This is a genomic window from Psychrobacillus faecigallinarum (assembly GCF_014836595.1).
Classification (GTDB): Bacteria; Bacillota; Bacilli; order Bacillales_A; family Planococcaceae; genus Psychrobacillus; species Psychrobacillus faecigallinarum.
In genome coordinates this window covers 57,672-113,831 of the sequence record NZ_JACSQO010000012.1, presented here as the reverse complement: position 1 = coordinate 113,831, position 56,160 = coordinate 57,672, and the positions used below count along the sequence as shown (strand labels likewise).

The 56,160-nt window shown below is 37.0% G+C and carries 52 protein-coding genes (1 of these 52 cut by a window edge); 35 read left to right on the top strand and 17 right to left on the bottom strand.

Annotated elements, in window-relative coordinates:
* Positions 1 to 182 precede the first annotated feature (182 nt).
* Positions 183 to 1,088 carry a formyltetrahydrofolate deformylase gene (purU, locus tag H9650_RS18305; RefSeq protein WP_144540597.1) on the top strand — a complete coding sequence of 302 codons (906 nt, stop codon included), beginning with the start codon at positions 183 to 185 and terminating at the stop codon, positions 1,086 to 1,088.
* Positions 1,089 to 1,230: 142 nt separating this feature from the next.
* Here purU and H9650_RS18300 read toward each other — a convergent pair whose 3' ends face one another.
* Both H9650_RS18300 and H9650_RS18295 read right to left on the bottom strand, forming a co-directional pair.
* Positions 1,231 to 1,836: a hypothetical protein gene (locus tag H9650_RS18300; RefSeq protein ID WP_151112578.1), complete on the bottom strand. Its 606-nt coding sequence runs from the start codon at positions 1,834 to 1,836 to the stop codon at positions 1,231 to 1,233.
* Entirely contained in the window at positions 1,833 to 2,474 is a 642-nt protein-coding gene (locus tag H9650_RS18295; protein WP_151112580.1) for a phosphate starvation-inducible protein PhoH, read from the bottom strand. The genes H9650_RS18300 and H9650_RS18295 overlap by 4 nt, the downstream gene beginning before the upstream one ends.
* Positions 2,475 to 2,680: 206 nt before the next feature.
* Between H9650_RS18295 and H9650_RS18290 the strand changes: the two genes are divergently transcribed.
* The 3 genes from H9650_RS18290 to H9650_RS18280 are packed head-to-tail and all read left to right on the top strand — an operon-like array spanning position 2,681 to position 5,652.
* The gene (locus H9650_RS18290; protein WP_151112582.1) at positions 2,681 to 3,811 is read left to right on the top strand and encodes an ABC transporter substrate-binding protein; all 1,131 of its coding nucleotides are present in this window, start codon (positions 2,681 to 2,683) and stop codon (positions 3,809 to 3,811) included.
* An 18-nt stretch (positions 3,812 to 3,829) separates the two neighbouring features.
* On the top strand, positions 3,830 to 4,834 hold the full coding sequence (locus H9650_RS18285; RefSeq protein ID WP_151112584.1) for a FecCD family ABC transporter permease: 1,005 nt from the start codon (positions 3,830 to 3,832) through the stop codon (positions 4,832 to 4,834).
* Positions 4,831 to 5,652: an ABC transporter ATP-binding protein gene (locus H9650_RS18280; RefSeq protein WP_151112585.1), complete on the top strand. Its 822-nt coding sequence runs from the start codon at positions 4,831 to 4,833 to the stop codon at positions 5,650 to 5,652. The genes H9650_RS18285 and H9650_RS18280 overlap by 4 nt, the downstream gene beginning before the upstream one ends.
* 596 nt (positions 5,653 to 6,248) lie before the next feature.
* Here the strand turns inward: H9650_RS18280 and H9650_RS18275 are convergent.
* Complete coding sequence (locus tag H9650_RS18275) at positions 6,249 to 7,301, bottom strand: acyltransferase family protein (protein ID WP_151112587.1); 1,053 nt, start codon at positions 7,299 to 7,301, stop codon at positions 6,249 to 6,251.
* A gap of 108 nt (positions 7,302 to 7,409) precedes the next feature.
* Between H9650_RS18275 and H9650_RS18270 the strand changes: the two genes are divergently transcribed.
* From H9650_RS18270 to tsaD, 6 genes are all read left to right on the top strand, one after another.
* A complete protein-coding gene (locus tag H9650_RS18270) occupies positions 7,410 to 8,036 on the top strand; it encodes a GDSL-type esterase/lipase family protein (RefSeq protein ID WP_151112589.1) in 627 nt (208 codons plus the stop codon).
* A 74-nt stretch (positions 8,037 to 8,110) separates the two neighbouring features.
* Positions 8,111 to 8,521 carry a YugN family protein gene (locus tag H9650_RS18265; RefSeq protein WP_151112591.1) on the top strand — a complete coding sequence of 137 codons (411 nt, stop codon included), beginning with the start codon at positions 8,111 to 8,113 and terminating at the stop codon, positions 8,519 to 8,521.
* A 538-nt stretch (positions 8,522 to 9,059) separates the two neighbouring features.
* Positions 9,060 to 9,509, top strand: a complete 450-nt coding sequence (gene tsaE / locus H9650_RS18260; RefSeq protein WP_144540623.1) for a tRNA (adenosine(37)-N6)-threonylcarbamoyltransferase complex ATPase subunit type 1 TsaE — start codon at positions 9,060 to 9,062, stop codon at positions 9,507 to 9,509.
* Positions 9,506 to 10,192, top strand: coding sequence for a tRNA (adenosine(37)-N6)-threonylcarbamoyltransferase complex dimerization subunit type 1 TsaB (tsaB, locus tag H9650_RS18255; protein WP_151112593.1), 687 nt, complete (start codon positions 9,506 to 9,508; stop codon positions 10,190 to 10,192). The genes tsaE and tsaB overlap by 4 nt, the downstream gene beginning before the upstream one ends.
* Entirely contained in the window at positions 10,182 to 10,640 is a 459-nt protein-coding gene (gene rimI / locus H9650_RS18250; protein WP_151112595.1) for a ribosomal protein S18-alanine N-acetyltransferase, read from the top strand. The genes tsaB and rimI overlap by 11 nt, the downstream gene beginning before the upstream one ends.
* Positions 10,637 to 11,656 carry a tRNA (adenosine(37)-N6)-threonylcarbamoyltransferase complex transferase subunit TsaD gene (gene tsaD / locus H9650_RS18245; RefSeq protein WP_151112597.1) on the top strand — a complete coding sequence of 340 codons (1,020 nt, stop codon included), beginning with the start codon at positions 10,637 to 10,639 and terminating at the stop codon, positions 11,654 to 11,656. The genes rimI and tsaD overlap by 4 nt, the downstream gene beginning before the upstream one ends.
* Before the next feature lie 483 nt (positions 11,657 to 12,139).
* Here the strand turns inward: tsaD and H9650_RS18240 are convergent, their stop codons facing one another.
* Positions 12,140 to 14,071, bottom strand: a complete 1,932-nt coding sequence (locus H9650_RS18240) for an ABC-F family ATP-binding cassette domain-containing protein (protein ID WP_144540635.1) — start codon at positions 14,069 to 14,071, stop codon at positions 12,140 to 12,142.
* 127 nt (positions 14,072 to 14,198) lie between these two features.
* Here H9650_RS18240 and H9650_RS18235 point away from each other — a divergent pair, with 127 nt between their 5' ends.
* A complete protein-coding gene (locus H9650_RS18235; RefSeq protein ID WP_144540638.1) occupies positions 14,199 to 14,834 on the top strand; it encodes a redox-sensing transcriptional repressor Rex in 636 nt (211 codons plus the stop codon).
* A 169-nt stretch (positions 14,835 to 15,003) separates the two neighbouring features.
* Here the strand turns inward: H9650_RS18235 and H9650_RS18230 are convergent, their stop codons facing one another.
* The gene (locus H9650_RS18230) at positions 15,004 to 15,558 is read right to left on the bottom strand and encodes a GNAT family N-acetyltransferase (protein ID WP_191697870.1); all 555 of its coding nucleotides are present in this window, start codon (positions 15,556 to 15,558) and stop codon (positions 15,004 to 15,006) included.
* A 12-nt stretch (positions 15,559 to 15,570) separates the two neighbouring features.
* Positions 15,571 to 16,290, bottom strand: a complete 720-nt coding sequence (locus H9650_RS18225) for a CPBP family intramembrane glutamic endopeptidase (RefSeq protein ID WP_191697869.1) — start codon at positions 16,288 to 16,290, stop codon at positions 15,571 to 15,573.
* A 367-nt stretch (positions 16,291 to 16,657) separates the two neighbouring features.
* Between H9650_RS18225 and groES the strand changes: the two genes are divergently transcribed.
* Positions 16,658 to 16,942: a co-chaperone GroES gene (gene groES / locus H9650_RS18220; protein WP_144540647.1), complete on the top strand. Its 285-nt coding sequence runs from the start codon at positions 16,658 to 16,660 to the stop codon at positions 16,940 to 16,942.
* A 40-nt stretch (positions 16,943 to 16,982) separates the two neighbouring features.
* Entirely contained in the window at positions 16,983 to 18,617 is a 1,635-nt protein-coding gene (groL, locus tag H9650_RS18215) for a chaperonin GroEL (RefSeq protein ID WP_144540650.1), read from the top strand.
* A 210-nt stretch (positions 18,618 to 18,827) separates the two neighbouring features.
* On the opposite strand, the gene H9650_RS18210 is transcribed toward groL, so the two are convergent.
* Together H9650_RS18210 and H9650_RS18205 are read right to left on the bottom strand one after the other, a co-directional pair.
* On the bottom strand, positions 18,828 to 20,240 hold the full coding sequence (locus tag H9650_RS18210) for a VanZ family protein (protein WP_151112603.1): 1,413 nt from the start codon (positions 20,238 to 20,240) through the stop codon (positions 18,828 to 18,830).
* 136 nt (positions 20,241 to 20,376) lie between these two features.
* On the bottom strand, positions 20,377 to 21,753 hold the full coding sequence (locus H9650_RS18205) for a right-handed parallel beta-helix repeat-containing protein (protein ID WP_151112605.1): 1,377 nt from the start codon (positions 21,751 to 21,753) through the stop codon (positions 20,377 to 20,379).
* Between the two features lie 358 nt (positions 21,754 to 22,111).
* Here H9650_RS18205 and H9650_RS18200 point away from each other — a divergent pair, with 358 nt between their 5' ends.
* The 8 genes from H9650_RS18200 to xylF all read left to right on the top strand — a co-directional run bounded on the left by H9650_RS18200 (position 22,112) and on the right by xylF (position 32,316).
* Complete coding sequence (locus tag H9650_RS18200) at positions 22,112 to 22,639, top strand: DUF305 domain-containing protein (RefSeq protein ID WP_191697868.1); 528 nt, start codon at positions 22,112 to 22,114, stop codon at positions 22,637 to 22,639.
* Positions 22,640 to 22,990: 351 nt separating this feature from the next.
* A complete protein-coding gene (locus H9650_RS18190) occupies positions 22,991 to 24,097 on the top strand; it encodes a sugar ABC transporter substrate-binding protein (protein WP_191697866.1) in 1,107 nt (368 codons plus the stop codon).
* Between the two features lie 84 nt (positions 24,098 to 24,181).
* On the top strand, positions 24,182 to 25,702 hold the full coding sequence (locus tag H9650_RS18185) for a sugar ABC transporter ATP-binding protein (RefSeq protein ID WP_191697865.1): 1,521 nt from the start codon (positions 24,182 to 24,184) through the stop codon (positions 25,700 to 25,702).
* Positions 25,703 to 25,720: 18 nt separating this feature from the next.
* Positions 25,721 to 26,896, top strand: coding sequence for a sugar ABC transporter permease (locus tag H9650_RS18180; RefSeq protein WP_151112613.1), 1,176 nt, complete (start codon positions 25,721 to 25,723; stop codon positions 26,894 to 26,896).
* A 385-nt stretch (positions 26,897 to 27,281) separates the two neighbouring features.
* On the top strand, positions 27,282 to 28,262 hold the full coding sequence (locus tag H9650_RS18175) for a substrate-binding domain-containing protein (RefSeq protein ID WP_191697864.1): 981 nt from the start codon (positions 27,282 to 27,284) through the stop codon (positions 28,260 to 28,262).
* Complete coding sequence (locus tag H9650_RS18170; protein WP_151112616.1) at positions 28,259 to 29,722, top strand: sensor histidine kinase; 1,464 nt, start codon at positions 28,259 to 28,261, stop codon at positions 29,720 to 29,722. Before H9650_RS18175 ends, H9650_RS18170 begins: the two co-directional genes overlap by 4 nt.
* On the top strand, positions 29,697 to 31,244 hold the full coding sequence (locus H9650_RS18165) for a response regulator (RefSeq protein ID WP_151112618.1): 1,548 nt from the start codon (positions 29,697 to 29,699) through the stop codon (positions 31,242 to 31,244). The genes H9650_RS18170 and H9650_RS18165 overlap by 26 nt, the downstream gene beginning before the upstream one ends.
* Positions 31,245 to 31,260: 16 nt before the next feature.
* The gene (gene xylF / locus H9650_RS18160) at positions 31,261 to 32,316 is read left to right on the top strand and encodes a D-xylose ABC transporter substrate-binding protein (RefSeq protein WP_151112620.1); all 1,056 of its coding nucleotides are present in this window, start codon (positions 31,261 to 31,263) and stop codon (positions 32,314 to 32,316) included.
* A gap of 337 nt (positions 32,317 to 32,653) precedes the next feature.
* Here xylF and H9650_RS18155 read toward each other — a convergent pair whose 3' ends face one another.
* The 4 genes from H9650_RS18155 to H9650_RS18140 form a co-directional block, all read right to left on the bottom strand.
* A complete protein-coding gene (locus tag H9650_RS18155) occupies positions 32,654 to 34,066 on the bottom strand; it encodes a DHA2 family efflux MFS transporter permease subunit (protein WP_151112622.1) in 1,413 nt (470 codons plus the stop codon).
* A gap of 7 nt (positions 34,067 to 34,073) precedes the next feature.
* Positions 34,074 to 34,664 carry a TetR/AcrR family transcriptional regulator gene (locus H9650_RS18150; protein WP_191697863.1) on the bottom strand — a complete coding sequence of 197 codons (591 nt, stop codon included), beginning with the start codon at positions 34,662 to 34,664 and terminating at the stop codon, positions 34,074 to 34,076.
* 193 nt (positions 34,665 to 34,857) lie between these two features.
* The gene (locus H9650_RS18145) at positions 34,858 to 36,939 is read right to left on the bottom strand and encodes an SA1320 family protein (RefSeq protein WP_191697862.1); all 2,082 of its coding nucleotides are present in this window, start codon (positions 36,937 to 36,939) and stop codon (positions 34,858 to 34,860) included.
* A gap of 14 nt (positions 36,940 to 36,953) precedes the next feature.
* Entirely contained in the window at positions 36,954 to 37,880 is a 927-nt protein-coding gene (locus H9650_RS18140) for a DUF1672 family protein (protein ID WP_191697861.1), read from the bottom strand.
* 415 nt (positions 37,881 to 38,295) lie between these two features.
* Here H9650_RS18140 and H9650_RS18135 point away from each other — a divergent pair, with 415 nt between their 5' ends.
* The 4 genes from H9650_RS18135 to H9650_RS18120 all read left to right on the top strand — a co-directional run bounded on the left by H9650_RS18135 (position 38,296) and on the right by H9650_RS18120 (position 43,118).
* Positions 38,296 to 39,327, top strand: a complete 1,032-nt coding sequence (locus tag H9650_RS18135; protein ID WP_191697860.1) for an alpha/beta fold hydrolase — start codon at positions 38,296 to 38,298, stop codon at positions 39,325 to 39,327.
* A gap of 36 nt (positions 39,328 to 39,363) precedes the next feature.
* The gene (locus H9650_RS18130) at positions 39,364 to 40,062 is read left to right on the top strand and encodes a hypothetical protein (protein WP_144540697.1); all 699 of its coding nucleotides are present in this window, start codon (positions 39,364 to 39,366) and stop codon (positions 40,060 to 40,062) included.
* Between the two features lie 115 nt (positions 40,063 to 40,177).
* Positions 40,178 to 40,681, top strand: coding sequence for a lysozyme inhibitor LprI family protein (locus H9650_RS18125; RefSeq protein WP_144540700.1), 504 nt, complete (start codon positions 40,178 to 40,180; stop codon positions 40,679 to 40,681).
* A gap of 220 nt (positions 40,682 to 40,901) precedes the next feature.
* Positions 40,902 to 43,118 carry a YcdB/YcdC domain-containing protein gene (locus H9650_RS18120; RefSeq protein ID WP_191697859.1) on the top strand — a complete coding sequence of 739 codons (2,217 nt, stop codon included), beginning with the start codon at positions 40,902 to 40,904 and terminating at the stop codon, positions 43,116 to 43,118.
* A 177-nt stretch (positions 43,119 to 43,295) separates the two neighbouring features.
* Here H9650_RS18120 and H9650_RS18115 read toward each other — a convergent pair whose 3' ends face one another.
* The gene (locus H9650_RS18115; RefSeq protein ID WP_144540705.1) at positions 43,296 to 44,168 is read right to left on the bottom strand and encodes a TetR/AcrR family transcriptional regulator; all 873 of its coding nucleotides are present in this window, start codon (positions 44,166 to 44,168) and stop codon (positions 43,296 to 43,298) included.
* A 165-nt stretch (positions 44,169 to 44,333) separates the two neighbouring features.
* Between H9650_RS18115 and H9650_RS18110 the strand changes: the two genes are divergently transcribed.
* Together H9650_RS18110 and H9650_RS18105 are read left to right on the top strand one after the other, a co-directional pair.
* On the top strand, positions 44,334 to 45,830 hold the full coding sequence (locus H9650_RS18110; RefSeq protein WP_225216160.1) for a DHA2 family efflux MFS transporter permease subunit: 1,497 nt from the start codon (positions 44,334 to 44,336) through the stop codon (positions 45,828 to 45,830).
* A gap of 163 nt (positions 45,831 to 45,993) precedes the next feature.
* Positions 45,994 to 46,410, top strand: a complete 417-nt coding sequence (locus tag H9650_RS18105; protein WP_144540708.1) for a DUF2512 family protein — start codon at positions 45,994 to 45,996, stop codon at positions 46,408 to 46,410.
* A 417-nt stretch (positions 46,411 to 46,827) separates the two neighbouring features.
* Here H9650_RS18105 and H9650_RS18100 read toward each other — a convergent pair whose 3' ends face one another.
* The 3 genes from H9650_RS18100 to H9650_RS18090 form a co-directional block, all read right to left on the bottom strand.
* Positions 46,828 to 47,163 carry a thioredoxin family protein gene (locus H9650_RS18100; protein WP_151112632.1) on the bottom strand — a complete coding sequence of 112 codons (336 nt, stop codon included), beginning with the start codon at positions 47,161 to 47,163 and terminating at the stop codon, positions 46,828 to 46,830.
* Positions 47,164 to 47,323: 160 nt separating this feature from the next.
* Complete coding sequence (locus H9650_RS18095; RefSeq protein WP_191697858.1) at positions 47,324 to 48,841, bottom strand: AMP-binding protein; 1,518 nt, start codon at positions 48,839 to 48,841, stop codon at positions 47,324 to 47,326.
* Positions 48,838 to 49,689: an SDR family NAD(P)-dependent oxidoreductase gene (locus H9650_RS18090; protein ID WP_191697857.1), complete on the bottom strand. Its 852-nt coding sequence runs from the start codon at positions 49,687 to 49,689 to the stop codon at positions 48,838 to 48,840. The genes H9650_RS18095 and H9650_RS18090 overlap by 4 nt, the downstream gene beginning before the upstream one ends.
* Positions 49,690 to 49,922: 233 nt before the next feature.
* Here H9650_RS18090 and H9650_RS18085 point away from each other — a divergent pair, with 233 nt between their 5' ends.
* From H9650_RS18085 to H9650_RS18070, 4 genes are all read left to right on the top strand, one after another.
* A complete protein-coding gene (locus H9650_RS18085; protein ID WP_191697856.1) occupies positions 49,923 to 50,522 on the top strand; it encodes an NADPH-dependent FMN reductase in 600 nt (199 codons plus the stop codon).
* A 445-nt stretch (positions 50,523 to 50,967) separates the two neighbouring features.
* On the top strand, positions 50,968 to 51,558 hold the full coding sequence (locus H9650_RS18080) for a hypothetical protein (protein WP_144540723.1): 591 nt from the start codon (positions 50,968 to 50,970) through the stop codon (positions 51,556 to 51,558).
* Positions 51,559 to 51,714: 156 nt separating this feature from the next.
* The gene (locus tag H9650_RS18075; RefSeq protein WP_191697855.1) at positions 51,715 to 52,197 is read left to right on the top strand and encodes a hypothetical protein; all 483 of its coding nucleotides are present in this window, start codon (positions 51,715 to 51,717) and stop codon (positions 52,195 to 52,197) included.
* A 12-nt stretch (positions 52,198 to 52,209) separates the two neighbouring features.
* Complete coding sequence (locus H9650_RS18070; RefSeq protein WP_151112637.1) at positions 52,210 to 52,578, top strand: hypothetical protein; 369 nt, start codon at positions 52,210 to 52,212, stop codon at positions 52,576 to 52,578.
* 36 nt (positions 52,579 to 52,614) lie between these two features.
* Here the strand turns inward: H9650_RS18070 and H9650_RS18065 are convergent, their stop codons facing one another.
* Entirely contained in the window at positions 52,615 to 53,433 is an 819-nt protein-coding gene (locus H9650_RS18065) for a thermonuclease family protein (protein WP_191697854.1), read from the bottom strand.
* A 181-nt stretch (positions 53,434 to 53,614) separates the two neighbouring features.
* On the opposite strand from H9650_RS18065, the gene H9650_RS18060 reads away from it, so the two are divergent.
* The 4 genes in view from H9650_RS18060 to H9650_RS18045 are tightly spaced (at most 60 nt apart) and all read left to right on the top strand, a layout consistent with a single transcriptional unit that may run on beyond the window.
* On the top strand, positions 53,615 to 54,115 hold the full coding sequence (locus H9650_RS18060) for a sigma-70 family RNA polymerase sigma factor (protein WP_191697853.1): 501 nt from the start codon (positions 53,615 to 53,617) through the stop codon (positions 54,113 to 54,115).
* Entirely contained in the window at positions 54,115 to 55,410 is a 1,296-nt protein-coding gene (locus tag H9650_RS18055; RefSeq protein WP_191697852.1) for a DUF4179 domain-containing protein, read from the top strand. The genes H9650_RS18060 and H9650_RS18055 overlap by 1 nt, the downstream gene beginning before the upstream one ends.
* An 11-nt stretch (positions 55,411 to 55,421) precedes the next feature.
* Positions 55,422 to 55,910, top strand: a complete 489-nt coding sequence (locus H9650_RS18050) for an HXXEE domain-containing protein (RefSeq protein WP_191697851.1) — start codon at positions 55,422 to 55,424, stop codon at positions 55,908 to 55,910.
* Between the two features lie 60 nt (positions 55,911 to 55,970).
* A protein-coding gene (locus H9650_RS18045; RefSeq protein WP_191697850.1) for a hypothetical protein crosses the window boundary here: on the top strand, positions 55,971 to 56,160 show its beginning. 335 nt of this gene lie beyond the right edge of the window; 190 of the gene's 525 nt are visible here — the first part of the coding sequence; it begins with the start codon at positions 55,971 to 55,973; its stop codon lies beyond the right edge, outside the window.

The window sequence follows — 56,160 nt, the reverse complement described above, 5'->3', positions numbered from 1 at the left end:
TTGATAAGTTAGGTATTGTATACCCGTTTTTCAACGAAAGGTGTTTTTATTTGTCTCATTTCTTTAGGTCACTGCAAATATTACATAGGCTTTTTCTCTGGTCGAAGATAAAGCACTTGTGAAGATTTTCAAAATGAAGGATAATGAGAAAATTAATATTTACGTAAAGGGTGTTATAAAAAATGGACGATGTACAAGTTAAGCAAGTGTTGAATACGCATCACAATACTTTGGAAAATCGAGGACGCCTACTAGTAAAATGTGTAGATAAGCCGGGTATTGTATCAGTGCTATCTACTTTTTTATATGAGCATGAATGCAATATCATAGAGTCTAGTCAGTATTCAAGCAATCCTGAGAATGGGATGTTCTTTATACGAATTGCGTACCACGGGGACAACTTAGTGGCAAAGGCAGCTAAAATGGAAAAGGATTTTGAGGAAGTAGCACATACCCACGGAATGGAATATAAGTTTTCATATCCAGCACAGCGAATTCGTTCTGCAATCTTTGTCTCTCAAGAACCACATTGTTTAATTGAACTTCTATGGGAATGGCAAAATGGTGATCTGGACACTGATATTGTTGTTGTCATAAGCAATCATGAAACGGCTCGCCCGATGGTAGAGTCTTTAGGAATTCCATTTCACTATATTCCCGCTAACAAAGAAATTCGTAAGCAGGTGGAAGAGGAGCAGATTCGATTAATGGAGCAATATGAGGTGGATTTATTAATCTTGGCACGATATATGCAAATACTCACTCCTGATTTTGTTGCTCATTTTGAGAATCGCATTATCAATATCCACCATTCATTCCTGCCAGCATTTATAGGAGCTGGTCCCTATGAACGTGCATATGAACGAGGAGTAAAGCTGATCGGTGCTACCTCTCATTATGTAACAAACAATTTGGATGAAGGGCCAATCATCGAACAAGATGTGGAACGAGTAGACCATCGGGATGATGTGACTGATCTTAAGAAGCTTGGACGTCAAATCGAACGACGAGTGCTAGCAAGAGCTGTAAAATGGCATTTGGAAAACCGAATAATTGTAGAGGGCAATAAAACAATCGTATTTCATTAAATAGAACCCATAGTGGGAGCTTTAATTAGTAAATCGCTAGAGATTTCAAGCGAAGGAAACGTAACATATCATAGATAAGTTAGGATTAGAGAACGAATATAAATAAAAAACCTGTATCGATTTATCTCGATACAGGTTTCTTTTATATATTACCTTTAGCAAGCCAAGGTAAAAAGCCATCTAGGAATCGTTCAGTTGCGGGCATGAAATAAGAGCCAAAATGATAGTCTGGGTCAAGTGTAGTAATAATCCAAGTACCCTTTGTGCTGACCTTATCAACGTAAAGAACAGCTCCTCCGTCCTCAGTAGTAATCAGCTTTTGAGCACCTTCCTCTGGCCAAAATACACCGTGCTGGTGCCAAGTTGCATCTTTCAAGGTTATATAGTTGAACAAATCATATTTTGGATCAGCTAACACTAAACCACTTTTTGCGTCCTTTTCTAGCCACCACCAAAAATTAGTCTCACGTTCTTCCCATTTTTGATTTGGGAGCCATTCCCAGGGCTGAGGCCCAAAGGCTAATACAATTCCTCCATCATTAGCAAAAGCATGAATTTTCGCCTTCGCATTCATCAATAAATGCTCATTCAATTGAGAGGGCACAAACAATACATCTACTCCCTCTAAAGAAGCATCCTGGAATTCAGGGAAATAGATTAGTCGGTCAATGTATTGCTTATATTTTGGTTCATTAAAAGTCCGGTGATGAGGCGCATGTCCACTGTAAATCACGGCAATTTTTCTCATTTGGTGCTGCCTCCCTTTTGTAATACCTGATATTCATCTTGAATCCATTGAAGCAGCTGAGTGCTAATGCGATCTGTCGATTTATTTTGCATGCGATGAGCGAAAAGATCTCGACCAGAATGGACTAAAATCGTGCCTTTCGTTGATTGTCTATCAATATATGTAATAGCCATTCCGTCTCGGAAAGTCAGAAGTACATCTGAACCAGCTGGAACAGGGGAGTGTGTCACCCTAGCAAAGAAGCCTGCCACACCTTTGTTATAGGTCATATCATCCGTGTCTACTCCTTCAAAAATGGGATGATCTATTTTCTTATATACATTGTAATCTTCATGGGATTCAATAGTTCTAGGAGTAAAAATAGGACAACCAGGAAGCCACTCTCTAAATAAATGTCCCCCGAAAATAACAATTTTACCTGCCTCTAAAAAGACTTGAATAATTGCTCTATTTTTATATAAATACTCTTGGTCTGCAAAATCGTGAACTACTATACAGCAGTATGGCTCTAGATTATGTTGAGTTAATTGGTATTGATCGATAATCGTAAAATGTTTGTTCATGAAAGGATTGGTACGGTTGGACAATCCAAAGGCATGACCTGGATCCAAATATAGAATACTGTTTGAGTTAGCCAAAAAGAGCCCTCCATTTAATTTAATTGATAACTATTCTCATTTGTTTGCATCATAACACAAAAATTAAAAATATGAAAAGACAAAATTTTACTATATTGCATTCTGAATATTATTTTTTTAATAAGCTTTCTTGACCTTTTGGGATAATTATTATAAGTTAGTTAGTAGTTGAAAATGATTCTCAATAAGAAACGGGGACAAATGTAATGAGGAAACGTACATATAGATATTTAATTGCATCGGCTTCCATAGCGTTATTGCTAACAGGCTGCGGTAATAATGATAATGAAGTGGGCAGTAAGGATTTAGAGGCTAGCCAAGAAACGAAGCTAATTGTAGACGAATTAAATAGAGAGGTAGAGATACCAGGAACATTGGATAGTATTGTAATGGGTGGAATACTACCATACTTCTCTACATGGTTTATCGCTACAAATTCTACTGAGGAGATTGCAGGGATACATCCAAATTCTTATAATGCAGCTTCCCACTCTATTTTAAAGGAAATTTCACCATCTATTCTAGATGCTAAAACGAACTTTATTGAAAATGGTGAAGTAAATGTAGAGGAGCTATTGTCTTTAGATCCAGATGTATATTTTGAGATTGCTAATCAAGAAAAAACGGTGAAAAAACTTGAAGATACGGGTATAACAACGGTCGCTTTAGACACTGCTACTGACTCACTTAACCCGCTAGATACATTGAATCGCTGGTTGACCTTAACTGGAGAGATTACTGGTGTAACAGATCGACCTGCAGAGATAATTGCAGAGGGTGAAGAAAATCAACAAATGATTTATGACACGTTGGACGAAGCAGGTATTGAAGAGAAAGATATGCCTCGAGTAATGGTATTGCAATACCATAATAATGGAGAGATTTCTGTAGCTGGAACAGGTATGCACGGTAACCGTTGGTTGAACTCTACTGGTGGAATTGATGTTGCAGCAGAAGAGGTCGATGGTATTAAAGCAGTAAATATGGAGCAAATTTATAAATGGAACCCTGATATCATTTATATCACTAATTTTACAGAAACTCAGCCTGAGGACTTGTATAACAACGTTTTCGAAAGCCAAGACTGGAGTGAAGTAAAGGCAGTTCAAGATAAAAAGGTTTATAAAATGCCGCTCGGTATTTATCGCTGGTATCCACCAAGTGGAGATGCACCATTGATGCTAAAATGGATGGCTCAAAAAAATCATCCAGATTTGTTTACGTATGACATGAACGAAGAAATAAAAGACTATTACAAACGTTACTATAGTTATGATTTAACTGATACACAAGTGGAAGAAATTCTAAATCCACCATCGGAAGCAGCAAAATACTAATACAAAGGTGTCTTAAAAATGAAGTCTAAATTAATCAAGATATTACTTTGGACATTGCCTGTCATAGTTGGTCTGATTTCGATTGGGGTAGGCCGGTATCAAATTGATTTCATTGTTCAAATCAAAATATTACTTTCACAAATAATTCCAATGGATCAAACATGGTCTAATATGGAAGAAACAGTCGTCATGAATGTCCGTTTGCCGAGAATTTTATTAGCTATGCTGATCGGTGGAGGTTTATCTATCGCCGGTGCAGCGTTCCAGGGAATGTTCGCCAATCCTTTAGTTAGCCCTGATATTTTAGGTGTTTCCGCTGGTGCAGGATTTGGTGCATCAATTGGAATTTTGTTATTCGGTAATAGCTTTACGATGCAAATCATTGCATTAGTAATGGGGATGCTTGCAATTGGCTTCACATTTTTAATAGGTGGAGTAAAACGAGATATGCCTATATTTATGCTTGTCCTTGCAGGAGTAGTTACTAGTGCATTGTTTCAGGCCTTAATCTCTCTCGTGAAGTTCCTAGCTGATCCTGAAGAAAAGCTGCCAGCAATAACATATTGGTTGATGGGTAGTCTTGGTACTGCAAGCTATAGCGATTTAATGATTGGTGGACCAATTATTTTGGTTGGAATACTAATTTTGTATGTGCTGCGCTGGAGATTGAATATCCTTTCCCTTTCGGAGGAAGAGGCATTATCATTAGGTATTTCTGTAAACAAGCTGAAATGGCTAATTATTTTAGGGGCAACCTTGATCACTGCGGCAGCAGTTTCAATAGCTGGTATCATTGGCTGGGTAGGGCTGATTATCCCACATATCGCTCGAATGATTGTAGGGAGTAACAATCAATATGTCCTTCCTGCATCTATTTCCATAGGAGCAGTATACTTATTAGTCATTGATAATCTTGCTCGAAGTCTAACGGCAGCTGAAATCCCACTTTCTATTTTGACAGCTATTATCGGAGCTCCTTTTTTCGCGTATTTACTTCGTAAAACAGGAGGTGGCTGGAAATGATATTACAGGTAAAGGACGGCAATTATTTTTACAAAAAAGCCAAAAATCCTGATGCTCAAAAACTACTTTATGCAAATGATATCAACTTTGAGCTTCATCCTGGTCAAATATTGTCCATACTTGGCCCAAATGGTGCAGGGAAGACAACTCTATTAAAATGCATGATGGGTTTACAGGATTGGAAAAGAGGGGCAACCTTACTCGATGGCGAGCCGCTTTCTAATATGAATTCTAAGGAAGTCTGGACAAAAATTGGTTACGTTCCTCAAGCTTCGAGTATGACGTTCAGCTATTCCATTTTAGATTTAGTGACGATGGGAAGAGCAGTTTACATTCGCTCATTCGCCCAGCCATCTAAAAAGGACTATGCTTTAGCGTTAGAAGCATTAGACTCTGTAGGCATCAAGCATTTAGCAGAGGAATCCTGTACATCTGTCAGTGGGGGAGAACTGCAATTAGCATTAATCGCTCGAACATTAGTGGCAGAGCCAGAAATTTTAGTATTGGACGAACCTGAATCGCATCTAGATATGCAAAAGCAAAAGATTATACTACAAACAATTAAAAGGTTAGTGAAAGAAAAAGGGTTAGCCTGTGTCATCAATACACACTATGCCAACCATGCATTTTATTTAGGAGATAAAGTTTTAATGGTCGCCAAAGAAAAGCCAGTGATAACCGGAAGTGTTTCTGAGGTTATGACGGAAGAAAACATTTTGAATTATTTCCAAATTGAAGTAAAGCGTCTAAGACATGAATTGGACGGACAGGTTTATGAAACCGTGGTGCCTACATATTTCGGAAATGATACTTATTAGGGGCGAGTTGAAGAAATCAGAAAAGAGTAGACGTTTAAATGTCTATTCTTTTTTATATAATCTAAGATTTGTACTGTTTAGGATACACATATAAAATATAGTTGCATAAAATGAAGTAATCCATTAGTAATGAAATCTATTAGTAAAAAGCAGAGAAGTAAGGCATATTTGACCAGTATGAGTTGAATATGCATTGCTTTCTGTATATAATAACAATAAGCAAGTAAGTTAAAGGACTGGATACTGCAATATCCAGTCCAACAATATGCAGACCGCAGAAAGAGCGGTTGGTCCTAGGTCAGAAATAACCGTCAAACCTTTGCCAGGGGACGGTTATTTCTTTTTTATGAAGAAAATAATCAATGTCACTACGATAGAAAAAGCTGTTAGAAAGACAGCACTTAGCTGCATTAACAAATTCATCGTTTCGTAAATTGTCATTGGCATCACCCCTTTGAAAGAAGTGACCGCCGCCCAACCTGGTATGCAATTGCTTTTTCTATTATAACACATTTAAGAACAAATGTTCTTGTTCGTAAAGTTTTTATTTAGAAAATATTTACTGAAACATCAAAAAACCGCCAAAATGGCGGTTTTTAAATTTCTATCTGCATTGGTTTTTTTGCGCGGATATCTCCTAGCAAAAATTTACCATATGGGATAACGTTTTGAATAATGACCGAAATAATAATTGGAATTAGAGTACATAATATAGTGTAACCGACGACTCCATATTCAACGTAATCGTTTAGAATCATGTCCGTAAAAATATGTAAGTACATAATTGCAATGGAATGATTTTCGATTTTTCTTAACCAATCTAACGAAATAATCTTCGTAACTCTTTGGAAAAGACCGACAATGACGATGATAAAGGAGATCGGAACGATTAAATCTAATAACATATGGTCATATCGTAAAAATTTCATACTTAGCTTATAATTGATTAATCCGTTTTGGTCAGCTAGAATCATACCAAACGCTACAAAGCTTGCACTGAAAAGCCAAGGCTTGGTTACATTCATCCAAAGAGATTTACCATAATAACCTAAGGAGAAATATACAACTGCCATTAATACTACATCTAAATTCCATACCATTGGAATAGATTGTGCTGACTCTACTGCAGATTCACTAATTACTTCTCTAGCAAAAATACTTTGCAAATGTGCAGCTAAATAACAAATAGCGATTAGGCTTATTTGTTTTGTTTTGCTTAAATATTTAGTCATCCACATAAATAGTAAATACGTAAAGAATAAAGTGGTTACAAACCAGAAAACTCCGTATGCACCTCGTACAAATCTTCCTGCAATAATTAGCTTCCATAAATCTTGAAGATACCAAGATATATTATAATTACCTTGAGCTACCTCCATTCCGTAACGAATGCTGGTAATGGATAAAAGGAAAAATAGATACGGAACCATAAGCTGTAAGAATCTCTTTTTGACGGTTTTATTAGATGCTTCATCTTCTTTAATTTCCTTAAAAAATATACCGCTTAGCAAGAAAAAAGCTGGCATGTGAAACCAATAGATATATTTGGATAATGGGAAGTTTAGTTCACCAGGATAATGACCTATAACTACTAAAATCATTAAAAAACCCTTTGTGACATCTACCCAAGTAACTCGTTTTTTATTCATGATGTTCCTCCAAGGCAGTCTTATATGTTTGTATAACCGTTTTTTAGTGAATATAAACTTATAGAGCACTATAAAAATATAAAAATTAATAGATTGGAGGTTTGTAATATGACTACTGTCGTTTGCTTTGGTGATAGTATCACCGCAAGAAAAGAAGGTTACCCTGCTCCAGCGCTAACGTTTAAGCTATCTCATAAATTGCCTGACTATGACTTTATTAATGCTGGAGTTTCGGGAAATACAACCGAACAGGCAATCGAGCGCTTTGCCGCAGATGTTATTGCAAAAAAACCTGATTTTGTCACTGTTCTGTTTGGAGCCAATGATTCTGCCTCACATCGATTAGTAGACATTGAGCAGTATAAACGAAACTTATGTACATTTGCTAAAGTAATTGGTCCCCATAAAACTATTCTCATCACACCAGCTCCTGTAGATGAATTCTTACAAGAAAATCGCACTAATGAGAGACTACAAAGGTATGCAACTGTAGTAAATGAGGTCGCCAAAGAAACTGGAAGTCAATATATCGATTTTTTTACCGCTATGTATTCCAGAGAAAACTACAAGGAGCTTTTAATTGGAGAAAAAGATGATGGCCTCCATTTTGGAGAGGCGGGATACGAAATATTGTCTGATTTAATCGCAAATAAGCTCGTAGAAATAAATCGAGATCCACCAAAAAAAGGGCTTTTTGAAAAGGTCATTAGCTTATTTTTTGAAAAAGAAAAATGATTTTCTCATCTGTATGTTATCGCTCGCTTTGGGAAACTCTATAAACGAGAATTCATATGAAGGAGTGATAGCAAATGCTTCAGCTTAACACAGAACTAGAAGGTAAGTTCGCAAATTTTGGAGATTTACAGGATCGTATCTCAAGTCTAGGCTATTCAATCGGAGGAAACTGGGATTACCATAAAGGTAGCTTTGACTCTATCCTCTGTCGCGAGGAAGGTGAAACAATCTACCTTCGAATTCCCTTTACAGTGACTCAAGGGATGCTTGATGATTCTGATGCACACATTAGATTCCAGTCCCCCTATTTGATTAAGCATGTCGTAAACGTCGGTTTAGATAAGGATGAAAATTCATTGCTTACCACTACTGGCTTCGATCAGTTTCAGACGCCTGTTGATCAGGATGGCAATATCACTGACAAAAACCGCTGGGAGCATGCTGGAGAGCAGGAAGTTCAAAAAGTGCTTCGATTACTGCAATAAAATCTTACTTAGGACTGTCTCACAAGGGATGTGAGGCGGTCCTTTTGCGTTTTGGAGTGTTTGGAGAAAATTGCATGGGAGAGGGAGAGTAGATTGGGGATTGTAGTAAACTGGAAGGGGATTGTCGCAAACTGGAAGGGGATTGTCGCAAACTACGAGGGGATTGTAGTAATTCAGGCATGAATTGTCGTAAAAAACGATTGGATTGTAGTAAATCAGAGGGAAAATGTAGAGCGGATATAGGATTGTAGTAAACTACGGGTTGATTGTAGTAATCCAGACGCGAATTGTAGTAAACCAAGCGCGAATTGTCGTAAAAAACGATAGGATTGTAGTAAATCAGAGGGAAATAGTAGAACAGATTGAGGAATGTCCCAAACCGTTCGAAGTCCAGTGAGCGGACTGTTTATTGCAAAATAGATTATCGTTAATTTGTTTAAGAGATCTCTCCACAAAAATGCCCTATAGTTACATTATGAGCTGTAATTCTTTATAATAGAGTCAAATAGATTTGTACTTGAAAGGAAAGCGATCGACGATGTATGAACGATTGATTGATTCGGAGCAGGAGACGGAAGCATTAGCCCGACAGCTCGCTGAAAAACTAAATCCTGCAGATGTCCTGACATTAGAGGGAGACCTTGGAGCGGGAAAGACAACATTTACGAAAAGTGTGGCGAAGGGGCTTGGAATCACGAGAAATGTGAACAGTCCAACGTTTACGATATTGAAGCAATATGAGGGCAGACTGCCTTTAAATCATTTGGATGTGTACCGATTAGCTAATAGTGATGAAGATTTAGGCTGGGACGAGCTATTTTATGGTGAAGCGGTAAGTATTATCGAATGGGCTCATTTAATACAGGATGATTTACCATCAGAACGTTTAGCGATACAGATTCACCGACTAGAAGGAGACAAACGCAGATTTACGTTTGAACCCTTTGGGAAACGATATGAACAATTATGTGAGGAGCTTTTTGAATGATTTGGTTAGGAATAGATACATCTCATACACCGCTTGCAGTAGCAATCGTGAAAGATGGACAGGTGCTTGCGGAATATAAATCCTCAGTGAAGGTAACTCATTCTATTGGAACGATGCCCGCGATAGAGGAACTCATGAAAAAAGCTAACATCAAGCCGAGTGAGCTAAATGCGATTGCTGTTGCAAAAGGCCCGGGCTCTTATACGGGAGTGCGAATTGGTGTAACAATTGGCAAAACGCTTGCATGGACGCTGAACCTTCCGATTTACTCTGTTTCAAGCCTACAGGTGCTAGCTGGGAACGCGCCATATTTCCAAGGAGCAGTTTGTTCAATTATGGATGCGCGACGTGGAAATGTATTTGCAGGAATTTATGTAAACGGAGAAACAGTGAAGGAAGCTCATATGTCGATGGTAGACCTGTTAGCTTTGTTAGATGAAATGGAGCAGCCGGTTTTATTTGTTGGGATGGATGTAAATCTTCATTGGGAACAAATAAATGAGGTGCTTGGTGATAAGGTAAAACAGGCGGGAGCGGCGTTCTCCTTACCAAGTGCAGCTGTTCTAATAGAAATTGCTCAAAGCATGGAGCCGATAAATGTACATACAGCGGTGCCAGAATATTTGCGAATAACTGAGGCAGAGGCAAACTGGATGAAAGAGCAGAAGAAAAATGGAAACTAAGACTATCACCTATCGCAAAATGACAATAGAAGATATTGACCAGGTTCTTTTAATAGAAGAAGAAGCATTCACTCTTCCTTGGACTAGAGAAGCATTCGAGCATGAAATGACGACCAATCTATATTCCTACTATTTAGTAGCAGAGACAGAGGAAAAGGATATTGTCGGCTACTGTGGAATGTGGATTGTTATGGATGAAAGTCATATCACGAACGTGGCTGTTGCTGAGCGTATGCGAGGACATAAAATTGGGGAAGGCTTAATGCGCGAGGCTATTCGTGTCGTGAAGGAGCAAAAAGTAGTCCTCATGACATTAGAGGTGCGCGTATCCAATATAGTCGCAAAAAACTTATATTATAAGCTAGGCTTCCAAGACGGAGGCATTCGAAAAAACTATTATACAGATACACAAGAGGATGCTCTTGTAATGTGGGTGGAATTCAAATGACAAAAGATCAATATATATTAGGAATAGAAACGAGCTGTGATGAAACCGCAGCTTCCATCGTCAAAAATGGAACAGAGATTATAACCAATGTAGTAGCATCTCAAATAGAAAGTCATAAACGATTCGGTGGAGTAGTGCCTGAGGTTGCTTCTCGACATCATGTGGAGCAGATTACGCTTGTTATCGAAGAAGCATTGAAGCAAGCGAACATGACACCGCAGGAACTAGATGCAGTAGCGGTGACTGAAGGACCTGGACTGGTTGGGGCACTTTTAATAGGAATAAACGCAGCAAAAGCATTCGCGTTTGCAAATGACCTTCCTTTAGTAGGCGTCCACCATATCGCAGGACATATTTACGCAAATGCATTAGTCCAACCGATGGAATTCCCATTGCTTGCTCTAGTAGTTTCGGGAGGGCATACCGAGTTAGTATTGATGAAGAAAGACGGTCAGTTTGAGCTAATCGGAGAAACACGCGATGATGCAGCTGGTGAGGCTTATGATAAAGTTGCAAGAGTTTTGAATCTTCCTTATCCGGGTGGTCCACATATTGATCGTCTGGCGAATGAGAGCGATGAAGCAGTTTCATTTCCAAGAGCTTGGCTAGAGGAAGGCTCTTATGATTTTAGCTTTAGTGGCTTAAAATCGGCAGTCATCAACTATCAGCATAATGCGGAGCAACGTGGGGAAGAGATCAATCCAAACCACCTAGCAGCTGGATTCCAGCAAAGTGTAATAGAAGTACTGACTACTAAAACCGTACGAGCAGCTAGAGAGTTCAATGTAAAGCAGGTAATTGCTGCTGGTGGAGTAGCCGCAAATAAAGGACTTCGTAAATCTTTAGAAGAAGCCTTTGAAAAAGAAAACATTCCATTCTATGTACCACCTATAAATTTATGTACAGATAATGCCGCAATGATCGCAGCCGCTGGGAGCTCTAAGTACTCAGCAGGGCAAACGGGAGATTTGTCGATGAATGGAAGACCAGGGTTAGAACTAAATAGTTGGAACTAAATGAAATCCTCTTTTCTTCGACAAGAAAAGAGGATTTTTTACCACGTATTATTTCTGTTGTCAATAGAGAACATTCGTACTTATGCACAATCTGTGAATAACTTGTTAGTAAGTTGTGTTTTTTCAATATATTGTGGTTATTTATGCTTACACCTTGTGGAAAAGTTTGTTTTAAAACTGTGGATAATGTGGATAAACCTGTTGATAGATTGATATAACAGTATTTTTGATGTTAATAAATATGTGGAAAAAGAATTTGTTGAAAAAGGTACTTGACCTATATATATGCCAGTGTTCGACAAAATACAACTAGGCTATTATATATGCTTTCAGAAGGAGCGCAGAACAATCTCCAAAAATCGGACGGTTTGAGCAAATAATTGGACAGTTCACCCCAAAAATTGGTCGGTTTCTCTCTAAAATCGGACCGTTCGACATTATTATTTTTCCCCATATAAAAAAAGGTAAACCGAGTCAATCGGTTTACCCTGTAATCTCTTCTAATTGTTCCTGTAGCTCCAGCCATTCGTTGGAGATTGTGTCTTGCTTTACCTTTAGTATATCCAATTCGCCTTGTAGCTTTTGGACTGCCTCATGATCCTGGAATATCTCTGGATCACATAGCTTCTCTTCAATAGAAGCAATTTCTGAATCTATGGAAGGAATCTGTCCTTCTAGTTCCTCAATTTGACGACGTAGCTGGCGTTCCTTTTTCTTCGCCTCTTTATCAATTGTAGACGTATTGACCTTTTGAACTACAGTGTTTTGAACCACTGCATTTTCCATGGCGATTTCCTCGAGCTCTTCCTTTTTCTCTAAATAATAATCATAGTCTCCCAAGAAAAGGGTGGCATCATCAGAGGAAAGTTCAATTACCTTCGTTGCAATTCGATTAATAAAGTAACGGTCATGTGATACGAAAATAATCGTTCCAGGAAAATCAAGCAATGCATTCTCCAAGACTTCCTTGCTGTCTAGATCTAAATGGTTAGTAGGCTCATCTAGTACAAGTGTATTCGACTTTAATAGCATGAGTTTTGCAAGTGCAAGTCTAGCCTTTTCTCCACCGGATAGATTAGACACAGTTTTTTGTACATCGTCTCCAGAGAAGAGGAAGCGACCTAGCACATTGCGTATATCCTTCTCATTCATCAGAGGCCATTCATCCCAAAGCTCTTTTAGGACGGTTTTATTGCCAGTAAGAGCTGCCTGCTCCTGGTCATAGTATCCAAATTGCACATTTGTGCCGTATTGAATATTACCACCAGCCGAAGGGAGCTGCTTCATAATAGTTTTTAGCAAGGTGGACTTACCGACACCATTTGGTCCAACCAAAGCGATGCGGTCCTGCTTATAAACTGAAAATGAGATGTTAGAGGAAACGGTTTTATTTGGATAACCTACAGCAATATCCTCTAAACGCAGAACATCATTACCGCTAGGACGGTCAATGGTAAAGCCGAAGTTAGCGGATTTCTCATCGCCATCTGGGGCATCCATCCAGTCAGTTTTCTCGATAACCTTTCTTCGAGATTGTGCCATCTTCGTTGTAGAAGCACGCGCCAGGTTACGGCTAACAAAGTCCTCTAGCTTTGCTTTTTCCTCCTGCTGCTTCTCATATTTCTTTTTATCGAGCTCATAATTTTTCGCTTTCTGCGTTAAATAGGCGCTATAGTTACCTACGTATCTCGTAACGTTATGACGTGAAACCTCATAAACTAAATTTACTACCTGGTCTAGGAAATATCGATCATGGGATACAATTAAAATGGCACCACTATAGTTTTTTAAATAATTTTCAAGGAAGCTGAGTGTTTGAATATCTAAATGGTTTGTAGGCTCATCGAGTATAAGTAAATCGGGCTTGCTCAACAGCATTTTAGCTAATGCTAGTCTCGTTTTTTGTCCCCCGGATAATGCTTGTACTGGCTTATCATAATCCTCTGGGAAAAACTGCATACCATGTAAGATGGAACGGATATCCGATTCAAAGCGGTATCCACCAGCCTCATTAAAGGCTAGCTGAAGCTCGTCATAGGTTGCTGCAACTCTAGCATAGGCTTCTGAATCTTCATAGATAGAAGGGTCAGCCATTTGTGCTTCTAGTGAGCGCAGTTCTCTTTCAGAATCAATCAAATGACTAAAAATCGATTTCATTTCCTCCCAAATCGTCAGCTTCGATTCAAGACCCGCATGCTGCTCTAAATAGCCAAGTCTAATATTTTTAGGCATAATAATGTCACCGGAATCGTATGACATTTCTCCAGCAATTATTTTAAGTAAAGTAGATTTTCCCGCACCATTACGCCCAACCAGTGCAACTCGGTCGCGGTCTTGAACTTCTAACTTTACGTTTGTTAATATATCTTCACCATTAAAGGATTTAGTTACTTGGTTTACTTGTAAAACAATCACGTTAATTTGCACCTCAATTCTATCCTAAGTGTAATAGATAGGACTTGTCGTTGCAACGTTCTCCCTTTACAATAAAAGAAAGGTAACGTGTAAAAATGAATTTGCCTTATACAATAGGAGGACACTTATGAAACGTGATGTACCTCGCATCCCTCAAGCGACAATGAAACGACTTCCTTTATATTATAGATTTTTACAAAGCTTTCATAATGCAGATCATAAACGAGTTTCATCCCAACAGCTAAGTGAAGCGATGAAGATAGATTCAGCAACCATTCGAAGAGATTTTTCTCATTTCGGTGCGCTAGGAAAGAAAGGGTACGGCTATGATGTACCTCATCTACTTGAGTTTTTCAGAAAGACACTTGACCAAGATGAAGCGGCACGGGTGGCACTAATAGGTGTTGGTAGTTTAGGAACAGCATTTGTAAAATATAACTTTCAAAAAAATCATAACACTAGAATTGTAGTAGCATTCGATACGAAGGCACCACTCGAAGGAACGATTATTAGCGACATTCCTGTATTTCATTCTAGTGTGATGTTGGAAAAGCTAAAGGAATACGGAATTGAATTAGTGATTTTTACACTTCCAAGTCGTGCGGCTCAGGAAGTTGCTGATCTTTTAGTGGGCTCCAATGTAAAAGGGATTTTAAACTTCACCCCAGTCCCAATAAGTACTCCAGATGAGATTCGCGTACATACGATTGACCTTTCAGTTGAACTTCAAACACTCATCTACATGATTCGAAACGAGATCTAAGAAAAGCGAAAGCGCCTATGTCTGCCCCGACAAGCAAATGGAGAAAAGCGAGGAGGCAGTACCTCAGCCACCAGAGCTTTTATCCATTTGAACTCGAGGGGCAAGGTGAGCGCTGATACCAATCTTATAAGAAAAAAAGCCTTCGACTATTATCTAGTCGAAGGCTTTCCTATTTATATTCGCTTTTTAGTAGGGAATAGATAGCAAGATCGATATAGCGTCCCTTTTCGAACTCATGCTGTCTTAAGACTCCATCTTTGTGAAAACCTAGCTTACTCAAAAGGTGAAGGGAGGCATCATTCTCTGAAGTAACCTCAGCTTCTATTTTGTTCATGTTCATATCATGAAAGGCAAAATGAATGATGGGCTTAAGCGCCTCCGTCATAATTCCCTTTCCCCAAGCTTTAGGTGAAAGATCATAGCCAATTTCTATACGCTTATGCTCAGCCTCATAGTTTAAATAACCACAAGTACCGATTACTTTTTGGGTTATTTTATCTTCTATTACCCAGCGCATACCAGTTTGTTCGAGAAAAATTTTCTCGTACCAACTAATTTCGCCCTTTGCATCTTCAACAGAAGTAAAGGGACCGATTGCCATATGCTGTACTACGTTTTCATTAGAATATAACTCTAAAATATCCTTTGCATCCCGTTCGATTGCTTTTCGAAGGATGAGTCTTTCTGTTTCTATTGTAGGAAAACTTACAAATGAAAAAGTCATTATGATTACCCCTTATTGCTGCAACTCAGCAAGTTTTTCTAAAAAGTTGACGATCTCTTCATTATACAGTTGAACAATTACTACGAATCCATTAAGTAGCATATGGGCAATAATAGAGGTGATAATTCGCTTTGTTTTATAGTAAATGAAAGCGAATATAAACCCAGACACAGCATATATTAGTATGTGTGTGAACTCAAAGTGAATGACGGCAAAGGACAGTGAGCTAACAAGAGCTGCTACAAAGAAGTTCGTTTTAGGCAATAAAGTTCCGAAAATGATGCGACGGAATATAAGCTCCTCTAAAATAGGTGCGAAGAGCACAATGGAGAAAAAGACAAAAGGTACTGAATTGCCAAGATCCATAAACTGCGACGTATTTTCAGAACCAGCTTCTATACCAAAAAATCTAATTTCAATATTAGCAGCTAATGTTTGGCCGTACAAAACCATGAGAAAGCCAAGAATTCCCCAGCCAATTGCTCCGGGAAGACCGGATGCCTTCCCTTTTAGAGGCCGTATAAAATTCTTGTCTTGGCGAATCATAAGCAAGGTGATAGCTGTAGCAATTCCCATTCCAAGGAAAACCCACCATCCAGAAGCTAGGTACCTTGCGTTTTCTAAGCCGAAATAGTTAAAGATTATTAGTAGAAGAGGAGCAAATAATGCACCGGAGAGCTGCATCACACAGTAGGTGATTAATATGTATAAACCTGTCTTTTGTTGTTTCATCTAAATATCCTTTCTATTTATAGCAGTTGCTTTTATAAGTTTACTAATCAGGATAGTAAATAGATAATCTTGCTTTTGTAAGATGTACTAGCCTTAGCCTTATTGTAAAGGAAAACTAAAATAAAATCGCTCCTTAGCCATTTTATAATCATCTTTAATAGTCAACTTTAGTATCTTCGTTTTCAAAAACTAGAAGCCTCATAGGTTTTAAACCAACTGAGGATTAGAGCGTTAAAAATTATTAAAAAAAATGATGTTCTCACTTGCAAATTCTTCTAAGTTTAATTATTATTATAAGTGTGTTAGCACTCAAAGTGTGAGAGTGCTAATAAAAATAAATTCAACTATTTTAGGGAGGTAGTTTCACTTGTTAAGACCATTAGGTGATCGTATTGTAATCGAATTAATCGAAGCTGAGGAAAAAACAGCATCTGGCATCGTACTTCCAGACTCTGCTAAAGAGAAACCACAAGAGGGTAAAGTCGTTGCAGTAGGTACTGGACGAGTACTAGAAAACGGAAACCGCGTTGAATTAGACGTAGCAGAAGGGGACCGTATTATCTTCTCTAAATATGCTGGAACTGAAGTGAAATATGAAGGCCACGACTATTTAATCTTACGCGAAAGCGATATTCTTGCTGTAATTGGCTAATAAAAGAACTTAAAAAGAAAAATTAGGAGGGCATATTAACATGGCAAAAGAAATTAAATTTAGTGAAGACGCTCGTAGCGCAATGCTGCGTGGGGTAGATAAATTAGCAGACGCTGTAAAAGTAACTTTAGGGCCAAAGGGTCGTAACGTAGTTCTAGAGAAAAAATTTGGTTCACCACTTATCACTAACGATGGTGTAACAATCGCAAAAGATATCGAGCTAGAGGATGCATTCGAAAACATGGGTGCGAAATTAGTGGCAGAGGTTGCTTCAAAAACTAATGACATCGCTGGTGACGGTACAACAACTGCAACTGTTCTTGCACAATCTATGATTCGTGAAGGACTTAAAAACGTAACTGCTGGAGCTAACCCAGTTGGTATTCGTAAAGGTATCGACTTTGCTGTAGCTTCTGCTGTGACAGAGCTAAAAGCAATCTCTAAACAAATCGAAGGTAAAGAATCTATCGCTCAAGTAGCTGCTATCTCATCTGGTGATGAAGAAGTTGGTGAGCTAATCGCTGAAGCTATGGAGCGCGTTGGTAACGATGGAGTTATTACAATCGAAGAATCTAAAGGATTCACAACAGAGCTTGATGTGGTAGAAGGTATGCAATTCGACCGCGGTTATGCTTCTCCATACATGGTAACTGATTCAGATAAAATGGAAGCTAATCTAGACAATCCATATATCTTAATCACAGACAAAAAAATCTCTAGCATTCAAGAAATCCTACCAGTGCTTGAGCAAGTAGTTCAACAAGGCAAACCACTTTTACTTATCGCTGAAGATGTAGAAGGGGAAGCATTAGCTACTCTAGTAGTAAACAAATTACGCGGAACATTCAATGCAGTAGCTGTTAAAGCTCCTGGATTCGGTGACCGTCGTAAAGCAATGCTTGAAGATATTGCTATCCTAACTGGTGCAGAAGTAATCACAGAAGATTTAGGACTAGACCTAAAATCTGCGAACATCACTCAATTAGGACGCGCTTCTAAAGTAGTAGTAACAAAAGACAACACAACAATCGTAGAAGGTAACGGAGATACGAAAAACATCGCTAGCCGTGTTGCTCAAATCCGTGGCCAATTAGAAGATACAACTTCTGAATTCGATAAAGAAAAACTTCAAGAGCGTCTTGCTAAGCTTGCTGGTGGAGTAGCTGTAGTGAAAGTAGGAGCAGCAACAGAAACTGAGCTAAAAGAACGCAAACTTCGCATTGAAGATGCACTTAACGCAACTCGCGCAGCTGTAGAAGAAGGTATCGTATCTGGTGGTGGTACTGCACTAGTAAACGTATACAACAAAGTAGCTGAGCTTGCAGAAACAAAAGAAGGCGACGTAGCAACTGGTATTCGTATAGTACTTCGTGCATTAGAAGAGCCGGTTCGTCAAATCGCTAACAACGCTGGTTTAGAAGGATCTATCGTAGTAGATCGTCTAAAACGCGAAGACATTGGCATGGGCTTCAACGCAGCAACTGGCGAATGGGTGAACATGATCGACGCAGGTATCGTAGATCCAACTAAAGTAACTCGTTCAGCTCTACAAAACGCTGCATCTGTAGCTTCTCTATTCTTAACTACTGAAGCAGTAGTAGCAGACATTCCAGAACCAGCAGGAGCAGGCGGCATGGGTATGCCTGACATGGGCGGAATGGGCGGCATGATGTAACCTGCCGTATGAACCCATAATATGAATGGGTTTGTATGTAAGATTAAATTGATTTGCTAACATGAGGTTATTAGCGGGGGCTTCTCGAAAGTTTATTAGACTTTCGAGAAGCCTCTTTTTCATCTTTTGAATATGAGAGATTGGGGTAACAAATAAAATTCATACTAAAACAGCACAAACTTTAGCTAGTCAAAGTAAGTGCTGTTTTATTTATGGAATAGCTGGAATTGATATTTCAACTGTGGAGTCTGGATCGTTAACACTGCCAGTAAAGACATAGATAGGCTGATAATACCCTTTAGTATCATAAGTATAGCCTAATTGAACATCCGTTATTGTTAGCGTATCTCCTTTTTGTAAAGGATTGAATAAGTTAAACTTTCCGTTTGTCAAAGCTTCATATGCTTCCTGTTGTGAAATGATTTTCTCTTTCCCAACTATTTCATTGTTACTAACATCGTAGATGATGTTGTCGGGTATTTGCTGATCAGAGAGTGTGATTACGAGGAAACCTTGAGAAAAATCATCACATACAGTTTGTAAATCCACTGCTTCAGCTAAATCCCAACGAATTGTACGTTCATCCTGCTGCTGATAGATAGCGTTACTTGGAAATAAACCTTCGTTATCTAGCCAATTTTCTATAACCTGCTTTTGCTGTTCAATATCAACTTTTGGCGGCTCTTCACTATAATTTTCAGAGGAAAAGGACCAAAAACCATTTGACATGAAATAAGTTAAATAATAGACAAGGCCTTCATCATCTATAAATTTTAATTGACGGTTTTCTCCTTCCCTGCGGATGCCGCCTTGCTGTTGTAATTCAAATTGTTGTGCAATGGATTGAGAGATTGATTTTATATTTTTCATATCTTTAACATTTGAATTGTAATAAACGCAAGCGTTCGATGATTTGTTGGAGAGCTTTGTTTCCAGTTCGACATCTATTTGATCCATGTTTTGTTTTTGTGAAGGCTCGAATGGCAGATTTCCAAATTCCTGTGCATTATATATAACGGTTGCTACACCAAATAATGCAACAAAAAAAATAGGAATAGATATAGCTTTTACAATTGGAGCAAATTTTAACTTTCGTTGCTCTATGCTTAATATGATTGCCATTACGAAAAAGTACCCAGCTAAACTCCCTATTGTATTATGCAAAAGGTCATCCAATTCGAAAATTCCTTTACCTGAAACAAATTGGAAAATTTCAATGCAAAGTGTGAATACAATTGTTATAACTAGTACACGCGAAAACGATTTGTTTTTTTTGTGAATTAACGGTAAGAGTACTCCTAATGGCACAAACATTAACATATTAAAGATGATTAGCTGAAATTCAGACACTGACCATTTGTTCCATGAACTTACATAGCTACTCAAAAGACTAAGATTAAACTGACCTGCAAACATCGCCGGTCTATTTAAAGTTGTGATACCTAATACAACAATTCCCCAGCAGATTAGTAAAATGATAAAAATAAATTTAGATAGATTTATTGTATATTTTTTCTGAAAAAAGATCTTAAATACGAAGTAGCCAATCATTAAGATGACGAAAATGAAAATAGAATATTTTATATACGGTAAAAGACCAGACACTACACTCAGTAAATCCATGAAACGTAACCTCCTAAAAATTTTGGTACGTTTATCGTAGCAAGGAATTCTTAAGAGGCTGTTAGTATAAATCTTAAGATTTTATGAGTAATAAGTTTAAACAGCAATATTTAATTTTTAGTACCAATCAATTTTTTCACTGATACATTCTCAAATAGTTTTGTAAATGTAAATTTAGTAGCTTTGAGTTGGATAGATCTTCATTAGAGCCAAATGTACTTTCAAGTCTCTCTTCATAGTTATTTTGACCCCTTATATTTAGCGCTTTTGAAGAGCCAGGGTATCTGTTCAGTGAAGAAGGAGACTGTACTGTTTTTAAAGGAATAAATTCTGTATGCTCTTGATCAAACTTTTTAAATGTAGGATTAATTCGGATAAAATCCTCTACATAATTAATAATAGTATTAGTAGAAAGTGCCTCTTTATTATCCTCACTTAGCTCATTATAAGTTATATCATATTCGGAACCAGAATCACTGTTTTTCCAGGCAGTAAATTGCATTGCCCGTGGTATGTCTATAAACACATTACTTTGGAAGGTAGGATTAAGGGCGCCGCTTGCTATAATCCCCCTGTTAGCGTTGTATTTACCTGGAGCAACATTTTTAAACATATTGTTTTCTATCGTTGCATTACTCCAGTTCAACACGCGAATTGCATCCTGACGCATTTTCTCTATTTTATTATTTCTGATTATGATTTTATCGTGATATTTACCACCTGAATATTTATGGGTGCCAATTGCACGATCAAGGCCGTAGAAAATATTGTTTTCTATCTTCATATTGGAGTTAGGTGTTTTGTCGAACTTACTCCAAACAGAGCTCCAGCCATTTGTTAGCTTATCAGGAGTATCGATATTAATTGCTTCTTTGATTTCAGTTGTTGAAGGTATTGAATTCATAAATTTATTGTTGGTTATAACAGCATCCTTTGTTGCATCTATCTCAATGAAATGACCGGAATACATGTTTTGAAAATTAATATTTTCAATCCTAATATTTTGATTATGACCAGCAATAATAGCAATAGCATCCTTTTCGAAATTCAAATCAATCGTCGCTGAACCAGCTCCAATGATGGAAATATTTTTTTCACCATCATACCCTCCATAGACACCTTCTTTTTTACCAAGAGAAGGACGAATGAAATGGAAAAGTGAGTGGTCAGCATTGAGCTTAGATTTACCTGTTTCACTACCATTCATAATTTTCGCGCCATCTTTTAGTTTTATCGTTGTATTAGATGGTACGAACAATACATTAGAAACTATGTATGTTCCCTTTTCTAATTCGAGTGTGCCACCACCTGTTTCTTCAAGTCGTTCAAGATATGTACGAAGTAAATAATAATGTTTCGTATCATTATTGTAATTAGAATCGTTCATTAGATTCCTATTATATGTTTCGCTATTTGGCGAAATAGTATATGTTTCTGCCTTAGCTTCAATTGAATTCGAAGGATAGATAGCCCACAAACTCCAGACAACTAAGATCAGTAATAATTTTTTCATGATTCCTATGTTCCTCCTGACAATGCTTTTAAATATGATTGTAAACTTAGCTCATTATCAATTGTAGCGAAAGGCTCAACTCTAGCAGGATGAATGAGACAGATAAACCTCACAAACATGCGGAAGCGAAGCTGATGGCTTATCACTCACCCCGCCTAAAACTGTCCATCTAAAGTGGAAATCGATATTGGATTCAGTTGTTCAATCTTTTAAATGTATACCCTAAATACAAATAAATAATCTGATGAAAGAGCATTACATCGCAATCTACTGAGCAAGAAATGACACATTCTGACTTGTATAAAGTAATTCTATATCTTGCATAATAAAATGAGCGTAAATAATGGGAGGGTACAATATGAGGACAGGCATTCAAATAACTAGAATAGGTTTTTTTACATTGATACTATGCATGTTTAGTATTCAAGCACATGCACAGTTGGGTCCGGATGAAAAAGTGTATTATGATAATTATCAAAGTATATTGCAAATCATGGAAAAGGGAATGGAAGAATCGATTAAAACAGGTGATCCCAGTCTTGATTTCCTTTATGAAATGATTCCACATCACCAGGCAGCTGTATCGATGTCTGAAAATGTCTTGAAATATAGCGATAATGAACAAGTCAACAAAATAGCAGCAACCATTATAAGAGAACAACTGGAAGGTATTAAGAAAATGGAAGCTCTTAAAGATAAAATAAAGGTGAGCCCAGAAGTAAACGTACAAGCGGAGGCATCTTACTTAAAAGCTTATAATAACATCTATAAAACGATGATTGCGTCTATGGAAGATGCCAGGCCAACAGGGAATATAGATAAAGATTTCCTGGAAGAAATGATCCCACATCATGTAGGTGCAATAAAATGGCTGGAAATATCTTGAAATATACTCAAAATAGTGAACTCAAAACAATTGTAGAAAACATTATAACTACTCAACAAAAACAGGCTACAGAAATGCAAAAACTTTTAAAGACTATAGATTAAAAAAGTAAAGCCAAGAAGAGGCTGACCAAAACGCTCATTTAGGAATCCTTTTGGCCAGCTTCTATTTTTTATTTAAATTTAATTCTCTGTTTGAGACGAACCCAAGGTGGCTCGTCTCTATTTTTATACTTAAAAGTTAAAAAAGTATAGGTAATATTAAAAGAGTGCTATTGATAGCGCTTTCATAAAAGTATTCAGAATTTATAATTAAAAGGTAAGGATTTTATACAAAGGGAGAGTGTTAAAAATGTTGAAGAAGTTCAAGGGATTCACATTTTTATTTATGTTAATGGCATTTGCCATAGTAGCAGCAGCTTGTGACGCAAGTGGGAGTAGCTCAGTAGATGTGGGAATAGTGTTGCCTACGAAGGATGAGCCTCGTTGGGTGCAGGATGAGCAACGTTTTAAGGATGCTTTAGCGGATTCGGATTATTCTACGGAAATCCTATTTAGCCAAGGATCATCTGCAAAGGAAAAAGAAAATGTAGAGGCATTGTTGAATAAAGGTATTAAAGTATTAATCATTACTCCTCATGATGGTGCGGCAGCTGCATCTGCAGTAGAGGCAGCTAAGAAAGAGGGAGTTACTGTAATTGCATATGACCGTTTAATAACTGATACCGATGCTGTCGATTACTATGTAACTTTTGATAGTTTAGCAGTTGGTGCAGCACAGGCTCAGTACTTAGTAGACAATGCAAAGGGTTCTAATGCACCTCTTTACCTGTATGCTGGTGCGGCATCTGATAATAATGCATTCCTATTTTTTGAGGGCGCTTGGCAGGTGCTTCAGCCGAAAATCGCTGATGGTACATTTAAAATTGCTAACTCCAGTGAAGCAGAGGCTTTAAAGGATTCTGCAGATCTTTCTCGTGATCAGCTCGGAAAAATCATCGGGCAAATTACGACTAACTGGGATTCAAATGAAGCAAAAAACAAGGCACAAACACATTTAACTGCCGCGAGTGATGACCTAAAAGGGGATGTTTTAATCCTTGCTCCTAATGATGGGACTGCACGTTCAATCGCAGATGTGTTTGGTTCTGATAGTGCTATTACAAGCTATTTTGTAACGGGCCAAGATGCGGAGAAAGCTTCTGTACAATACATTATTGATGAAAAACAATCGATGACGGTGTTTAAAGATGTTCGTTCATTAGTAAAAGACGCTATGGGCATGGCAGTTGAAATTTTGGATGGAAAAACTCCTGAAACTACTGGTTCTTACGATAATGGTGCTATAGAAGTGAAAGCGAAACAAACGAATGTAATTGTTGTAGATAAAGACAATGTGAAATCAGAGTTAATTGATTCAGAGTATTATGAGGCAAGTGAATTCACCGGTATAGAGTAAAAGCCAATAAGAGGAGAAAAAGTGTTGTAGCGATCAATCACTTTTTCTCTATCTTTAATTTGTATAGGTGAGGGAGGTACGAGAATGAGTGGCTATATTTTAGAAATGAATAACATATCCAAAGAGTTCCCTGGAGTAAAGGCTCTCTCCAACGTAAATTTCAAAGTAGGTAAGGCAGAAATCCATTGCTTAGTCGGAGAAAACGGAGCAGGTAAATCTACTCTAATGAAGGTATTAAGTGGAGTATATCCATATGGTACCTATGATGGGGACATAGTGTTCGAAGGACAGGTACAACAATTTCAAGTAATCAGTGATAGCGTAAAGGCTGGTATTGGAATCATCTATCAGGAGCTAGCCCTTTTTCCTGATTTATCGGTCTACGAGAACATATTTGCCGGAAATGAAGTTAAAAAAGGTCCCTTTGTTGATTGGAATCAAACCATTGTCCAGGCTACAGGGTTACTTAAAAAAGTGAATTTAAAAGTGACTCCAGAAACATTGATTAAGGAATTAGGTGTAGGTAAACAACAACTCGTGGAAATTGCCAAAGCACTAAGCAAGGACGTTAACTTACTTATTTTAGACGAACCAACAGCAGCTCTGAATGAGGATGATAGCGAAAATCTATTAGAACTCTTAAAAGAATTGAAGAGCCAGGGAATTAGCTGCATTATGATTTCGCATAAGCTGAAAGAGGTTATTCATATTGCAGATAAAGTAACGGTTCTTCGTGATGGGAAAACCATTTGCACATTAGATGCAAGCAAGGGAGAGGTGGCTGAAAATGTCATCATCAAAAATATGGTTGGAAGAGACATCGAAGATATTTATCCAAAACGACCTGACAAGAAAATCGGAGAGACGGTTTTATCATTAAAAGATTGGTCTGCCTATGATACACAGCTAGGAAGAAACGTAGTTAAAAATGCAAATCTTCAACTCAAGAAGGGAGAAATTATTGGTATTGCTGGTCTTATGGGCTCAGGGCGTACAGAGCTTGCATTAAGTATTTTTGGCAATCCCAAGAATTATAAGCTTCAAGGAACGTTAGAAATGCAAGGGGTATCTAAGACACTAAAGCATACTAGTGATGCGATTAAAGCAGGAATTGCCTATGTGACAGAGGACAGAAAGGGAGACGGTTTGTTTTTACTACAAGATATAAAGAGTAATGTCTCTGCTGCTCATCTGAAGGGGATATCAAGCAGAGGAGTCCTTAACTTAAACGAAGAGGTAAAGGTCGGTAAAGAATATAAGGATTCTTTATATATTAAAGCTAGTTCTCTAGAACAAATAGTTGGCAAACTTAGCGGTGGAAATCAGCAGAAGGTGTCTCTTGGAAAATGGTTGTTTACTGGACCTAAGATCTTAATTTTGGATGAACCGACACGAGGTATTGATGTGGGGGCAAAATTTGAAATTTATACGATTATGAATCAGCTAATCAATGAAGGAATGAGCATTATCATGATTTCCTCTGAACTCGGTGAAGTGCTAGGAATGAGTGATCGTATTTATGTAATGGCTAATGGAGCTATAAGAGGTGAATTGACTGCAGAAGAAGCATCTCAAGAAGCTATTATGGAACTCGCTACTCAATAGATAGAAAGGGGAAGAATCATGAATTTATTCAAAGAGGCTAAGGACCTTGTGAAAGATAATATACGAGATTATGGAATGTATATTGCTTTAGCAGTCATTCTATTAACATTTACGATTATGACAAACGGTTTGTTTATGTCTTCGAGAAATATAAGTAATTTACTAGATTCCGCGGGCTACATTGCAGTGCTAGCAGTCGGAATGACACTAGTTATCGTCATCCGTCATATTGACTTATCAGTTGGCTTTGTCGCTGGTTTTTTAGGCGCAGTGGCAGCAATATTTTTGACACAATGGGGTGTTTCCATATGGATTACAATTCCAACAGTCTTAATCTTCGGGGTAGTTATAGGTTTATTTAACGGTGTTTTAGTTGCGAGAATCGGTATTCCTTCTTTTGTTGCCACTTTAGCAGGAATGTTAATATTTCGAGGAGCGCTTTTACAGGTAACGGAAAGAACAGGGACAATTATTATTAAGGACAGTCAATTTAACGCTATTGGAAATGGGTTTATACCATCTCTTATGCAAATTAACGGATTACACCTTATGACATTGATTGTTGGGTTGATCGGTATACTTTTGTATATTTATAGTGAATTTTCTAATCGACGAAATAAATTGAAATATGGCTTTGAAGTAATGTCTAATGGCATATTTACTATTAAGCTTATTTTAATATCAGGAATTATTGCGTATATCACTTGGATTTTAGCGGGATATAATGGTTTTTCTTGGACGGTTGTTATTATGGTAATTGTGGTTATTATTTATCATTTTTTATCTACTAAAACGGTGCTTGGTCGACACATTTACGCGGTGGGTAGTAACCCAGAAGCCGCACATCTCAGTGGCATAAACGTACAAAAGATTACATATATCGTCTTCGGCTCTATGGGGATGCTTGCAGCCTTATCAGGAATATTATTTACTTCGCGTCTTCAATCAGCTACCACTACAGCTGGTACTCTTTTTGAGTTAGATGCTATAGCAGCGGCTTATGTAGGTGGGGTTTCGTCTGCAGGAGGAGTTGGAAAAGTAACTGGCGCCATCATTGGTGCAATTGTTATGGCTTCTCTTTCAAGTGGCATGAACCTACTAGGCGTTGGAATATCGTATCAATATATGATACGTGGTGGGGTTTTAGCTGGAGCAGTAATATTTGATGTGATGACACGAAAACAAAGAGCTTAATAGAAGAAATGGACAAAAGGTATTAAGAAAGGTCTAATACCTTTTTGTCTTTTTATTTCTTACAATTTTTATAATACTTGAAAACTATTGCAGTATCTTAATGCATTTTCAACATTATAACTTTTCCTTTAAAAATAATGATTGATCAGTCTGTTGATTGTAGCGGCAGGTGACGACTCCTGTGGGATGAGTGAGACAGATGAGTCATCACAAACGACGGTGATGGCTTAGCGCTCCCCCCGCGGAAAGCGTCCGTCTAAAACGGAAATCATGCTTAGTAGAGGTGTCTTCATAGAAGAATGAACTTCCGTTTTATATAGCTTATTGTCAATTAATGGACAAATGATAATATAGTAGAAAAAGCGAGATGCAAGGAGAGAAGGGAATGGGGAAAAAAGTAGTTTTCATACTTGGAGCACTTATTTTGATCTTTAGTTATTTGACCTTTTCCACGGCAACCCAGGCGCTCCGTACTACTAGCGAAATGCCCAAAACCATTCCCTCTAATGAGGATACCATTCGCCTTGTACTTATAACTCAGGAACTGGACACCCCTTTTTGGAATAAAGTCGGGCAAGGTGCAGCAGAACAAGCAAAATTAGAAAATGTTCAATTAGAGGTCTGGGGAAGCTATGGTAATAACGAGGAAGATTTTTTGAAAAGAGTGGAGATAGCCCTTCATTCAAAGGTTAGCGGAATAATTGTTCAGGGACTAGATAATGAAGAATTTAAAGAATTGACCAAAGTGAAGGCTGCATTCTACGGTATTCCAGTCATTACAGTCGCTAACGATGTCCCGGTCGAGGAAAGTTTAAGAAAGACCTATATCGGTTCAAATCAGCTCGAAGCAGGAAGAATGGTCGCACAACGATTAGTCAGTACAATGGGTACAACTGGAGATATAATCATTCTAGGAGATAAGAAACTAGCACATTATCAGAAGGAACGCTTGCAAGGAATTCAAGAAGTGCTTAAACACTATGAGGGAATTCAGGTGACCGTAAGAGGGACCGAGGATACTAAGGAACAGGTGATGGCTACAACTCAGCAACTTATGAACGAAACTCCACAGGCACAAGCTTTTATAGCAATCAATGCAAATTATGCTGGACCTATGATACAGGAAATTGGGAGACGTACAAGGGTAGAGCCATATCATATTTATACATTTGATGATGGAATTGAATCCAAAACTTTACTAGAGCAGGGGCAACTAGATGGTGTGTTGGAGCAACAGCCGGAGAGAATGGGTAAGGAAAGCGTGAAAAGACTCATGAAATGGTTAACTAATGAAACTGTTCCCCTTGACTCTGATGGTTATTTAACTGAAATAAGAATGGCTGAATTGGATGGTACGAAGCAATGACTACGATTCATAAAAAGATTTGGATGCTCGTTTCAGTAGTCCTCGTTATAATGGGTATCATTTGGTTAATGCTCACGTATTACAACCAAAGAACACAAGAGCAAACAAATGATGTATTACAGCGATACTTAAGGATGAATGAAGTAACTACAGCTAGTCAAAAAATAATAACTAATCTAAACAATTATTTACTAAATCCTACAGAAGCACATAAGCAACAGCTGGAGAAAAGTATAGTAGATATAAAAGAGGTTCAAGAGGATGTTGCAGAGCTTAGAAACGTGGAGAATTCATTTTCCTTAACGAATTATATTCATTTAATTGATAGTTTAGTAGAGACTACGGAGCGTTCTATTATGCTCATACAGGAACGAGATATAGAAGACTCCACCAAGGAATTCAATGAAGCTAATCGTATTTCTATGTACATATCAGAAATGACATTGACTATTTTGGATCGTGAACTGAAGACATATAACGAATTTTATCGGGCAATCATTAACCAATCCGAAGAGTTAAAAAAGCTTGGAATTTATTTGCTGCTATTGATTACCTGTGTGCTACTACTGGCGACTTATTGGTTTTCATTGAGCATTACTAAACCAGTTCATCAGCTTACAAAAGCGGCCAATGAATTAGCACAGGGGAGATTCAACCAGCAGATAGAAGTGAAATCTAATGATGAAATAGCATTTCTAGCCAAAACATTTGATGAAATGCGAATCAATATTAATGATTTAATACAAGAAATTCAACAAAAGGCACAACTGGAGCATGAGCTACAACAAAGCAGACTTCTACTAAAGGAGAGCCAATTAAAGACTTTACAAAGTCAAATAAACCCTCATTTCCTGTTTAACACTTTAAATACCCTTTCTAAAAAAGCTTATTTGGACGGGGCAGAGGAAACGAGTGACCTACTTGTAAGTGTCGCAGGATTACTTCGCTATAACCTCAAGCGAGGGGATGGAACGGTAACATTATTTGAGGAGGTTATAGTTCTCAATCAATACATGGAGATTCAAAAGGCTCGCTTTATCGATCGATTACGATTTATATCTCACATTGATGAGACGTGCTTACATATAAAAATTCCAGGTCTAACACTTCAGCCAATTATCGAAAATGCAGTTATTCACGCTATTGAGCCTGAGATAGATGGAGGCACAATTTGGTTTAGAATTCTTAAAGTGGAATCATTCGTGATTATAGAGATAGAAGACAGTGGCAAGGGGATGACAACGAAACAAATTGAAGAATTACTTAAGGGAGATATTGTGCCTAGCGAGGGGCATTCAACAGGAATGGGCTTTCAAAATGTTGTAAAAAGGCTGTCTTTGTTTTACGGAGATAAAAGCACTATCACTATTCATAGTATAGAAGGTCAAGGGACAAAGGTAATCATACAAATTCCAATAGCATGGGAGGAAAATGATGATGAAACTTCTGATCGTCGATGATGAACCGATAGAACGTGAAGGAATGCAGGCTATACTTCAAAAATCTTTTCCAGAGTACTCCTTTTATCAGGCTAAAAACGGGAAGCAGGCAATCGAACTTGCAGATAGTATTCGTCCAGATTTAGTGTTAATGGATATTATGATGCCAGGCATGAATGGGCTAGAAGCCATAGAAAAAATAAAAGAAACGAATTCATCTACCAAGTTTGTGATGGTAACTGCATTCGATATGTTTGATTATGCAAGGAAAGCTATTAAGCTTGGAGTGAAAGATTACTTACTCAAACCTAGTAAAGTAACCGAAATAGTCTCTACTGTAGGTAAAGTATTAGAGGAATGTAGAGTAGAAAAAGAAGCGGAGGCTAGCAGCCGTCTAGCAAATGAAATGTGGCAAAAAACATTGACTTTAGCAGAGACAGATATTGTAACACAGCTATTATTTGATCATGTTCACGAAGTGCATATAGACTTACTAGTGGAAATGTTAGATACCCCTTCTACACAAGAAAAATTTGTAGTTGTTATACTCTTACCGGAAGGTGCAGAGCATTTGTATGTGGACATCAAGCAGAAAGTTCGTCAAACAACCAATGCTTGGGTTGGTGCCTTATATGGAAGGCAATTACCAATTATTGTGTTTAGAAACCCTGATCAAACATTTCGTGCACAGGCAATAGCATTTTCAAAAGAGATTTTATCCTTAAATAAAGAAAACATCGGTATGGATTGGTTTATTGGAATTGGTCAAGTATATGGGGAACTCTCGGAAATTAGGCAATCCTACCAAGAGGCTCTTATTGCTACGATGGATCCCACTTTGGTTGTAAAGTATCGGTTTTATTCTGAAGTTCAGGCTATTACTGTTGAAACAGACTATCAGGTCATCAGACAACGGGAGCAGCTGTATTTCGAACAATTAAGACTAGGGGATTGGGAGTCGATTCGCTTATTTGTATTGGATATGATTCAACAGCATGAAAAAAAAGGAAATGCACTTATCTACACTCAACAAAGAGTATTGGAGTTATTGTGGATTGCACATAGAGTCATGAATGAATTAGGAATTGACTCAGAGGTACCTGTTTTCCCACTTCAAGCACTTGAGTATCGTCAGTTGCGATTGGAAACTACACGTTTGCTTGATCGTATGCAAACTGTTTATAAGAGCTATTTTGAACGGATGGAAGTTGATAAAATTCAACAAATCAAACAGTTTATATATGATAATTCCCATAAGGACATATCCTTAGATATACTGGCGCAAAAAGTCGACTTAAGCCCAATCTATATTAGTAAAATGTTCAAGGAGAAGCTAGGTATTAACTATATTGATTTTCTAACGGAGTGTCGAATTGGAAAGGCTAAAAAGCTCCTCAATAATTCAGAACGAAGCTTAAAGGAAATTACGTTTGAAATTGGCTACCATGATCCTAATTATTTCAGCAAGGTATTCAAAAAGATGTGTGGAATCTCTCCAAAGGAATATAGAAAAACCATGTTAAGTAAGAAAATAGAATTTTAATGAGAGGGGGAAAAGGATGAAACAAAGGGCTAAACCTATTTGGCTTTTGGGTATCATTCTGCTGTTAGTTGCTTGTTCCCCTGATACTGAAAGGGAAAGTATTAAACCAGAGAAAGGACCCCCTTCTCCAAAAGAAGAGGAGCCGATACGAATAGGGTTTTCTATGGATACCTTATTGGAAGAACGATGGCTAAAGGATCGAGATTTATTCAAGGAGGCTGTGGAGGCTTTGGGTGCCGAGGTAGAAATATTTGCAGCAAATGGAGATGATGCACTTCAAATATCTCAAGCAGAGCGACTTATTCAAAGCGGTGTCGATGTATTAGTAATTGTTCCGCATAACGCCGAGGCAACCGCGGCCATTGTCCATAAGGCTCATCTTGCAGGTATACAGGTGATTGCATATGACAGACTTGTGAAAAACTCTGATCTCGATTTGTATGTTTCCTTCGATAATGAACAAGTGGGAGAAATGCAGGCAAAGGCTATTACAGAGCTTGTACCAAAAGGGAACTATGTGATTATAGGGGGAGCAATCACGGATAACAATGCGCATCTTCTGAAAAAGGGAGTATTTAAAGTACTTCGTCCATATATAGAGAATGGAGATATCAACATTATTTATGACCAATGGACGAAGGATTGGACACCAGTAAATGCAAATGCGAATATGGAAGAAGCACTTCGTACAACAAATCTACAGATTGATGCAGTAATTGCAGCAAATGATGCTACTGCTGGTGGGGTAATAGAAGCACTTGAGGCCAAAGGGCTCGCTGGACAAATACCAGTCGCAGGCCAGGATGCGGATTTAGCAGGGGTACAGAGAATAGTTAAAGGGACGCAAACTATGACTGTATACAAACCTATTCACATGCTCTCAGAGGAGGTTGCGAAACTGGCTGTATCCATGGCTAAAGGTGAAAATATTAATGCGGGGCAGAAAGTTAAAAACGGAAAAATTGAAGTTCCTTCGGTGTTATTAACACCAATTCCAGTAAATAAATCCAATCTTAATACCACAGTTATTACAGATGGTTTTCATTCAGAAGAGGAAGTTTATCAAGAGTAGAAAGAGTAGCCCCCTTAATAAAAGGCAATGTGTTTGATTAACAACCCACTTCTGACTAATTTAGCAATATAAATTACACTAAGAAAACGCTCAGAGTAATTCAGTCTATATGTATTCCACACAACAATGGAATGTTCCTGTAATAATTGTTTTTATCTATTTAACCTACTGTGTCATTTAAAGTATAAAGCTTTAAAACTTATTCTTATATTAACCTAAGCATTTTATTTGATTTAATTGTCATCAAAGCATTTTAAGAGGACTCGACTTTTGATGTCCTTATAAATTAAAACACCCTCCAATCAACTGGAGGGTGTTTTATAATGAAGCAAAAATACTAATTACTTTGTTTAGCTGTTTGTTGCTTTCCTTTAATAAAGAAAGATAGGATAATTCCAATTACTGCTAGAGCAATAGCGTATTTAAAGGATGTTTGTACCCCATAAATAAACGCGTCTACTGATGAAGCTGATGCACCTTGCTCTGTCACAAAGGAAGCTTGGGCAGAGGACATAATGGTAATCGCCACTGCAGTCCCGATTGCACCGGATACTTGCTGAAGAGTATTCATTAATGCGGTGCCATCTGGATATAGATGACGAGGCAATTGATTTAAGCCATTTGTTTGAGCAGGAGCCATAACAAGCGATACACCAATCATCATTACACTATGTAGCACGATAATCGTTAGCTGAGATGTCTGCTGGTCAATTTGCATAAAGAATACGAACGCAATCCCGATTAAGATGAAGCCAGGCATTACAAGTACCTTTGCACCGTAATTGTCAAACAGGCGTCCGACAATTGGAGAGAAAATACCGTTAATAATTCCACCTGGTAACAAGACTAGACCAGCGGCAAATGTTGCTAAAGCCAATCCAGTTTGTAAGTAAAGTGGAAGTAAAATCATAGTTGAAAGAATACACATAAAGGCTATAAATACGGCGATTAAGCCTAATGTAAACATTGGATATTTTAGAACCTTTAAATTGATCATTGGTTTTTCCATGTTGTTTTGACGCCAAGCGAATAAGGCAAGACCAATTACTCCTGCAGCTAGAGCAATAATTACAATCGAACTGCTCCAGCCTTTATCGCCAGCTACACTAAAGCCATACACAATGCCTCCAAAACCAATACTAGAGAAGATAACAGATAGAACATCAATCTTCGGATGGGTAAGCTCATTGACATTTTGCATATAGAAGTAGCCGAAAATCAATGCAAATACAAGGAATGGAAGTGTAGTCCAGAAAATCCAGTGCCAAGTTAAGTATTCTAAAATAATTCCAGAAACGGTAGGGGAAATCGCAGGTGCGAACATGATAACAAGTCCCATGACACCCATCGCTGATCCACGTTTTTCAATTGGAAAAATTAATAAAACCGTATTGAACATCAATGGCAATAAAATCGCAGTACCAATAGCTTGAACTATACGAGCCATCAATAAAAACGCAAAGGTCGGTGCAAGTCCTGCTATAATAGTTCCTATTATAGAAAATATCAAGGAAGTCAGGAATAGCTGACGAGTGGTGAATTTTTGAATCAGTAATCCGGAAATAGGGACTAGAATACCAAGTGTTAATAAATAGCCAGTAGTCAGCCATTGAATAGTTGTATGTTCAACGCCGAGCTCAATGACTAATTGGCCTAACGCCATGTTTAGTGCTGTTTCACTAAATAGTCCAACAAAACCAGCGATTAGAAATGCTGCTAGTATTGGTGTTTTTTTGATTGGTTGTGACATGAAAATCCTACTCTCTTAATAAATTACTTTTTGGTGCTACTAAATAAGGGATTTGCTTGGCGATTGCTCTGAGCGGATCACCAGAAGCACTTGTGATGCTTAATAATATACCACCTTCAAATAGTGCATTTAATGTGATTGCAAGATTACTTGCATCTTCCTCCTGCATCCCACAGTCAATAAATTTGTCTTTTATCAGTTGTTGCCAGCTTTTAAAAACCTGATCACAGGCTAGGCGTATCTCATTGTTTTTAATCGCCATTTCACCAGCAATATTACCAATGGGGACACCATCTATTTCGCGGTTCAACTCAACTTGTGAAGCAATATGATTTAAATGGCTTGATAATATCTTTATAGGATCTGCGGATTCACTCAACAAATTCCTTGTATCCTGTAGCATAATTTTTCCTGTATATTGAATAGCTGCTAATAACAGCTCTTCTTTGCCATTAGGAAAATGATGATAAAGGGCACCCTTTGTTGTATTACATTCTTTAATGATTGTTGCAATACTAACCGCCTCAAAACCATACCATCGAAATAGATGACCAGCAGTCTGAATTATATGCTGTTTAGTTTCCTGCCCAACGGACATATCAATTACTCCTTTCCACAAAACAGAACGGTCGGTTTGTTTTTTAGCACAAAATCTAGTATAAAGAGTGATTAAACACAAAGCAAGCTTGGAAGCTCAGGCTTTAGCTCAAATCCATTAAAAAAATCAATGAATGGGCAAAAATAAAAGAACTCTAATGTAGCAACGCTGCACTGGAGTTCCACTCTATATTTTACAATGTTCCGCGATCTACTTGTTCCTTTAATATTTGTAGATTACCTAATACATTCTTCGAGACCTCTAACGTTTCTTCGATTGCATTAGCTTTTTCATCGGCTAGCTGGTAAATTATTTCGTTAAATAATAGCTCCATCTCCTCTAATATAGCTAAGGCAGCGACATTGTACAATCTTACATTTTCAAATTTAGCTGGTTCAAAAATGGCAGTATCCAGATAGGGCTTAAAATTGTCTAGCATTTCCGGTAGGTTTACATTCATCCTATTGAATCCAATGCGCAAACTTTCCATTAAGACCTCCATTTCTATAAGAGGCTCGAGGGCACTAGCTACAGCACTTTTTACTCTATGTTCATAATCTGTAAACAAACTCATCAGCAAACCGATGGGATTTCCGTACAGACCGATATTTTGAGCAGCCTTTACAGCGAGGATAATTGCAGTTAATGCAGCTTCTATTAGAAGTGCAATAACTTCTAGGATGGAAAGGATGGGACTTAATATTGTTGTTCCTAAAGTAACTATCGTATTATGGGCCAATTGGACTTGAACTTCCTTAATTTTCATTCCTACTACTAAATAAGAGGATTCCTGAATCGTCTTAATCTCTGTTTTTTGAACTGCATCTACACGATCTCCAGGTGAAGATCCCATGTGTATAGCATCTGCTAGGCTGACATCACGGTTAATAAAGGAATTGGCAATGTCATTAACCTGAGTTTCGTACTCAGTTAATTGATTGTATACTTCTTCTTTATTTATTTTTAAGATGTTATAGTGCGCATCCAGCTCCCCGACGACTGCATCGACAAAATTGTCTGTTCCTCCTCTAAATAATTCAGGTATATCCTTATACATAATATTGTGTGCACTCGTCACTAGATTATCTACGTCTAGCTTAAGCTGATTTAAATAATCTCTTGCTGGAGCGAAGAGTGTTTCTACACTTATGTCAGTTGAGGTAATAAACTCAATGATTTCAGCCGGTTTAGAGTTTAAAATGCTGTTTAATATTCTACAACGATCCTCTGCTGTATTAAGAAGATCTATTAGATCATCTATGGCTGCCTTGATAAAGGCCCCTGTCTCTGCAATGCCCTTAAAAACGGGGTCTCCGGCTATTTCTTCAAGCATTTGTTGAAAGATTTCTTGGAGGGTAGTTACACGCTGACTGAATTTAGCACTCTCATCCTCAACAATACTTACCGAGTTACCTATATACTCTTTGACATTTGTTATTCGACCTTTTACTTGGTCTCTTATTCCGTTGGAGAGTAAAATCATATTTTCTTGGTTAATCTCAATTTTTTCAGTATAGCCTCCATAAATAGGATTTCCTGTCCAAATACTTGTTACAATATGATCGTCAGCACCAATGTGGATATATCCATGTCCGGGCTGTCCCTTTATACCAACTTCAACAACAAAGTTCCCGTCTTTATCAGGGGTAACGTAGCCTGTATGATTCGATACAATCTGTGAAAGCAGGGGAACCCCATTGTTAATGTTATATTTTTTCCCTGGTATTCTATTGCCCATTCCAATAGCTTCTTCTGTGCTCGTAAGAAAGTCGAAGCGGCTGTAATAATTGGTGATATTCTCATACATCATCGTAGGATCCACTAAACCAGCAGGAAGGATTGCAGGGTTCAATGTTACAGCTTTAACCTGAGGGTTATTAATTGCAACAGAGTTAGTAAGTCCACCACCTAGAGAATTACCTGTTACTGAATCTACGTTTCCAAGACTAGTATTTACCCAATCAAAATACTTTTGAGCATCCTCTAATTGAGCGGGAGGAGTATCCGCTAGTAGCTTTGCATTTGTATCAATCCAATCCTTGTTGTCTGCGCTACCAACAAAAACTACAGTCAATTCCTTTGTTTCATTGTTTTGGACGGTAAGTGCATCAAGACCTGAAGACATCCCGTATTGGGTATCCACTACTCTGAATACTTTATCGTTAACTGTTATAATTCTACCTTCTGGATAATTTCGATAAGCATGAGAACCAGCTAATTCTACTAAATCTTGATCATTTGTCTGGACGTTAGAAACAGGATTAATAGTAGTCATCGAGATTTCCACTCCTATTCTTTCATAATCTCATTTAATTTAGTCTTGTTTATCGAGCTTTTTTTTGATCCGTCAGCATACTCTGCGTTAATCAAGTTATCGTGTAAAATTACCGAGTAAGAGCCTTGGGGTATTCCTTCCATTTGCTCGATATCTGAAACAATTTGGTCATAAAGTGCTTCATCTGGGTCGGTATCGGATTCTTTCATATATAAAGTAATAGTGATGAGCATTAGATTAGAATCGAAATTATACTTTTCAAATGAGCTTTTTAATTCTTCCTTGCTAATTGTTGGGTCTTCTATATATTTGTTATAAAGCTCTGTAAAGTATTCGCCTGAGGCACTTGTGTAATAATAGGGAGTTGCAAATCCATTAGCACCTACTCTTTCCACTGCCTCCATACGAACTCCTACTACAGGATTTTTTACAGTTATTTCATTTAAGTATTTATCAAGGTTAGAAAATTCCTGATCATTAATCATTGCATAAAGACCAGTAGAAATTGCATCTTCTATCTGTCCCTCTTGAGACCACACTTTGTCTGATTCTACTTTTTCCTTTTCCACATCAATAGGTACAATGGCAAAAGTGTAGAAATGAGGCTCTCCAACAGATTCTACGAATACAGAGGCACCGTCCACAGCTCCCACGATGTTATGGATTTTTACCTCTGTTTTATACTTGTTTAGAAAGAACTCCTTTACCGCTTGTTCAATCGAATCACGATTCTCCTCCGCGATTTTGTCCGTTTTTTCTCCATTTTGTAAGGTGTATTCGTCACCTTTGTAATCTTGAACGCTGACAAAGCTCTCACTATCTAAAGCAATATCACCATTTCCAAGTATTTTGGTTTCCTTTGTATTCTCTACATCCACGTTGCAACCTCCTAATAAAAGTGTTGTGCTAACAATTGCTAAGGCCATTTTGCTTTTCTTCATATTAATCCTCCCGCTTTAGAGCTAAATCCGTCGGTTTTTATTTATTGTAATCAAACCTTACGAGATAAGAAAATAAAAGCTTAATATTTTGTTTGAATTTTAAGAAAACAGGTGAAAGGTTGTATAGGGATTTTGTGTAATAAGGACTTTTGTTTTAAAGGGGAGAAGGTCATCCTTGGATGTGTTAACACCAAATTCATGAAGGGAGAGTAATGAGTGAATCAATTTTTCGCAATCGTACACTATTTATTTTAGATAAGAAAAATCTCATCCCTAAGATGTACTATAATTTCGTTCCGGAGATGTACTAGAAAATTTTACTAAATTGTTATACTTATTATGAGATCTAACAAAAAAGGAAAGATAGGGCAATTAGAAAGAGAATAAAAGAGTACAAGAATAGGGGAATGGTCGCGTGAAAAAGACAAAGAAATTAATCATATGTATTTTAGTATCAATTGTAGTAGTCCTAATAGGAGCCCTTTTTTCTCCGACATGGACAGCGTCTATTGAAGGGGAAAACAGTATTAGTGTTTTAGAGCAATTGGAGGTTAATGGAAGTAACCATGAAGTATTGATTCGTGGCAATAATACCGATAACCCTGTTATCCTTTTTGTGCATGGGGGACCAGGAAGTTCAGAAATACCGTACGCTTCTCAATACCAAGACTTGCTAGAACAAGATTTTACAGTTGTTCAATATGATCAAAGAGCAAGTGGAAAATCATATCATTTTACAGAGGACTATTCTAATCTTTCAACAGATTTACTAGTAGAGGATCTGTTAGCTATGTCCGATTATATTTCGAAGAGACTTAATAAAGAAAAGATCATATTAATTGGTCATTCGGCAGGTACCTATATTGCTACCCAAGCTGCATATCAATCACCTGAAAAATATGAGGCATATATTGGTATAGGGCAAATGAGTGATACTATTGAAAGTGAGCTAGAGAGCTTAGCCTTCTGTATTGATCAAGCTGAAAAGGAAGGGAATATGGAGGATGTTACATATTTACAGGGGTTAGATGAAGATATTAAAAATGGTGACACAGTTACTCCAAGAAATTATGTAATGAAATATGGTGGGACTTCTAGACTTATCGAAAATCCAGACGGTAATAGCTTAAATAATTTTCTTAGCAAGGAATATAATTTATTGGACGTGATTCGTTATAACTATGGAATTTCCTACTCACAGAAAATGATGTTACCTGATTTGTTAAAAAAGCCGTTACCTAATATAGTTACAAAGCTTGAATTACCAGTTTATTTTGTAATGGGAAAGCACGATTATCATACTACTTATAGTACAGCCAAAAAATACTTGGATACTTTAAATGCAGAACAGAAAGAATTTATTACCTTTGAGAAATCAGCTCATTATCCACAATTCGAGGAAAAGGAAAAATTTTATGAGTGGATGTCCACCACTTTTACACAATAAATATATTTTAAACTAAGTTTTAAGGAAGGTGAACAAATGGAAAGGGCTTTAACCAATATTATTAACAGTGAAAATTTAAATGATTATCCGTTGTTTATAGAGTTTTGCCTATACAAGGAAAAAGGTCTACGTAAACAATCGTTAAAGTCATTAAATCTTTTTCTTCAGCAAGCATTAGAATGGGATATAAAAAAACAACAACAATTTGCATGCTGGATTTTTGAAGTAATTGAAGTATCAGAAGATGTACATCAGGTACTTATTCACCCATTAGAAGAGAGATTATTGAAACCTTTAATGGAGAAATGGATGGATTTAAATCCTGAAGACCCAAGAATGTACAGATGGTATGGTCTATTTCTGAATATCGATAAGCGGACAACCTATTTAGATAAAGCCTTAAAATTAGGTGGCGATAAGGAACAATTAGTAATACTAAAGCTAATAGATATTTATATAGATTCTCTTTGGTATTCTTTTCACCATATTTCAGAGGACCTATACTTAGGTGATATACAAGAAGATAGATTACTACTGAAAAAAATAGAACAGCTAAGCAAGAAAGTAGAAAAGGAAGAATACAAAATAAATATTTACCAACTTGTATCTTATTATAGTAATTTGATGAGTGATTGGATTTCGTTTTCAAGTGAAGGTACAGTCGGCTTTGTGCAATGGTGTGAGGATAAAGGCAAGGCCTATGAATTTACTAAGATCTATTATTATGAAAAGTAGGTTCCTGCATCTGCATTAGGAGATTTGAATGATTTTTTATAAAAAACAGAAAAAATAAAACTTTCCTGCTTATCGTTACGTCTAATGGGTAGAAGTGGAAGAAGGAGGGATATAATTGAAGAAAATACTAATGTTACTGCTACCATTTGTTTGGATCGTAGGATGCAGTTCTAGTTCGGAAAAGGATATAAATGAAACTAACGTTGCACCAGCTCAAGAAGTGTCTGAGGATACTGAAGAAACAGCTAGTGACCCTTCAGGAACAAAAGAAACTTATTTAAATAAATTAAATGAGATTGAAGTTAGTTTAAAGGAATTCGACAAGGTATATGAGTCTGGAACACAAACGGATATGAATCAAGCTAAATCAGAAACATTCAAAAGGTGGGACGAAGCTCTAAATGAAATTTATGGTGTACTTAAAGAGCAACTGTCTGAAAGTGAAATGGAGGATTTAAAAATAGAACAACGCGATTGGATTAAGCAGCGTGATAAAATCGCAGAAGAAAAATCCAAGGAAGCAGAGGGTGGAACACTTGAGCCGTTCCTGTATTCGAGTGCTTTAGCTGATCTTACTAAAGAAAGATGCTATGAATTAGTAAATAATTATATGAAATAAGTGAAAACGCCCCTCCGAGTGAGTGGCGTTTTTTTCGTTTAAAGAATTTTTGAAATCACAGTATTTAGATGAGACAGAATCAGAACGGCTAATAAAAATAATCAAATAATATCTAACTCTTAAAAATTTATTAAATAATTTTAAAATTAGGTAAATTTTAGTTTCTAATTTCCAAAATTTACTTTACAATATAATTATTACCGTAAAAGGGGGACTATTTTTGAAGAAGATAGGTATTATATTAACGGCTTCGGCTTTATCGATTGGAATGTTTTCATCTGCTGTAAGTGCTGCTGGTACAGGAGGGGCACAACCATATAATGTGATGACTCAGGTTGCAGCAGTGGATGTAACGGTATCTAAGGAGGACCTGCTAAAGAAATTTAAAGCGAGTTTTCCAGGGATATTTGACTCTGTAAAGGCTAGTGAATTTTATATGCATTCCTATGAAAATCCGTATGAAAACAAAACAAGATATGATATGTCTTTTAATAAGCAAGTAAAAGGTAAGGAAATCTACGGTAGTATTGGGTTTTCTGGAGACAATTTTGAGATAGAATCTTTTCACTATGAGCCGGTGACTACCGCTGATGCTTTATTTCCTGCAAAGGTATCCAAGGATGAAGCTAAAAAAATTGCCAATGACTTTGTACAAAAGTATATCAAGGACGGAAGCTACCAGCTAACAGAAGGGATGAATGATTTTTATTATTCTCCTCAACTTCTAACTAGACCTATTCGTTATTCTTTTTCATTTAATCGAGTCCAGGATGGAATTGCTATTCAAGATCAGAATGTAAACGTAACTATTTTAGGTAGCGGAGAGATTGTAGAATTTAATCGTTTTAATACAAGTAAATCTTCAACGTTTGAAGATGTGAAAAAATTGAATGATTCAAAAGAAGCACTAGCAAAAATAAAAGATAATGTAACAGCTAAACTACAATATCAAATTACTGCATCGGATGAAATTAATAAATATGATGTAAAATTAGTTTATACGCCAGATGTGCTTAGTTTAAATGCAACAACTGGTGAATGGTTTAATAGCTATGAATTTTTAGCCGAGAACCCTGCTAAAAAGGGATATGAAATGATTGTAGAAAAGGCATTGCCTGCAAAGCAAAATGGTATCACGAAGGAAGAAGCCAAAAAAACGGCAGAGAATCTACTAAAGGTAGATTCAAGTAAGGTAAAGCTATCTATTCAATCTGTAGAAGAGACGAAGAATTACAATGGACAAGATGTAATCAGTGTTCAATATATGTATAACTACTCAAACGGTAGCGGTTCTGGATCTAATATAGAATTTGATAAGAAAACAGGAGAGCTAGTTCAGTTTCATAGTATGAAACGTGAAATAACTGAATATTTAGAAGAGAAAAAAGATGACAAAGCTATTTCCTATGAAGAAGCACTAGCTAAGGCAGTGCAATATGCTAAGGAATATTTACCTTCTAATCTTCACCAATATGCACTTCCGACCGATTCATTTTATGAAGATCCTAGGGGTCTCTATTACTTTTCATTCCCTCGAATTGTAGACGGAGTACTTGTTTCAGGAGATCAAATAAATGTGCATTTAGAAAACGATGGCACTTTAGGCGGTATAAGTATTAATAGACCACAGATTGACGAGTGGCCATCAAAGGACAAAGTGATTTCTGAAAAAGAAGCAGAAGAGATTTTCAAGAAGTCTGTTTCATTAAAAACGAGTTACATGAAAGAATATCAGAAGAAAGAAAATAATCATTATAACTTAATATATTCTCCACAGTTTAATGAAGAAGATTATCAAGTATTAGAGGCAAACACAGGTAAATGGTTCAATCAATATAATAGAGAAGTGTTGCCAGAAGTCTCTCATAAAACCGCAGCAGATGAATTAAATTATTTAATACAAGCAAAAGTATTAACGGTTAAGGATGCAAAAACCTTTAATGGAGATGCAACTGTATCGAAGGGGGAAGCCATCAAAATAATGATGAATTCCTTGACGTATATGTATTCTGGTTTTCCTGGAGGAGATTCAGAAAACGTCAAACAAACCTTTACTAATGTAGATTCTAAGCATACATCTTATCAGGCAATAGAAAGAGCGGTAGAGCTAGGAGTACTCACAGCAGACAAGTCTACCTTTGATGTGGATAGTCCGATTACTAAAGAGGAGCTATCAGTATGGTACATCCGTGCTCTAGGCTTAGAGGAAGCTGCAAAACAATCTAAAATATTCAAAAATGATTATACAGATAGTAAAAAGATTAAAGCCGAGAACGCAGGCTATGTTGTGTTGGCAGACTCTTTGGGATTAGTAAAGGCAGAGAAAAATGAATTCAACCCTACTAAGCAAGTAACCTATGCAGACCTAGCAGTTTCTACTATCCGTTTAGGACATGAAATGTCTAAAAAAGGCAGAGACTATAGATTTGGTTATTAAATTTTCAAAAAGCGGTCAAGAACGCTGTATAACGAAAAGAAACGTTGTACAAATGGAAAGAAGTTTAAAGAAGAGCCCTCTATTTGATAGAAGGCTCTTCTGTTTTGTAGAAATCGAGACTGTATCAAAAGACAGTGCAAAAACTCACCAAGATTTTCTCTTGGTGAGTTTACTTTATTATTTCAGTTTTAAATAAAACCAAACGGCATTGATGAATGTCTGAGTTTGACCCTTAATAGATGTTCCATTAAAGGTTACTAAGAAAGGATTAAGCAGTGACTGAAGCACGCTTTTACGTATACGCTCCTGTTTAAGCTCAAAAATAATGGCCTCATAGAGATCCTCTTGTTCCATTGTGAAGTTCCCTGTTGCTTTAAGATGCTTGGCCATCTCCAATAGTTCGTTTATTTCTAGCGGTTTTCTATCTATATTCATTCGCATCAAATGGAAAGTAGATTGATCGATTAAAGAAGTATTATGTTGAATCATATGGGGAATGATAAGGCCAATGTATTCAAGTAAAACCTCTACAATCCGATGGAGTGAGAATGGTGCGTTAGTTATGCGTATCGTAAACATAATGTGCTGTAGCATACCATGGAATAATATAGCGCATTCAAAGGCGTGTTCTGAAATTTCTTCTCCAAATACAGCTTTAAATCTTATGGCTAACCATTCTAATTCAAATATGCGATGCTGTAAAACCAATTTTTTTAAATCTTTTTCGTTAGAACTAAGAATGGCATCGAAGAGTGCATGAAGGTTCCGCTCTTCATTTAACTGAATGATACTATAAATCTGCTCGGTTAAAACTTGTTGGTCTTTTTCGTTTTTCCCGACCTGACTTTGCATACGAAGCTGGCTAGCATCATAACGTAATCCTTCAAGTATTTCTGCTATACAATCATTTTTAGAAGTAAAGTAATTATAAAAAGTTCCTTTTGAAATATTTGCTCGATCTATAATATCTTGTATAGATGTTTGTTGGATGCCTTTTTCCACAAAAAGCATTAAGGCTACATCTGCGACATGTCTTTTACGTTTATTCATAAGTCCTCCACTACTATACTGATGGCTTTAGTATATATTTTGTGAACATAAAGTTCAATGTTTTTAAACCTTGAGTATAAATATATTGAAATAAATGGACTAATGGTTTAATATAATTCGAGTAATGAAATAAAAAGAGAAAAATAGAATAGGGGAAGACGAAAGATGAGTAATATTGAAAATAGAAAATCTACGTACTTAATGCTTGCCGTACTGTTTGTCGGAGCATTTGTGTCGTTTTTAAATAACTCGCTTTTAAACGTAGCGTTGCCTTCCATTATGGTGGATTTAGATGTCGATTATTCCACGGTACAATGGTTAGCAACGGGTTACATGCTAGTGAGTGGAGTATTAATACCAGCATCCGCATTTTTAATAAGAAGGTTTTCAAATAGAACGTTGTTTATTACATCAATGGCGATATTCACATTAGGTACTGCTATGGCAGCATTGGCACCAAATTTTGGCCTGCTATTAACTGGTCGTATGGTTCAAGCTGCAGGTTCGTCCGTAATGGGACCATTATTGATGAATGTTATGCTAGTTGCCTTCCCACGTGAAAAACGTGGAGCTGCAATGGGGATTTTTGGATTAGTTATGATTACAGCACCAGCGATTGGCCCTACATTATCAGGGTTTATAGTAGAGTACTATGACTGGCGTGTTCTTTTTATCATGATTCTGCCGTTAGCAGTCATTAGTTTAGGCTTAGCTGTATGGAAGTTAGGAAATGTAATGCAGACGGATAAAACTGCAACCATTGACTTTGCATCTGTCATTCTTTCAACATTTGGTTTTGGTGGTTTATTATATGGTGTCAGCACAGCAAGCTCAGCAGGTTGGGATGACCCAATTGTATTAACAACCTTAATAGTCGGAGCTGTATCTTTAGTAATTTTTGTTGTACGTCAGCTGAAGCTAGACGAACCACTATTAGATTTGCGTGTATATAAATATCCGATGTTTACTTTAGCGTCTATAATTGCTGTTGTTAACTCGGTAGCAATGTTCTCAGGTATGATTTTAACACCGGCGTATGTACAAAATGTACGTGGCATTTCACCTCTTGACTCAGGTTTAATGATGCTACCTGGAGCAATTATTATGGGAATCATGTCTCCGATTACAGGGAAATTATTTGATAGGTTTGGACCACGTCTTTTAGCGATAATCGGATTAGTTATTACAGCAATTTCGACGTATGAATTGTCCACGTTACAAATAGATTCTTCATACTTATATATTATTTCTATTTATACAACTCGAATGCTTGGGATGTCTATGGTTATGATGCCTATCATGACCAATGGTTTGAATCAGTTACCAACACGCTTAAACCCGCATGGTACAGCTGTTAATAACACTGCTCAACAGGTTGCTGGTTCTATAGGTACTGCAGTTCTAGTATCGATCATGAATTATGTGACTACAAAAGAAGGAGAAAGTCTAATGTCTAAAGTAGACCCTGCTACTCTCACTGAGCAATCTATGGGATTATTAGGTCAACAAGCCCTACTAGCAGGTATTCAATATTCTTTCCTAGTAGCATTGGTTATGAACATAATCGCATTAGTATTAGCCTTCTTCTTAAAACGAGTAGATGTAAGCCCTGCTGCACTTCGTAAGCTAGAAGAAGAAAATCAAGTAGAAACAACAAAATAAAGTATATAATTTTGGCCTCCTTCTATATAGAAGGAGGCTTTTTATATGTAAGTGCAAAGTTCTATTTAGGTAATGGAAGTACGCTTAGCCCATAAAAAACAGGATTTAACTAGAGAGAAATAGGGTACATGAAAAATACAACAAAAGTAAAGGAGGACATACTATGAATCACTTAAAAGCACTTCTTATTAAATTTGTCATGATTGCAGTAGTCCTTATTGTGGTTTTGACGCTCATTTTTGATGTTCCATTTATGGATTCTATTTGGACTAGCTTAGTATTAACTGTATTAGCTTACATTTTAGGAGACTTTCTATTATTCCGTCTTGCGGCAAATCGCTCCAGTCAGAATGTCCGTAATATGATAGCGACAGGCGGAGATATTATCATTGCCTTTCTAACTATTTGGTATATGCAAGTTGCTCTAGTAGATGCCAACGGATCTATTGCACTTGGTTCATTTATCGCTGCGGTTATTATCGGTGCAGGCGAATGGTTCTTCCATAAATACTTGGATGGAAATGTAGTTTCTAAAAACACTCGAACAACCGCTGATTTAGAAGCAGATTATAAAAAATAACCTTAAAAAATCCCTTTCAGAAATTCGAAAGGGATTTTTTTAACATAAAGTAAGAAAAGACTTCTAGTGAAACAGGATTGTAGTAAAAAACTTCTGGATTGTAGTAAAATACGGCATGATTGTCGTAAAAAATGAAGGAATTGTCGTAAAAGGTGAGTGGAAACTTCTAGTGGAACTGGATTGTCGTAAAAACCGCTGGGATTGTAGTAAAATACGGCACGATTGTCGTAAAAAGTGAAGACATTGTAGTAAACAAGAGCAATCCTTAGGTAAATAGCTCTCAACAGTTGGTTTATTCCTCTGCAAATTATTTGAAGTTCTTTTAAAAACTTACTAGCCAAAACCTACAACAAAATAGAATCCACTTTATCAGGAATTAAAAATAAGGGCTATCCCCCCAGAATGCGAGAATAGCCTTTAATTTGTATAACCTTCATAAATCTTCTGTAATCTCTCTTCGAATTGACTCATATGGACAATACGCGCTTCCCGTAAATATTCTTTCCCATCTATAAATAGAAGCAGCGCAGGGACTGAAAAAACAATGAACCGTTCTGCAATCTCTTCCACTTCTGCGGAATTGATATGTGCAAGCTGTATTTCCGGAAAATTTTCCATTAGTTTCCCGACTTGTGGTAAAAGGGCATGACAAACACTACAGTCTGTATGCGAAATATAAATAAAGGATAATGGATTGCTGGAAATGAAACTGTCCACAGCTTCAATTGTGTGCAACTCCTCGAAAGTTCTCATTTTGCTCCACCTTTCTGTGCATAGTTTAGCCACCCATTAGACAAAAGTAAAGAAATCTACAGGAAAACTCATTCTCCATAAATCAACCTTGCTCTTCAACAGAGCTGTTAAAAGACTCACTTTTACTTTCATCAATTCCTACAGCTCAATACCCACTATTTCAAGCTAACTGTTTTTTATTTAGCTTACCTAAAGCGGTATATGGTAATTGATCGACGAACACTATTTCTTTTGGCAGTTGAAGACGAGAGACCCTTAGGCTAAGCCATTCTATTAAGATGTCCTTTGTTAAATGCTCAGTACTGCTCTTTAATTCTACATATGCTACTAATCTTTGGCCGTACTGCTCGTCAGGTATGCCAACAATAGCAACTTCCTCTACTGAGGGATGAAGTATTAATACTTGTTCCACTTCAATGGGATAAATATTGACTCCAGCAGAGATAACTAAATCGTCTGTTCTTCCACACAAGAAATAATAACCATTCGGATCTCTATAGCCCAAATCTCCGGTTTCTATCCAGGACGCACCTTTGTTTTTCATAGACCATTTATTTTTTATACAAAGCTGACCAACCTGTCCTTCCTTTAACGGCTTCCCGTTGTGGATGGTCTGTAGTCGCACTCCTTTAACCAATCGGCCGATAGTGTAAGAGGAGTATTGTAAATCCTGAGGAGTAGCAATTATATTAAGCCCTGCCTCCGACGTTCCATAAAGGTTGTACAATACTTGCCCTAATTTGTTGTTAACCTCAGCTATCAGCTTAGCATTTAGCTTGGCTCCACCTGAAGCAATACATTGTAGAGAGCTTAAGTCATTGGAAGAAACCTGAAGTAATTTATGAATCATAAGCGGAACGACTGTGATTACTTCGACCTTATGCTCACTAATAATTTTACTTGACTTTTCTGCTCGAAAGTTCTCGGAAATTATCGTTTTTTTCCCTAATGCAATAAACGTAAGCAATATAGCTATTCCATAACCATGGTATAGTGGCGTCGCTATATAAGCTGTTTGGTATTGCATTAACTTCAAGCGTTTTAAAAGGGTTAAAAACGGATTTAAGTAATTAAGAATAGAAGGTTTATGGATTGCTTCTTTAGGTGTACCAGTTGTGCCTCCAGTTAGTAAGACGAGACTACTTTTAGAGGACTTTTTGAGTGGTACTTCTCTCATTTTTATATTTTCATTAATATTGCTAGCAAAGTTACTAATAATAGCTTGATGGGATAGATGATGCTCGTCTATGAGTGAAAAGGCTTCTTCATCGTGTATGTATAAGTCAAAATTATAGGCATCAACCAATTGTTTAAACTGATTCTTACTTATATCAGGATTAAGTAAATAAATGTTCGCTCCAAGGCGAGAAACAGCAAAAATAGATTGCACAAAATAGTGATGATTCTTACAGAGAAAGGCAACTCGTAGCTCAGTGCCTATATGGTAATTGTTTTTTAAATAAATCGAAGCTACTTCGCATTGCTTAGCTAGTTGGCTATAAGTAAAGCTTTCCTTGTCACTGACTAACGCGATTTTATTTCCATATTTTTTTTCCGCCAGTCGCACTAAAACCATTAAGTTAATACCTTCTGTATAAATAGTAGAGATTAAACTAAATAATCCAAGAGGTGAGAGGAGGCCCATCTTCCATAATACTTGTAATAAGGAACCAATCATTTGTTCAACCCTCTTTTCAGTAAAAGCCTAGGTAATATTTTTTCCAAAATTCTTCGACCAATCAACGAACCAATCTGACCAATGAATAGCCACCATGGCTTATAGATTTTGTTTTTGGTATACATGGATTTCGCAATAATATTCGCTACATGAACTGGACTCATGGCAGGAGTATTCCGGTAAGCGGCAGTAGGCTCGATCATTGGAGTCTTCACTAATGGAAGATAAATGGAGGTAGTCGAGATACCTTTCCCGTTTAACTCTGGAGCAGCTGATCGAAACCATGTATCAAAGGCAGATTTAGATGCCTGGTAGGCTGCCCAAAAAGGTATAGGAAGAAGTAATGCATTAATGGTAGATACATTTATGATTTGTCCCTTATTCTTTTCTAATAAAGGAATTGTAGACAGGAGTAATTGAACCGGAGCAAAGTAATTAATAGCCATCGTTCGAGTATAATCATGATAACGTTCTAAGGATTTTTCAATGGATCGGTTGATTGATAATCCAGCATTGCTCACAATAATATCTATTCCATCAGGTTGTCGATGTAAAAAGTGTAACAGGTTGTCCATTTCTGCTATTTCTCTCAAATCGGCAGAAAAGACACTAACTTTGGCACTGGATTGTTCAATTTCTTTTTTTATTAATAATAGTTGCTCCTCGCGTCTGGCTACTAAAATGAGGTGGGCGTTTATATCTTTTAAAACAAACGCTAGCTCTTTTCCAATCCCCGAGCTGGCTCCAGTGATAAGAATTGTTTTACCTTCCAGCTTCCTATGAAGTTTTTTTTCATTCAAAAGAGTTGAACAAAACAACAATTTTTCTATATGGTTGTATCTATGCATTAAAACAATCCTTTTTTTATTAGAAAATTTAGATATTTATATTTTAACACTTGGATTATAAATAAAGTATAAATAAAATTAAAAGTTAAGAAATGTTGACTTCTAAGTTTTATATATGATATTATTATCTCGGATTAAATATATATGAAGTTGAGGTAACTTTGGTGTATATCTCGAATTGGAAATATAAGGGTTAGAATATTTGGCGTTCTAAAACTAGGAGGCTAATAAGTATGAGTTTATGGAATAAACTTTTTGGACAAAATAACAAAGAAAAAGAAATAGGAGGAAAAGAAATGTTAAAAATAGGTATTATTTTAGGGTCAACTCGTGAAGGACGCTTAAGTCCACAAGTAGGTAACTGGGTGAAAGAATTAGCAGACAAACGTGGAGATGCTCAATATGAGATTATTGATATTGCTGACTTCAAACTTCCATTATTAGGGGAAGCTGGCGGAGACGCTTCAGGTGCTGCTGCTTGGTCTTCAAGAGTAGCTGATTGTGACGGATTCGTATTCATCGTTCAAGAATATAATCACTCTATTACTGGTGCATTGAAAAATGCTTTAGATTATCTTCGTGTAGAATGGAACAACAAAGCTGCAGGTATCGTATCTTACGGTTCAGTAGGTGGAGCTCGTGCAACTGAACATTTACGCGGAATCTTAGGGGAATTACTAGTTGCAGATGTTCGCGTACACCCAGCTTTATCATTATTTACTGATTTTGAAAATGGTACTGATTTCAAACCAGCTGCAGTTCAAGCAGATTCTGTAAATCAAATGTTAGACCAAGTTATTCCTTGGGCAACTGCTCTAAAAACAATTCGATAATAAGAAAAGCGCAAGCGCCTATGTTTGCCCCGACAAGCAAATGGAGAAAAGTGAGGAGGCAGTTCCTCAGCCACCGGAGCTTTTAACCATTTGACCTCGAGGGGCAAGGCGCTTGCGCTAGACAAATAAGAAAAGCGCAAGCGCCTATGTTTGCCCCGACAAGCAAATGGAGAAAAGCGAGGAGGCAGTTTCTCAGCCACCGGAGCTTTTAACCATTTGACCTCGAGGGGCAAGGCAGCTTTTCAGTAAAAAATCCACACTTCTAGAAAATAGAAGTGTGGATTTTTTCGTGTTTAAAATAGCGATAAGAATGACTTTTATTTGAGTATAGGTAATTCTTCAGGTGGATGAGATAATTGATAAGTGGAGCACAAATAACTGCGAACAAAAGAAGAATGTGTCATAGTAGAGAAAACTAGTATTATTTTTGCAAAAGGAGTTCCAAATGTCTTATTTAGAAATTGGGAGAATAACGATTCCTGCGATATGGATAATTGTAATAGGAGCAGTCTTTATAAGTTCTTTTCTCTATCGAGTGGCTTTAAAAGAAAAAGTAGGAGAATGGGTTAGTAATGCATTTTTTACTTATATTCTTGTGTGGAAGCTATCCTATATTTTATTTAACTTTTCGTTAGTTAGCCAAATGCCGCTATCAATCGTTTATTTTAATGGAGGAACCAAAGGGCATTTTCTTGGTATCCTTGCAGTAATTATCTATGTGATAGTTGTTGCTAAAAAGAAACCCCGGCTATATATGGAGGTGCCGTATTTTCTGTTGTTATTTTTTGCTACTTATGAATTCATGAACAATATAGCAAACGAAAATATTATAATAGCTATACTATTTCTAGTAATTATCATAATCCAAATTGTTTTACATAGAAAAAAAGCAGAGTGGATGAGGGAAGCATTTACACTGTTATTTGTTGTTCAGCTTTTGCTAGTCACTATAAATGATTCGATCTTTTCCATCAAAGCCTTCACTTTTATAGGCTTTTATTTACTTTCAATGTGGATTAAATTTTTCAGAGAATAAGGCAGTTCCATTTAATGTGGGCTGCCTTTTTATTTGTTTGTTCCTTTGTATATCACCGGACAGACTTCTTTGCAATTTAAGGTCATTTTCTTCAACATATCTTATGGTAACTTTTGTATATAATACACGACTAATGCAAAAAGGGGGGACAATTATTTGAAGGTAGCACTTTTAGTGATGACAGCTGTCCTAAATCTGTTTTATTGGTCCGGAGAAGGGGAGAAGATAGCATCTATAAAGAAAAAAGAACAATTGGATCAGTCTGTGATTAGACAAAAACCACCGAAGCTAGCTGTCACTATAGGAGAAATCCCCATTAAAGTCTTTCTGTCTGGCTATGGATGGAGTTACAAAGATTCAAATGGTGATTGGATGACAGTAGAGACCCATGCTATAGAACCTACGAGTGTAAAGAATATAGAGAAAGCACCTGTTGTCGAGGTGGGAGAAAAAATGGAATTCACCTTTGAGATCGCTCCTCAAAGCTTTGAGGCTTTTCTATTAGAATCAGAAATTGGTCTAAAAGGGGAGCTATCCGAAATTAGTACTGGCGAACTGAAGGGAAGGGCTTCTTTTCAAGTAATCGCCGAGTGGGAGCAAGGAAGAGGTAGCTATTTGTTTTATGTAGATTTTCAATGAAGGAGCATTTGGATGATGCGTTTATTAATAATAGTCGTTCTATTGTTTGCTGGCTGTAATGTCGAGACTCCCCTCCAAGCTAAAACCTTTCAGACGTTTTATGAAGATGGAAGTACTGGACAAATGAAAACAATAGAAGACCAAGAAAAAGTCAATGAGTTCCTCCATTTAGTGAATGAGGTTGAATTTATACCGCATGAAGATCAGGAAGGAAGCGTTGGCTGGAGATACGCTGTTTACTTGTATGATGGAAAGACAGTTTTTAATACAGACTTATCTAATATCCAAAACCAAGTTTATCATTCCAAACCTAATATTATTCCATTGGTTGATACTTTTTATAAGGAGTTAAATATAGAAGAAAGCCCCATCACAGAATGATGAGGCTGGTTTGAACTATTAAGAAATAAAATATTGTTATCTTTTCGTACCTCGGAAGCCTGCTGCTTCAGCTTCTTCCTTGCTACAAAACATCTCTTCAGCAATTGTCATTTCGTAATATTGTTGTCCAGGTGTATGATAGATTTTTTCACCTTTAGAATTGATATTACCTTTAATCGTACAATCAGCATCGTTGTTTTTTGTTGAATCTGTTTCAGTAACTTTTTCTGACTCCTCAATCGCCTCTTTATCGTAGCCTCTATCTGTTACATAATTCTCGACAGACCATATGCCAACCGCTTGTTGTTGAGCGGACTTTTGAATAGATTCGAACCAGTCAACATGCATTGTATTCGGGGCGTATATATATGCCACCCGAGCAAGTCCTTCTTTTAATAATTCTTCTTGGACACTCTTGCCATCAGCAGTGTAAATGTAGGCGAGGAGACGATTATACTTATCTCTATAAGAGACGTCAAACTCTAAGAAGACCGTATCTTGTCCCTCTAGTAGCTGTTTCGTAAAATCCTTTGCCTCCTGTCCAAAAGGCTGTACTCCAAGCTTTGGATGATTAGTTTCAGGAGTGTCTACCAATAAAAAACGAACATTTTCATTTGCACCGTTGTATTTTATTTTAATCGTATCTCCATCAATCACGCTGACTAACGGAAATTCTTCAAATTTAGATATATCGTGAATGGTACCTGGTGACGTGACCTTTGTTGGTTCTTTTTCAGTTTGTTGAGTTTCCTCAGTTGGTCCTGTAAATGGAGTTTCTTCCACTAGTTCATCTATACTGCTGCATGCCCCTAACAAAATGGTTAAGGACAACAAATACATAATCCATTTTTTCATATCAATTACCTCTCTCTTTCAATCGGTCACTATCTTAACATACAAATAAAAGGAAGAGGAAGAGAAAATGAAGAATACAGTACGTTAGACGTAGCTTTTTTCCATTTAAAATATATTTTATTTCCATTGAACGTTTTCTTTAAAGAGAGAGTCTAACAGATACGAAAGAGGGGGAACGAAAATGGAGCACCTAGTTAGGAGAGCAATCGCTGGAGATGACGATGCTTTCTTACAGCTAATGCAAATACATCGTGATGTTTTATATAAAACAGCCTTCATCTATTTGAAAAATGAGCATGAAGTACTGGAGGCTCTTCAAGAGGTGACTTATCGAGCTTATACAAAGCGTCATCAAGTGAAGGAGTCATCTTTTTTTCAAACATGGCTGGTAAGAATACTGTTGAATTATTGCATGGATACATTGAAGAAACAAGGGAAGCTAGCATCCTTAAATGAATATGTAGAGAAAGAAGAAAGTACTTCTAACCCAGATCTCAATTTAGCACTTCAAGCCCTGCCAACTGCACAGCGAGAGCTTATTCATTTAAAATACTTTAATGATTTAAAGGTTAGTGAAATAGCTAGAAGGCTAAAAATTCCAGAGGGGACAGTAAAATCAAGGTTACACCATACATTAAAGAAAATTCGTGTGTTTATGGGTGAGCGAGGGGGGGATATTTGATGAGCGGTATAAAAAAGATACAGCAATTAATGGATCAGCAGATGGAGGTAATCCAGGTTAGTCAATCTACTGGAAGTGCCATATTGAATGGTATCAAGCTAGCCCAGAGAAAAAAACAACGCAAAACAAAAATAGTTTTTAGCTTATCAGCAGTAGCCGTGCTGTTCCTTGGCTTTACCTTTATGACCCGAATCTCTCCAGCCTTTGCTCAGGTGTTTGAGAGCATACCTGGCTTGGGTGCTATTGTAGCAATTGTTGAATACGACAGAGGGGTAGAAGACAGTGTTCAAAATAACTATTTTGAGGAAATCGGTGTATCCAACACAGAAAACGAGGTTACCTTTACATTAGACGGTGTCATTGCAGATGAAACTGGAATGTTACTTTCCTATACCCTCGAGTCTCCTCGATCCGTTAATGATTATCGCTTAGGTAAGACTGTACTGCTACAGAATGAGGAAGAGTTGGGTCTTGTATATGTAACTTCAGATTTTGCGCAAGATGAACAAATAAATGAAATAAAGAACACGATTAGAATTTCTGATCCTAGTAGTGTAATCGATTATTCTAATCCATCCTTTGAATTAGAAGTGTCCGTTATAGGGCAGGAGGAACTAAAATTTGTAATACCTTTTACATTAAATAATAAAATAGCAAAACCAAAGAAATATAATATTAATCAAGAGGTGGTAGTAGCTGGGCAAAAGTTTACGGTTGAACAAGTGAAAATTTCACCCTTGCATGCTGCTATTGAGATAGAAACAGATAACCAAAACGATATGGTCATTTTTGATTTCCTTTCCATTGAATTGCAAGATGGAGATGGGGATATGTGGGGAAATGGATCTTCTTCCATTAGTGGTTTTGGCAGTGCAGATAATACGAAAAGAACGTTTTTTTTGGAAAGCAGTTATTTTCAGGAACCAAAAGAATTATTTTTAGTCATTGGTGATTTAGTCGCTTTACCAAAGGATGAGCGAGAGGTCGTCATAGATTTTGGAAAAAAAGAGGTTGTTTCTATGTCCGAGCAGTATCCGTTACAGCTTGAAAATATAAGCGAAGAAGGATTCGCAGTGAGACTAGATGAACATTTACATTATAAGCAAACTCTTTTTAATAATGGATTAGATACAAATGGAAAGAATATCGCGATAGGCGTATCTAATAGATTCTCTGATACGGAGAATTTTCAAGTATTTACCTTAGAAAAAGGAATGTATGAAAATCCAGTGACCTTTGAATTGCAGGGATATCCTAATTATTTGGAGAATGATATAAGCATCAAGATAAAATAGGATGATAAGTAATGGAAGATATAAAAATAAAAAAACTTTTATGGATGTTTCCGATCGTGTTTCTTCTTCATGATGTAGAGGAAATTTTGACAGTAGAGAAATTTATTCTGCCACTTCCCTTTCAAGTAACAGAAGAAGAATTTACGCTTGCCTTTAGCTTGCTATGGGTGATTGTTACTGTGGGTTGTTTAGTCACTGCAGCAAATAAAAGATTTTTAGGGATGGCTCCTAGTTCATTTTTAATGCTGATGGTTGGAGGAATTTTTTTAGCGAATGGAATTGGTCATGTCCTTCAAGGTATTTTTTTTCAAAGGTATGTGCCCGGCCTAATTACTGCGGTTATATTTTTAATACCGTTTTGCGTATATAGTATACGTGTATTGCTACTAAATAAAATGATTAAGGGAAAACAAATACCTCTATATATAATGCTCGGATTTATATTACAAACCCCTTTTGCATTTACAGCCTTATTGATAGCAAAGTATTTGCTAAGTTGAAACTAATACCATTTATTTTCTTTGTATGGGATAATTAGGTAAAAATGTTCGGGAGGTTAGATGGCACTTTTACTAGGAGTATTATCTATGCTGTGTGGTTCTCTTTTGATGTCTGTAAAGGTTGAAATGCTTGATAATTCGTTCTTAATGGTTTACGGGGTGGGGCTATTTTTTTTAGGTGCAATGGTACTTAGCTCGAGGAAAACAAGGAGAGTAAAGAAGCCTGTTAACTCCAAAATAATTCGTATAT

Bases quoted from the DNA above. Each gene is read 5' to 3' on its own strand.
- purU (WP_144540597.1), top strand. From the start codon at position 183: ATGGACGATGTACAAGTTAAGCAAGTGTTGAATACGCATCACAATACT.
- H9650_RS18300 (WP_151112578.1), bottom strand. From the start codon at position 1,836: ATGAGAAAAATTGCCGTGATTTACAGTGGACATGCGCCTCATCACCGG.
- H9650_RS18290 (WP_151112582.1), top strand. From the start codon at position 2,681: ATGAGGAAACGTACATATAGATATTTAATTGCATCGGCTTCCATAGCG.
- H9650_RS18285 (WP_151112584.1), top strand. From the start codon at position 3,830: ATGAAGTCTAAATTAATCAAGATATTACTTTGGACATTGCCTGTCATA.
- H9650_RS18280 (WP_151112585.1), top strand. From the start codon at position 4,831: ATGATATTACAGGTAAAGGACGGCAATTATTTTTACAAAAAAGCCAAA.
- H9650_RS18275 (WP_151112587.1), bottom strand. From the start codon at position 7,301: ATGAATAAAAAACGAGTTACTTGGGTAGATGTCACAAAGGGTTTTTTA.
- H9650_RS18270 (WP_151112589.1), top strand. From the start codon at position 7,410: ATGACTACTGTCGTTTGCTTTGGTGATAGTATCACCGCAAGAAAAGAA.
- H9650_RS18265 (WP_151112591.1), top strand. From the start codon at position 8,111: ATGCTTCAGCTTAACACAGAACTAGAAGGTAAGTTCGCAAATTTTGGA.
- tsaE (WP_144540623.1), top strand. From the start codon at position 9,060: ATGTATGAACGATTGATTGATTCGGAGCAGGAGACGGAAGCATTAGCC.
- tsaB (WP_151112593.1), top strand. From the start codon at position 9,506: ATGATTTGGTTAGGAATAGATACATCTCATACACCGCTTGCAGTAGCA.
- rimI (WP_151112595.1), top strand. From the start codon at position 10,182: ATGGAAACTAAGACTATCACCTATCGCAAAATGACAATAGAAGATATT.
- tsaD (WP_151112597.1), top strand. From the start codon at position 10,637: ATGACAAAAGATCAATATATATTAGGAATAGAAACGAGCTGTGATGAA.
- H9650_RS18235 (WP_144540638.1), top strand. From the start codon at position 14,199: ATGAAACGTGATGTACCTCGCATCCCTCAAGCGACAATGAAACGACTT.
- H9650_RS18230 (WP_191697870.1), bottom strand. From the start codon at position 15,558: ATGACTTTTTCATTTGTAAGTTTTCCTACAATAGAAACAGAAAGACTC.
- H9650_RS18225 (WP_191697869.1), bottom strand. From the start codon at position 16,290: ATGAAACAACAAAAGACAGGTTTATACATATTAATCACCTACTGTGTG.
- groL (WP_144540650.1), top strand. From the start codon at position 16,983: ATGGCAAAAGAAATTAAATTTAGTGAAGACGCTCGTAGCGCAATGCTG.
- H9650_RS18210 (WP_151112603.1), bottom strand. From the start codon at position 20,240: ATGGATTTACTGAGTGTAGTGTCTGGTCTTTTACCGTATATAAAATAT.
- H9650_RS18205 (WP_151112605.1), bottom strand. From the start codon at position 21,753: ATGAAAAAATTATTACTGATCTTAGTTGTCTGGAGTTTGTGGGCTATC.
- H9650_RS18200 (WP_191697868.1), top strand. From the start codon at position 22,112: ATGAGGACAGGCATTCAAATAACTAGAATAGGTTTTTTTACATTGATA.
- H9650_RS18190 (WP_191697866.1), top strand. From the start codon at position 22,991: ATGTTGAAGAAGTTCAAGGGATTCACATTTTTATTTATGTTAATGGCA.
- H9650_RS18185 (WP_191697865.1), top strand. From the start codon at position 24,182: ATGAGTGGCTATATTTTAGAAATGAATAACATATCCAAAGAGTTCCCT.
- H9650_RS18180 (WP_151112613.1), top strand. From the start codon at position 25,721: ATGAATTTATTCAAAGAGGCTAAGGACCTTGTGAAAGATAATATACGA.
- H9650_RS18175 (WP_191697864.1), top strand. From the start codon at position 27,282: ATGGGGAAAAAAGTAGTTTTCATACTTGGAGCACTTATTTTGATCTTT.
- H9650_RS18170 (WP_151112616.1), top strand. From the start codon at position 28,259: ATGACTACGATTCATAAAAAGATTTGGATGCTCGTTTCAGTAGTCCTC.
- H9650_RS18165 (WP_151112618.1), top strand. From the start codon at position 29,697: ATGATGAAACTTCTGATCGTCGATGATGAACCGATAGAACGTGAAGGA.
- xylF (WP_151112620.1), top strand. From the start codon at position 31,261: ATGAAACAAAGGGCTAAACCTATTTGGCTTTTGGGTATCATTCTGCTG.
- H9650_RS18155 (WP_151112622.1), bottom strand. From the start codon at position 34,066: ATGTCACAACCAATCAAAAAAACACCAATACTAGCAGCATTTCTAATC.
- H9650_RS18150 (WP_191697863.1), bottom strand. From the start codon at position 34,664: ATGTCCGTTGGGCAGGAAACTAAACAGCATATAATTCAGACTGCTGGT.
- H9650_RS18145 (WP_191697862.1), bottom strand. From the start codon at position 36,939: ATGACTACTATTAATCCTGTTTCTAACGTCCAGACAAATGATCAAGAT.
- H9650_RS18140 (WP_191697861.1), bottom strand. From the start codon at position 37,880: ATGAAGAAAAGCAAAATGGCCTTAGCAATTGTTAGCACAACACTTTTA.
- H9650_RS18130 (WP_144540697.1), top strand. From the start codon at position 39,364: ATGGAAAGGGCTTTAACCAATATTATTAACAGTGAAAATTTAAATGAT.
- H9650_RS18115 (WP_144540705.1), bottom strand. From the start codon at position 44,168: ATGAATAAACGTAAAAGACATGTCGCAGATGTAGCCTTAATGCTTTTT.
- H9650_RS18110 (WP_225216160.1), top strand. From the start codon at position 44,334: ATGAGTAATATTGAAAATAGAAAATCTACGTACTTAATGCTTGCCGTA.
- H9650_RS18105 (WP_144540708.1), top strand. From the start codon at position 45,994: ATGAATCACTTAAAAGCACTTCTTATTAAATTTGTCATGATTGCAGTA.
- H9650_RS18100 (WP_151112632.1), bottom strand. From the start codon at position 47,163: ATGAGAACTTTCGAGGAGTTGCACACAATTGAAGCTGTGGACAGTTTC.
- H9650_RS18095 (WP_191697858.1), bottom strand. From the start codon at position 48,841: ATGATTGGTTCCTTATTACAAGTATTATGGAAGATGGGCCTCCTCTCA.
- H9650_RS18090 (WP_191697857.1), bottom strand. From the start codon at position 49,689: ATGCATAGATACAACCATATAGAAAAATTGTTGTTTTGTTCAACTCTT.
- H9650_RS18085 (WP_191697856.1), top strand. From the start codon at position 49,923: ATGAGTTTATGGAATAAACTTTTTGGACAAAATAACAAAGAAAAAGAA.
- H9650_RS18080 (WP_144540723.1), top strand. From the start codon at position 50,968: ATGTCTTATTTAGAAATTGGGAGAATAACGATTCCTGCGATATGGATA.
- H9650_RS18070 (WP_151112637.1), top strand. From the start codon at position 52,210: ATGATGCGTTTATTAATAATAGTCGTTCTATTGTTTGCTGGCTGTAAT.
- H9650_RS18065 (WP_191697854.1), bottom strand. From the start codon at position 53,433: ATGAAAAAATGGATTATGTATTTGTTGTCCTTAACCATTTTGTTAGGG.
- H9650_RS18060 (WP_191697853.1), top strand. From the start codon at position 53,615: ATGGAGCACCTAGTTAGGAGAGCAATCGCTGGAGATGACGATGCTTTC.
- H9650_RS18055 (WP_191697852.1), top strand. From the start codon at position 54,115: ATGAGCGGTATAAAAAAGATACAGCAATTAATGGATCAGCAGATGGAG.
- H9650_RS18050 (WP_191697851.1), top strand. From the start codon at position 55,422: ATGGAAGATATAAAAATAAAAAAACTTTTATGGATGTTTCCGATCGTG.